Source organism: Salmonella sp. SAL00672, assembly GCF_046552175.1.
In the GTDB taxonomy this organism is placed as follows: Bacteria; Pseudomonadota; Gammaproteobacteria; order Enterobacterales; family Enterobacteriaceae; genus Salmonella; species Salmonella enterica.
Genome location: NZ_JBGDUQ010000009.1, coordinates 115,344 through 164,619, shown reverse-complemented (window position 1 = coordinate 164,619; position 49,276 = coordinate 115,344). Strand labels below are relative to the sequence as shown.

At 49.2% G+C, this 49,276-nt stretch carries 43 protein-coding genes (1 of these 43 running past the window's edge); 12 read left to right on the top strand and 31 right to left on the bottom strand.

Translation table 11 applies throughout. The features are described 5' to 3' along the window. The 3 genes from ACLJTG_RS19170 to ACLJTG_RS19160 all read left to right on the top strand — a co-directional run. A partial coding sequence (locus ACLJTG_RS19170) for a sodium ion-translocating decarboxylase subunit beta (RefSeq protein ID WP_224894296.1) occupies positions 1–330 on the top strand: 330 nt, incomplete at its 5' end. 134 nt (positions 331–464) lie between these two features. After that, positions 465–2,084 carry a sensor histidine kinase gene (locus tag ACLJTG_RS19165; RefSeq protein ID WP_023216942.1) on the top strand — a complete coding sequence of 540 codons (1,620 nt, stop codon included), beginning with the start codon at positions 465–467 and terminating at the stop codon, positions 2,082–2,084. Position 2,085: 1 nt separating this feature from the next. Then, a complete protein-coding gene (locus ACLJTG_RS19160; protein ID WP_000377415.1) occupies positions 2,086–2,772 on the top strand; it encodes a response regulator in 687 nt (228 codons plus the stop codon). Between the two features lie 21 nt (positions 2,773–2,793). Here the strand turns inward: ACLJTG_RS19160 and rihC are convergent, their stop codons facing one another. From rihC to ACLJTG_RS19120, 8 genes are all read right to left on the bottom strand, one after another. Then, positions 2,794–3,714 carry a ribonucleoside hydrolase RihC gene (gene rihC, locus ACLJTG_RS19155; protein ID WP_000127279.1) on the bottom strand — a complete coding sequence of 307 codons (921 nt, stop codon included), beginning with the start codon at positions 3,712–3,714 and terminating at the stop codon, positions 2,794–2,796. Between the two features lie 15 nt (positions 3,715–3,729). Next, positions 3,730–4,932: an XAC2610-related protein gene (locus ACLJTG_RS19150; RefSeq protein WP_000516322.1), complete on the bottom strand. Its 1,203-nt coding sequence runs from the start codon at positions 4,930–4,932 to the stop codon at positions 3,730–3,732. A gap of 199 nt (positions 4,933–5,131) precedes the next feature. Next, complete coding sequence (gene ispH / locus ACLJTG_RS19145; RefSeq protein ID WP_001166422.1) at positions 5,132–6,082, bottom strand: 4-hydroxy-3-methylbut-2-enyl diphosphate reductase; 951 nt, start codon at positions 6,080–6,082, stop codon at positions 5,132–5,134. A gap of 2 nt (positions 6,083–6,084) precedes the next feature. Continuing rightward, a complete protein-coding gene (gene fkpB, locus ACLJTG_RS19140; RefSeq protein ID WP_410959047.1) occupies positions 6,085–6,534 on the bottom strand; it encodes an FKBP-type peptidyl-prolyl cis-trans isomerase in 450 nt (149 codons plus the stop codon). Between the two features lie 141 nt (positions 6,535–6,675). Beyond that, a complete protein-coding gene (gene lspA, locus ACLJTG_RS19135) occupies positions 6,676–7,164 on the bottom strand; it encodes a signal peptidase II (protein ID WP_000042735.1) in 489 nt (162 codons plus the stop codon). Beyond that, positions 7,164–9,998 (bottom strand): isoleucine--tRNA ligase, encoded by a 2,835-nt coding sequence (gene ileS, locus ACLJTG_RS19130; protein ID WP_001674865.1) that lies wholly within the window; start codon positions 9,996–9,998, stop codon positions 7,164–7,166. The genes lspA and ileS overlap by 1 nt, the downstream gene beginning before the upstream one ends. Before the next feature lie 44 nt (positions 9,999–10,042). Beyond that, on the bottom strand, positions 10,043–10,981 hold the full coding sequence (ribF, locus tag ACLJTG_RS19125) for a bifunctional riboflavin kinase/FAD synthetase (protein WP_198898350.1): 939 nt from the start codon (positions 10,979–10,981) through the stop codon (positions 10,043–10,045). Positions 10,982–10,988: 7 nt separating this feature from the next. Continuing rightward, positions 10,989–11,204: a DUF2575 family protein gene (locus ACLJTG_RS19120; RefSeq protein WP_001538903.1), complete on the bottom strand. Its 216-nt coding sequence runs from the start codon at positions 11,202–11,204 to the stop codon at positions 10,989–10,991. A gap of 105 nt (positions 11,205–11,309) precedes the next feature. Between ACLJTG_RS19120 and rpsT the strand changes: the two genes are divergently transcribed. The 3 genes from rpsT to ACLJTG_RS19105 all read left to right on the top strand — a co-directional run bounded on the left by rpsT (position 11,310) and on the right by ACLJTG_RS19105 (position 15,481). Beyond that, the gene (rpsT, locus tag ACLJTG_RS19115; RefSeq protein ID WP_001518655.1) at positions 11,310–11,573 is read left to right on the top strand and encodes a 30S ribosomal protein S20; all 264 of its coding nucleotides are present in this window, start codon (positions 11,310–11,312) and stop codon (positions 11,571–11,573) included. A gap of 455 nt (positions 11,574–12,028) precedes the next feature. After that, entirely contained in the window at positions 12,029–13,402 is a 1,374-nt protein-coding gene (locus ACLJTG_RS19110; RefSeq protein WP_000099989.1) for an MFS transporter, read from the top strand. Positions 13,403–13,441: 39 nt separating this feature from the next. Then, entirely contained in the window at positions 13,442–15,481 is a 2,040-nt protein-coding gene (locus ACLJTG_RS19105) for a TIM-barrel domain-containing protein (RefSeq protein WP_079984467.1), read from the top strand. A 54-nt stretch (positions 15,482–15,535) separates the two neighbouring features. Here the strand turns inward: ACLJTG_RS19105 and nhaR are convergent, their stop codons facing one another. From nhaR to ACLJTG_RS19075, 6 genes are all read right to left on the bottom strand, one after another. Continuing rightward, positions 15,536–16,435, bottom strand: a complete 900-nt coding sequence (nhaR, locus tag ACLJTG_RS19100) for a transcriptional activator NhaR (protein ID WP_000062872.1) — start codon at positions 16,433–16,435, stop codon at positions 15,536–15,538. 61 nt (positions 16,436–16,496) lie between these two features. Continuing rightward, positions 16,497–17,663: a Na+/H+ antiporter NhaA gene (gene nhaA / locus ACLJTG_RS19095; protein WP_000681340.1), complete on the bottom strand. Its 1,167-nt coding sequence runs from the start codon at positions 17,661–17,663 to the stop codon at positions 16,497–16,499. A gap of 162 nt (positions 17,664–17,825) precedes the next feature. Then, positions 17,826–19,541: an aryl-sulfate sulfotransferase gene (locus ACLJTG_RS19090; RefSeq protein WP_198898351.1), complete on the bottom strand. Its 1,716-nt coding sequence runs from the start codon at positions 19,539–19,541 to the stop codon at positions 17,826–17,828. A 117-nt stretch (positions 19,542–19,658) separates the two neighbouring features. Beyond that, on the bottom strand, positions 19,659–20,921 hold the full coding sequence (locus ACLJTG_RS19085) for a cytoplasmic protein (RefSeq protein WP_077950675.1): 1,263 nt from the start codon (positions 20,919–20,921) through the stop codon (positions 19,659–19,661). An 18-nt stretch (positions 20,922–20,939) separates the two neighbouring features. Further along, positions 20,940–22,130 (bottom strand): anaerobic sulfatase maturase, encoded by a 1,191-nt coding sequence (locus ACLJTG_RS19080; RefSeq protein ID WP_198898352.1) that lies wholly within the window; start codon positions 22,128–22,130, stop codon positions 20,940–20,942. A 98-nt stretch (positions 22,131–22,228) separates the two neighbouring features. Then, entirely contained in the window at positions 22,229–23,722 is a 1,494-nt protein-coding gene (locus ACLJTG_RS19075; protein WP_064043352.1) for a sulfatase, read from the bottom strand. 594 nt (positions 23,723–24,316) lie between these two features. Between ACLJTG_RS19075 and ACLJTG_RS19070 the strand changes: the two genes are divergently transcribed. Beyond that, the gene (locus ACLJTG_RS19070) at positions 24,317–25,078 is read left to right on the top strand and encodes an outer membrane protein OmpK (protein ID WP_000791534.1); all 762 of its coding nucleotides are present in this window, start codon (positions 24,317–24,319) and stop codon (positions 25,076–25,078) included. A gap of 98 nt (positions 25,079–25,176) precedes the next feature. Then, complete coding sequence (locus ACLJTG_RS19065; RefSeq protein ID WP_000262866.1) at positions 25,177–26,748, top strand: bifunctional metallophosphatase/5'-nucleotidase; 1,572 nt, start codon at positions 25,177–25,179, stop codon at positions 26,746–26,748. 45 nt (positions 26,749–26,793) lie between these two features. On the opposite strand, the gene ACLJTG_RS19060 is transcribed toward ACLJTG_RS19065, so the two are convergent. Then, the gene (locus ACLJTG_RS19060; RefSeq protein ID WP_001036513.1) at positions 26,794–28,512 is read right to left on the bottom strand and encodes an aryl-sulfate sulfotransferase; all 1,719 of its coding nucleotides are present in this window, start codon (positions 28,510–28,512) and stop codon (positions 26,794–26,796) included. Positions 28,513–29,034: 522 nt separating this feature from the next. Here ACLJTG_RS19060 and ACLJTG_RS19055 point away from each other — a divergent pair. Next, complete coding sequence (locus tag ACLJTG_RS19055; RefSeq protein WP_000158347.1) at positions 29,035–29,475, top strand: transcriptional regulator; 441 nt, start codon at positions 29,035–29,037, stop codon at positions 29,473–29,475. A gap of 7 nt (positions 29,476–29,482) precedes the next feature. On the opposite strand, the gene ACLJTG_RS19050 is transcribed toward ACLJTG_RS19055, so the two are convergent. Beyond that, positions 29,483–30,487, bottom strand: coding sequence for a LysR family transcriptional regulator (locus tag ACLJTG_RS19050; RefSeq protein ID WP_198898354.1), 1,005 nt, complete (start codon positions 30,485–30,487; stop codon positions 29,483–29,485). 369 nt (positions 30,488–30,856) lie between these two features. Here ACLJTG_RS19050 and ACLJTG_RS19045 point away from each other — a divergent pair, with 369 nt between their 5' ends. Further along, entirely contained in the window at positions 30,857–31,306 is a 450-nt protein-coding gene (locus ACLJTG_RS19045) for a winged helix-turn-helix domain-containing protein (protein ID WP_198898355.1), read from the top strand. Between the two features lie 99 nt (positions 31,307–31,405). Here the strand turns inward: ACLJTG_RS19045 and ACLJTG_RS19040 are convergent, their stop codons facing one another. From ACLJTG_RS19040 to ACLJTG_RS18985, 12 genes are all read right to left on the bottom strand, one after another. Further along, a complete protein-coding gene (locus tag ACLJTG_RS19040; protein ID WP_000839833.1) occupies positions 31,406–31,693 on the bottom strand; it encodes a hypothetical protein in 288 nt (95 codons plus the stop codon). 38 nt (positions 31,694–31,731) lie between these two features. Beyond that, on the bottom strand, positions 31,732–32,577 hold the full coding sequence (locus ACLJTG_RS19035; RefSeq protein ID WP_198898356.1) for a DsbA family protein: 846 nt from the start codon (positions 32,575–32,577) through the stop codon (positions 31,732–31,734). Between the two features lie 63 nt (positions 32,578–32,640). Next, positions 32,641–33,372 carry a fimbrial chaperone BcfG gene (bcfG, locus tag ACLJTG_RS19030; RefSeq protein WP_079951518.1) on the bottom strand — a complete coding sequence of 244 codons (732 nt, stop codon included), beginning with the start codon at positions 33,370–33,372 and terminating at the stop codon, positions 32,641–32,643. Then, positions 33,338–33,856 (bottom strand): fimbrial protein BcfF, encoded by a 519-nt coding sequence (locus tag ACLJTG_RS19025; protein WP_001243227.1) that lies wholly within the window; start codon positions 33,854–33,856, stop codon positions 33,338–33,340. Before ACLJTG_RS19025 ends, bcfG begins: the two co-directional genes overlap by 35 nt. A gap of 15 nt (positions 33,857–33,871) precedes the next feature. Next, positions 33,872–34,417 (bottom strand): fimbrial protein BcfE, encoded by a 546-nt coding sequence (locus ACLJTG_RS19020; protein WP_001082038.1) that lies wholly within the window; start codon positions 34,415–34,417, stop codon positions 33,872–33,874. Beyond that, positions 34,418–35,425, bottom strand: a complete 1,008-nt coding sequence (locus tag ACLJTG_RS19015) for a fimbrial protein BcfD (protein WP_020999907.1) — start codon at positions 35,423–35,425, stop codon at positions 34,418–34,420. It abuts the gene before it with no gap. Beyond that, positions 35,426–38,047, bottom strand: coding sequence for a fimbrial usher BcfC (gene bcfC / locus ACLJTG_RS19010; protein WP_001245865.1), 2,622 nt, complete (start codon positions 38,045–38,047; stop codon positions 35,426–35,428). 4 nt (positions 38,048–38,051) lie between these two features. Continuing rightward, positions 38,052–38,738, bottom strand: a complete 687-nt coding sequence (bcfB, locus tag ACLJTG_RS19005) for a fimbrial biogenesis chaperone BcfB (RefSeq protein WP_000742551.1) — start codon at positions 38,736–38,738, stop codon at positions 38,052–38,054. 100 nt (positions 38,739–38,838) lie between these two features. Continuing rightward, positions 38,839–39,381: a fimbrial protein BcfA gene (locus ACLJTG_RS19000; protein WP_000743357.1), complete on the bottom strand. Its 543-nt coding sequence runs from the start codon at positions 39,379–39,381 to the stop codon at positions 38,839–38,841. A gap of 429 nt (positions 39,382–39,810) precedes the next feature. Beyond that, entirely contained in the window at positions 39,811–40,515 is a 705-nt protein-coding gene (locus ACLJTG_RS18995; RefSeq protein ID WP_000738617.1) for a winged helix-turn-helix transcriptional regulator, read from the bottom strand. A gap of 280 nt (positions 40,516–40,795) precedes the next feature. Then, positions 40,796–43,792: a hypothetical protein gene (locus tag ACLJTG_RS18990; RefSeq protein WP_020999905.1), complete on the bottom strand. Its 2,997-nt coding sequence runs from the start codon at positions 43,790–43,792 to the stop codon at positions 40,796–40,798. 91 nt (positions 43,793–43,883) lie between these two features. Then, on the bottom strand, positions 43,884–45,983 hold the full coding sequence (locus ACLJTG_RS18985; protein WP_000235812.1) for a glycosyl hydrolase family 18 protein: 2,100 nt from the start codon (positions 45,981–45,983) through the stop codon (positions 43,884–43,886). 380 nt (positions 45,984–46,363) lie between these two features. Here ACLJTG_RS18985 and ACLJTG_RS18980 point away from each other — a divergent pair, with 380 nt between their 5' ends. Together ACLJTG_RS18980 and ACLJTG_RS18975 are read left to right on the top strand one after the other, a co-directional pair. Beyond that, complete coding sequence (locus ACLJTG_RS18980) at positions 46,364–46,807, top strand: transcriptional regulator (RefSeq protein WP_000860681.1); 444 nt, start codon at positions 46,364–46,366, stop codon at positions 46,805–46,807. A 16-nt stretch (positions 46,808–46,823) separates the two neighbouring features. Continuing rightward, positions 46,824–47,357 (top strand): glycoside hydrolase family 108 protein, encoded by a 534-nt coding sequence (locus tag ACLJTG_RS18975; protein ID WP_001068132.1) that lies wholly within the window; start codon positions 46,824–46,826, stop codon positions 47,355–47,357. 60 nt (positions 47,358–47,417) lie between these two features. Here ACLJTG_RS18975 and ACLJTG_RS18970 read toward each other — a convergent pair whose 3' ends face one another. From ACLJTG_RS18970 to dnaJ, 3 genes are all read right to left on the bottom strand, one after another. Then, positions 47,418–47,762: a phage holin family protein gene (locus ACLJTG_RS18970; protein WP_000026889.1), complete on the bottom strand. Its 345-nt coding sequence runs from the start codon at positions 47,760–47,762 to the stop codon at positions 47,418–47,420. 126 nt (positions 47,763–47,888) lie between these two features. Then, positions 47,889–48,836: a LysR family transcriptional regulator gene (locus ACLJTG_RS18965; protein WP_000534910.1), complete on the bottom strand. Its 948-nt coding sequence runs from the start codon at positions 48,834–48,836 to the stop codon at positions 47,889–47,891. Between the two features lie 280 nt (positions 48,837–49,116). Continuing rightward, positions 49,117–49,276, bottom strand: partial view of a molecular chaperone DnaJ gene (gene dnaJ / locus ACLJTG_RS18960; RefSeq protein ID WP_001119009.1) — the end only. It continues 980 nt past the right edge of the window; the window shows 160 of its 1,140 coding nt (coding positions 981–1,140); the start codon falls outside the window, past its right edge; it ends in the stop codon at positions 49,117–49,119.

The following is a 49,276-nucleotide window of genomic DNA, read 5'->3' as shown; positions in this document are numbered from 1 at the left end:
GTGGGCGCGAAGCTGGTCGCGGATAAGTTCCTGCAGCCGCAGACGCTGGGCATTCTGCTGCTGGGGGTGATTGCGTTTGGTATCGGGACGGCGGCCGGGGTGTTGATGGCGAAGCTGATGAACCTGTGCAGTAAGAACAAAATCAACCCGCTTATCGGTTCGGCGGGGGTGTCGGCGGTGCCGATGGCGGCACGCGTATCGAACAAAGTGGGGCTGGAGTCGGACGCGCAGAACTTCCTGCTGATGCACGCGATGGGCCCGAACGTAGCAGGGGTGATTGGCTCGGCCATTGCGGCGGGCGTGATGCTGAAGTACGTGCTGGCGATGTAATAGTGGATGGGATACGCATGTCGTATCCCATTTTCATCCAAATTTTTTCTGAAAGAAAAGTAAGTATGAACTGGTTCAGGTTCCGGTGATGCCGAATGCAAGAAAATACCGTAATTAAATATCTAAATACCAATATGTTTATACGGGAAATTACACGCTGGTTTGCCAGACGCTCGTTTCAAAACCGGATATTTCTACTGATCCTGTTTACATCCACCATCGTGATGCTGGCAATCACCTGGTATCTGACCGATATCACGAAAGAGCGCCTGCATTATCAGGTGGGCCAACGTGCGCTTATTCAGGCAATGCAAATATCCGCTATGCCAGAATTAGTTGAAGCCGTAGAGGCGCATGATTTGTCACGCATCAAAGCGCTGATTGACCCAATGCGCTCGTTTTCGGATGCGACTTACATTACCGTTGGCAACGAAAAAGGTCAGCGACTGTATCACGTCAACCCGGATGAGATCGGCAAATATATGGAGGGCGGCGATAGCGACGACGCGCTGTATAACGCTAAAAGCTACGTATCGGTGCGCAAAGGTTCATTAGGCTCTTCCCTACGTGGTAAATCCCCGATTCAGGACAGTACCGGTAAAGTCATCGGTATTGTTTCCGTCGGCTATACTCTGGAACAGTTGGAGAGCTGGCTTAACTTACAAATCAGCTCGTTGCTGTTCCCGATGGCGTTACTGCTGCTGGTACTGTTGTACTGTGCCCGCCGCTTCTCGCTGCATATTAAAAAGCAGATGCTTAACATGGAGCCGCAGCAGCTTTCACAACTATTAATTCAGCAAAGCGTGTTATTTGAGTCGGTATTTGAAGGGTTGATCGCCATTGACTCCCATCACCGTATTACCGCCATTAACCAAACGGCTCGCCGCTTATTGAATCTGAGCCAACCGGAATCTGAACTCATTGGCTATGCAATCCACCATGTCGTGTTGCCGGAGGCCTTCTTTTACGATGCGCCGCAAAAAAACAAAAAAGATGAGATCGTCACCTTTAACCAAATGAAAGTCATCGCCAGTCGCATGGCGGTCATTATTGACAACCAGCCTCAGGGCTGGGTTATTAGCTTTCGCAACAAAGACGATATCAATACACTCAGCCTGCAGTTAAGTCAGGTGCGGCAATACGCCGATAACCTGCGCGCCGTGCAGCATGAGCATCGCAACCTTATTTCCACCATTGCCGGACTGCTGTTCCTGAAGCGCTACGATAATGCGCTGGCGCTGATTCAGCAGCAGTCGGAAAGCCACCAGAAAGTACTCGATTTTATTTCCCATAATTTCCGCGACCACCACCTTGCGGGGCTATTAATCGGTAAATATTATCGGGCAAAAGAGCTGGGGCTGGAGCTGATTTTCGATCCTTCAAGCTTTGTTGAACACCTGCCGTCATCGCTCTCGCATAATGAATGGATTTCGATTGTTGGCAATTTATTGGACAACGCCTATAACGCTACCCTGCTCAATAGTGAAGGCTCGCGACAGATTGAGTGCCTGATCAATAGCGAAGGTAATGAAGTCATTATTGAAGTTGCCGATCAGGGATGTGGTATTGACGAAAATATCCGCCAGCATATTTTCGAGCGTGGAGTGACCACCCACAACAACGGCGATCACGGAATTGGATTATGGTTGGTGCACAGCTACGTCAAGCAGGCCAATGGCGACATTATCGTCGATAACAATAATCCTTTTGGCACCATTTTTACCCTCTATATCCCTTTTACCAGAGAAGAATAACATGGATAGCATTACGACACTCATCGTTGAAGACGAACCGATGCTAGCGGAAATCCTGGTGGACACCATCAAGCTTTTTCCCCAGTTTTCAATCGTCGGCATCGCAGACAAACTGGAAAGTGCAAAGAAGCAAATACGCCTCTATCAACCACAGTTAATTCTATTGGATAATTTTTTACCCGATGGCAAAGGGATCGATTTAATTCGTCATACCATCAGCACCAACTACACGGGGCGAATTATTTTCATTACCGCCGACAATCATATGGATACCATCAGCGATGCCTTACGCATGGGCGTATTCGATTATCTGATTAAGCCGGTACATTATCAGCGCCTGCAGCATACCCTGGAGCGGTTCACCCGTTACCGCAGTTCGTTACGTTCCAGTGAGCAGGCAAACCAGACGCACGTTGATGCCTTATTTAATATCCAGGCCAAAGAACAAACCGCAGAACCGAATAGCGGACTGCGGGGAATTGATGAAAACACCTTCAACCGGGTACGACAAATATTCGCCGACCCGCAGGCAGTACATACAGCAGACACTCTGGCGCAAATTCTGGGCAGCAGTAAAACCACTGCCCGACGCTATCTGGAACAAGGCGTGAAAAATAACTTTCTCGAAGCGGAGATCAGCTACGGGAAAGTGGGCAGGCCGGAGAGACTCTATCGCGGCAAAGTATGAGATTATGGCGCCAACATGTAATTACGGCGCATAGGCAAACACCTCAGCCACCCACTGACGAAAACCGTCCACATCCAGCGCCAGCGCCACCTGCGCGTTGGCGGGCTGCCCCAGACGCCCTTCAATATCAACGACCGTCGTGCCTGCGGTATATTCCCCCTGCGTTTCTACGGCCACAAAACAGGATTGCAGGGTAAAAAGCTCCGGACGCACCAGCCAGGCGATCGCACAGAGATCGTGCATCCGGACGCCAGTGCGCATACTACCGCTGCGATAATGGTTGAACAGGCTGTGCAACATCTTACCGGTGCGATTCAGCGCAGGCAGTTTATTCAGAAAATCTGGCGAGAGCATTGCCTGATTCGTGACATCAAGCCCACACATCACAATCTCCAGACCGCTGCGGAACACCAGCGCCGCGGCCTCCGGATCGACAGCAATGTTAAATTCAGCATTAGGCGTAAAATTGCCGCGCCCTGCGGAACCGCCCATCAACACCAGACGGCGAATGTTACACGCACACTCCGGATAGTGCATCAGTAGCAACGCAATATTGGTCAATGGCCCAATCGCCACTAATGTCATGGGCTCCGGGGCGTTCATCAGCACATCCCGGATAGCGATAAACGCAGGCTTCGCCAACGGTTGGCGCTGATGGTCGACAAAATCATAGCCTTCCATACCGGATTCGCCGTGGACGTATGCCGCATCGCGTAACGGACGCAGCAGCGGCGTCGCGGCCCCCTGGGCAAGTGGGATATCGCTGTTCCAGAAATGCAGAAGCTGCAACGCATTACGGGTCGTTTTTTCAACGGAAACATTGCCTGCGACGGTGGTTATTAGTTGCAGATCAAGCTGGGGGGCGAACAGCGCGGCGGCAATCGCAGCCGCGTCATCAATGCCCGGATCGGTATCAAGAATAATGTGTAGGGATGCTGTCATTAATGCTCTCCTGACCTATTGTTTTATATCTTCATACTCAGCGCGACTGATACAGGCATCAGGCACATCGTCATCCGTCACCAGACGCGGACTTAGCTTATCACCTTCGACAAACGGAACTAATGGGCAAAAACGCCCTGGCGATGCTTTGTTTTCCTGCCACTGAATCTCAAGCGATTCGGGCTCAGCGCCGGGTTTTTCTGCCTGAATTACGGTACGAACATTACCGGTTAGCCAAAAAGATTGACACGTCCCATCAAGGCTAAGAGGCGGCGTCAAATGACCATTTTTACGTACTAGCGGATAAATAATACGCCCATCAGCGTAGGAAGGTGTCATGTAGCAGTTATACATTTTGCCTTTACTGATCACAGGCTGAAAGTAGCTTTCACCGCGATCGATCAGTTCAATCGTTTTTCCTTTCCAACGATACACATTGACGCCATGGCTGCAGCAACCGCCGCGCCAATAGCTGACAATCTGTTTATGTTCAGCATCGATCTCTGGTGAAGTGATTTCCTGATAAGACGCTGGCGCATCAACATAACGCTGTTTGGCGGGGTCATAGAGCCATGTTTGTACTGGAGCATCCGGCCCAGCAAGTAACTCTGTTACAATCGATAGATCCGGGTAGCCATCAAAATTGACATCCCCCCATTGAGGCATAAACGGGCTACAAGTGCCCACCGAGGCGGTATCTAAGGTCTGTATGAGTTTACCATCACGGTATAATTTTATCGCCGAAATGGCCGGCGTATTGCCGCAATCAATCTCTTTGGAAGGGTCGTAACCCCCTGCATCATTCGTGTTCGTGACCAGCACAATATCAGGGGAGTTTTTAGGTTTGTAATAGATAAGGGCAACAGGAAAATGTCGTTTTTTATCTGCGGACGTCCATTCGCCTTTAATCTCACTGCTGGAGATTTCCGCATTCCAGTAACCCGAAAGCGCCTTTACGCGTTCTTCAAGATGCACCTCTTTATCCTGGAGTGAGCCGCGTAGAACAATCACTGCCTTGTGCTGATTGCAAGGTTCATAGCAGTAATACCCATTAAGAGAGTTACCAAATCGCGTGATATTAACGTTTACCGGTTTCCCCGCGATAGTCCCGGTATAGTTTCGCTCCCAGGCAGGTAGCTCCAGCACCGTGGCGCTTGTTGCGTCCATCCAAAAGCCGATGGCGAGTAACGTTGGCAATCCATATTTTATTTTGCCCATTTCCCTTATCCCTGTAGGCATTACAACCAAAAAACCAGCAACGATTGTGCTGGTTTTTCAGATGAATAGCAAAAAGGTGGGGCATTAGCAACGGATGACGACTACGCCTTATTTTTCCTGTCGCACATTGAATATCAAAAGAAATTCTTAAGATCTGGTCAACGTAGCGTCATCAGGCAGATTTCTGAATTATGAAATCTTATTCGACCTCACGAACATCCACACGCAGCTCTTTCGGCACTTCGAAAACAATATTTTCTTCGCGCCCCTCAAGCGTGACGGCTTCGCCGCCGCCAAACTCGCGCAGACGCGCAATAACATTCTGCACCAGAATATCCGGCGCGGAAGCGCCAGCAGTGACGCCGACGCAGGCGGCTTCTTTCACCCACGCCTCCTGGATATCCGCCGCATCGTCGATAAGAAACGCGGTTCTTCCCATCCGTTGGGCCAGTTCCGCCAGCCGGTTAGAGTTAGAAGAGTTTTTCGAGCCGACCACCAGCACCACGTCAGCCTGCTCCGCCAACGCCCGCACCGCTTCCTGACGATTGGTAGTGGCATAGCAAATATCGTCTTTGCGCGGGCCGACGATTTTCGGAAAGCGTTTACGCAGCGCATCAATCACATCGGACGTATCGTCCACGGAAAGCGTGGTTTGCGTCATGAAGGAGAGCTTGCCTTCATTTTTGACATTCAGCGTCCAGACGTCCTCTGGCGACTCCACCAGGTACATCCCCCCTTCCGGGTTGCTGTACTGGCCCATGGTGCCTTCCACTTCCGGGTGCCCGGCGTGGCCGATGAGAATAGATTCTTCACCGCGACGGCTGGCGCGCGCCACTTCCATATGGACTTTCGTCACCAGCGGGCAGGTGGCGTCAAAAACGGTAAGATCGCGGCTTTTCGCCTCGTTACGCACCGCCTGGGAAACCCCATGAGCGGAGAAGATCAGAATGGCGCCATCCGGCACTTCGCTAATTTGCTCTATAAAGATCGCCCCGCGCTTGCGCAGGCTGTCCACTACATAGCGGTTATGCACGACTTCGTGCCGAACGTAAATTGGCGCGCCGTAAATGGCGAGCGCATTTTCAACAATGCTGATAGCGCGGTCTACCCCGGCGCAAAAACCGCGTGGGTTGGCCAACAGGATCTGCATGTTTATGCCTCCAGCGCCGGATCGATTTCCAGCACTTCAATATCAAAGTGAACGGTATGCCCGGCCAGCGGATGGTTAAAATCAACGGTAATCGAGTCACCGTTGATTTCGCGAATCACGCCAGGCATTTCGCTGCCATCCATTGCGGTAAAAAGCATAATCGCCCCGACTTCCGGTTCGCCCGCCGCCATAAACTCACGGCGCGAGAAATACTGGATCAAGTCCGGACTGTGGACGCCAAACGCGGCGTCAGGCTCCAGCGAAAACGCTTTCTTTTCCCCTTCTTTCAACCCCAGAAGCTGCTGCTCCAGACCTTCGGAAAGCGAGGTATCGCCAAGACGGAACAGGGCTGGCTTGCCGTTATTGCGGGTAGATTCCGCCGTTGAGCCATCATCCAGTTTCAGGGTGAAGTGCACCAGCACCGCGCTATTGCTTTGAATCGAGTTAGACATGCAGGGACAGCCTTTTATCTTACGACGTTGGAATGACGATTATTGTTATACGTTTGGCGTAACGATTGCCCGGTGGCGCTACGCTTACCGGGCCTACAACGGATTGTAGGCCGGATAAGCGTAGCGCCATCCGGCATTATCTTACGCCTGCTTTTTCGGCAGGAAACCTTCCAGTACTATCAGCGCCGCGCCGATACAGATCGCGCTATCGGCAAGGTTGAACGTCGCGAAATGCCAGTCGCCGACGTAAAAATCGATCATATCGACAACAAAGCCGTGCCACAGGCGGTCGAACAGGTTACCCAGCGCGCCGCCGATGATTAACGCATAAGCGATATTATTCAGCTTCTGCGTCGCTTTCGAGCGATACATCATCACCAAAAGAATTACGCAGATCCCTATCGCAATCCCGGCAAAGAACCAGCGCTGCCAGCCGCCGCTATCCGCCAGGAAGCTAAAAGCCGCGCCGTAGTTACGCGCATAATGCAGATTAAGCGACGGGAACAGCCCTACCGTATCCCCCAGAGCGAAATTCTGGAGGATCAGGTATTTGCTGCCCAAATCGATAATCAGCACGACTACTACCAGCCATAGCCAGCGTAGTCCTGTTGAACAGAGTGGTTTACTCATCAGGCAAATTTACGTTGTTCGCCATTACCGGCGATGTTGCTGACACAGCGTCCGCAGATATCTGCATGTTCCGCCACCTTGCCGACATCAGTAGTGTAGTGCCAGCAGCGCGGACACTTATCACCCTCGGCACGCGTTACCACTGCCTGAACTGTCGTATTACCAGCATTGTACTGAATATTTTCATCATCAATACCCCCCGCTTGCTCAGAAATCACGAACTGGGAAGTAATGAAGATAAATCTGACCTCTTCGCCCAACAGTTTCAGCTTCTTGATCGTACCGTTAGCATCGTCAGCATATTTCAGCGTCACTTTTGCTTCCAGGTTCGATTTGATGCCATTGGCTTTCTGATTTTCCAGCTCTTTGTTGACCTGGTCCTTGATATAGCGGACATCGTCCCAGAATGCGTCATTAAATTCTTCATTCTCTTCCAGGCCAAACAACCCGTCGTACCATTCGCCGGTGAAGACATATTTTTCACGCTCGCCCGGCAGGTAGCCCCAGATTTCATCAGCCGTGAAGGACATGATCGGCGCCATCCAGCGAACCAGCGCTTCTGCGATATGATACAGCGCAGTCTGGCAGCTACGACGCGCGACGCTATCAGCCTTCGCGGTGTACTGGCGGTCTTTGATGATGTCGAGGTAGAACGAACCCATTTCAACGGAGCAGAAGCGCATCAGGCGCTGTACCACTTCATGGAAGTCGTAAGCTTCGTATGCCTTCAGAATCTCTTGCTGCGCCGTTTTCGCGCAGCCCACCGCCCACCTGTCCAGCACAACCATCTCTTCCGGTTTGACCATATCGGTGGCCGGATTGAAGCCATTGAGGTTCGCCAGCAGGAAGCGCGCGGTATTACGGATACGACGATAGCTGTCGGCAGCACGTTTCAGGATTTCGTCAGAGACCGCCATTTCGCCGGTATAGTCAGTAGACGCTACCCACAGACGCAGGATATCCGCGCCCAGTTTATTCATCACATCCTGCGGCGACACGGTGTTACCGATGGACTTGGACATCTTGCGCCCCTGACCATCGACGGTGAAGCCGTGAGTCAGTACCTGGCGGTATGGCGCTTTGCCTTTCATCGCCACGCTAATCATCAGGGAGGACATAAACCAGCCGCGATGCTGGTCAGAGCCTTCCAGATACATATCGGCAGCGTGACCGGCGAATTCCGGACGCGCATCAACCACGGAATAACTGGTGGAACCGGAATCAAACCAAACGTCCAACGTATCCGGAACTTTCTCGTATTGATCGGCATCTTCGCCGAGGATCTCTTTCGGGTCGAGATCCCACCACGCCTGGATACCGTCAACTTCGACGCGTTTCGCCACCTCTTCCATCGCCGCCAGAGTACGCTCAATCGGCAGCAGCTCCTGCGTTTCTTTATGCACGAACAGCGACATCGGTACGCCCCAGGTACGCTGACGTGAGATACACCAGTCAGGACGGTTAGCGACCATTGATTCAATACGCGCCTGACCCCAGTCCGGGATCCACTGAACGCCTTTGATCTCTTTCAGGGACTGTTGACGAAGCCCTTCTTTATCCATGCTGACGAACCACTGCGGGGTCGCGCGGAAAATGATCGGCGTTTTGTGACGCCAACAGCACGGATAGCTGTGCTGCATTTTTTCGACATGCAGTAGCGCGCCTTTTTCTTTCAGCAGTTCAATAACGATATCGTTCGCTTTGAAGACGTTAACACCGTCAAGCGTTGGATATGTGCCTGGCAGGTAAGCGCCGTCCGGCCCAACCGGGTTAGCCGTTTCCAGGCCATACTTTTGGCCGATCACGTAGTCATCCGGGCCGTGGCCAGGGGCGGTATGTACCGCGCCGGTACCGGCGTCCAGGGTGACGTGATCGCCGAGGATCGCCGGCACGTCAAAGCCCATAAACGGATGGGTAAAGCGCAGCAGTTCCAGCTCCGCGCCTTTAACGGTGCCGAGAATGGTGTATTCAGCCGCGCCAATACGCTGCATGACGCTTTCAACCAGATCTTTCGCCAGAATCACCGCCTGGCCGTCAATCTGCACCAGCGCATAATCAAAGTCCGGCGCCAGGGAGATGGCGCGGTTAGCCGGCAGCGTCCACGGCGTGGTGGTCCAGATAACCAGCGACACAGGGCCGCTCACGCCCGGCAGACCGAACTTCGCTTTCACCGCATCCTGATCGACGGCGCGGAACGCCACGTCGATAGACGGTGAAGTTTTGTCGTAATATTCAACTTCCGCTTCCGCCAGCGCGGAACGGCAGTCAACGCACCAGTGCACCGGCTTAGCGCCTTTGTGCAGATGACCGTTTTTGATAATTCTGCCCAGCGCGCGGATGATGTTGGCTTCGGTTTTGAAGTCCATGGTCAGGTACGGATGCGACCAGTCGCCCAACACGCCCAGACGAATGAAGTCTTTACGCTGGCCGTCAACCTGAGTGGCGGCATATTCGCGGCACTTGGCGCGGAATTCAGCGGCGGTGAATTTCTCGCCCGGCTTACCGAACTCCTGCTCGACTTTCAGCTCGATAGGCAGACCGTGACAGTCCCAGCCCGGCACGTAAGGCGAGTCAAATCCCGACAGCCCTTTGGACTTCACGATAATGTCTTTCAGAATCTTGTTAACTGAGTGACCAATATGAATGCTGCCATTCGCATATGGAGGGCCATCATGCAGAATGAAGGTTTTTTTGCCTTTTTTGGCCGCACGAATGATGCCGTACAGATCATCATCGGTCCAACGCGCCAGCATTCCCGGTTCACGCTTGGCGAGGTCGCCGCGCATCGGGAACCCTGTTTCCGGCAAATTCAGGGTCGATTTATAGTCACTCATCAGATTCTCGGTTCCGTATTTCGGTTTGATAAACACCGTCAGGGTTACACCTGCCCGGCTAGCCCAAAAAACTTGCGGGCCGTTAACTCATCGCGTGCGATTTGCGCTTTTAGCTCATCAAGCGACGCAAATCGCTGCTCATTACGTATCTTTTTACGCAGTATTACATCTATATGGCGACCGTAGAGGTCCATTACAACGTCCAGCAGATGCACTTCCAGTTGTTGACGCACGCCAGCCACCGTTGGACGAGTGCCAATGTTCGCTACGCCGGGTAACGGCTTATCGCCAAGCCCGGTGACTTCCACCGCATAGACCCCTTTGACCGGGGAGACCTGACGGCGCAGCGGTAAGTTCGCCGTCGGGAAGCCAATGGTACGTCCCAGCTCGTCGCCATGAACGACACGCCCGGAAATAGTAAAGGGATGTCCCAGCAGACTTTCGGCAAGCGCCAGGTTATCTTCCGCCAGCGCCTGTCTCACTGCGGTACTACTGATACGCACGCCGCCTTCACAAAAGGTTTGGGTGCTGGAAACCGCAAAACCATACTCCGCCCCCGCCTTCTGTAATAACAAGAAATCGCCCGCGCGGCTAGCACCAAAGCGGAAATCATCGCCGACGGCAAGAAATTGCACGCCAAGTCGCTCCACCAGCAGTTCGCTGATAAACGTTTGCGCCGTCAAAGCGGCAAAGCTGCGATCGAATTTCACGCACAGCACATAGTCCACGCCGCACTGCGCAAGGTAATGCAGTTTTTCACGCAGGCGCGTCAGGCGAGCGGGCGCTTTATCCGTCGCGAACAGCTCCAGCGGCTGCGGTTCGAAAATCATGACCACCACCGGCAGACCGCGTCTGCGCCCTTCTTCCTGCAAACCCTGCAGTAGAGCGCGATGCCCCCGATGTACGCCGTCGAAATTACCAATGGTCAGCACACACCCATGCGGGGCCTGACTGAGATTATGTATGCCGCGTATCAGCTTCATGTCTGACTCAAAACAGTGAAAATCGCAAGAGTATACCTTGTACAGCGGTCAAGGTTAACCGACTATTGCCCTGAGGAAACATAAAGAAGATGCTTTTCATCGCCATGCGGCAAACTCCGCCCCAAAACCCGCCGCTTAATGCAATTTTTCTCATGGAAAGGCTGTATTCACAGCACGCAAGCTGGTAGAATCCTGCGCCATCACTACGCAACGAGTGCTGCAATTTAAACGGCGCTTATTTGCACAAATCCATTGACAAAAGAAGGCTAAAAGGGCATATTCCTCGGCCTTTGAATTGTCCATATAGAACACATTTGGGAGTTGGACCTTGGCTAATATCAAATCAGCTAAGAAGCGCGCCGTTCAGTCTGAAAAGGCTCGTAAGCACAACGCAAGCCGTCGCTCTATGATGCGTACTTTCATCAAGAAAGTATACGCAGCTATCGAAGCTGGCGACAAAGCTGCTGCACTGAAAGCATTTAACGAAATGCAACCGATCGTGGACCGTCAGGCTGCTAAAGGTCTGATCCACAAAAACAAAGCTGCACGTCATAAAGCTAACCTGACTGCACAGATCAACAAACTGGCTTAATCGCCTGCTTGTTATCAGCTTTGTAGAAAAACCCGCGTAAAGCGGGTTTTTTTATGCCTGCTATCTGCCGTTTTGCTCGACAACCGCTGGCTCTGACCTCACTCGTTCACGCTCTTCCTGACCAGCCTATTTTTTCAGCTACCCCTCCCTTAGTCACGTAATACTTGAAAGTTATTTTCTTTCACTGTTTTCCTTTTCTTATTTCATTACTGAAAAAACTGTGACCACCTTAGCAAATAAAAACATCGCTCATTCAAAAACTAATAAACGCAATCCTGATGTAAGATTTAATAATTGATTGATGCCGTCGGGTTAACTACTTTTCATGTACACCTTACTTACTCATTTTAATCTGAGGTTAAATTCAAAAACGACATAAAAATAATATTCAAAACTTGCTTAGAAAGTAGAGGTTGTTTTTCTGGGCGTATCGTACCAATATCGGAGTTATCATTATGAGTTCTGTCATTGAGGATACCCAGCCTTCCGGGTCAGCATCATTGTCTTTACTACAGCGTATTAGCTACGGCTCTTTGGATGTGGCGGGTAATCTGCTGTACTGCTTCGGTTCAACGTACATTTTATATTTCTACACAGACGTTGCGGGCATTAGCCTTGCCGTAGCAGGCGTTATCCTGCTGCTGGCGCGTATTATCGATGGCATAGACGCCCCCATATGGGGGATCATCATCGATAAAACACGTTCACGCTACGGTAAATGTCGTCCCTGGTTTTTATGGTTACCGCTGCCTTTTGCGGTATTCAGCGCACTGTCATTTTGGTCTCCTGATATCAGTATGACAGGAAAAGCCATCTATGCAGCAATATCTTATATGATTGCCAGCATTCTATTTACCGGACTTAATACACCACTCAGTGCAATATTACCCCTGATGACCTTATCTCCCAAAGAAAGACTGGTTTTAAATTCCTGGCGAATGACCGGTGGGCAAATTGGGGTTTTATTAATGAACGCGACCGCCTTGCCGTTAGTCGCTTTTTTAGGTAACGGTGATGATCACGCTGGTTTTATTTATACGGCAATTACGTTTGCCATTATATCCTGCGCGCTAACGCTCTTTGCGTTTAAAAACATTCGTGAAATGGATACGGATAAAATACAGCATGAACCTAAGTTGCCGATGAAAAAAAGTTTCGCGGCGATGAAAGGTAACTGGCCGTGGATCCTGATGGTGCTGGCTAATCTGATCTTCTGGATTGCCCTACAGCAGCGCAACACGACCATTGTCTATTATCTGACCTACAACCTCGACCGTAAAGATCTGGTACCGCTGATTAACAGCCTGGCGACGATTCAGATCCTGTTTATCATCGCTATCCCCTTCTTTAGCAAATACCTGGCTAAAACCTGGATATGGGTAGGCGGTCTGCTGGTCGCCACGTTTGGCGGCGTCATGATGTGGCTGGCAGCGGACAACATTACTTTCCTCATCGCCGCCTGGATACTCGGCAATATCGGCAGCGGTATCGCCTGCTCAATGCCATTTGCCATGCTGGGCTTCGCCGTTGATTTCGGCGCCTGGAAGACCGGTATTAAGGCTACCGGCATTCTTATCGCCTTCGGCAGCACCTTCTGCATCAAGATGGGTAGTGGCCTCGGCACCGCTTTCGCCGCCTGGATCATGAACAGTTTTGGCTATGTCCCCAACCATGCCCAGAGTGCTGCGGGTCTGGAGGGCATTATCTGGGCCTTTATCTGGGCACCCGCCCTACTCTTCGCGCTCGCAGCGATCCCACTACTTTTCTTTCGCAAATACGAAGCGATGGAAGAGAAGATTCGCCACGATCTGGAAACCGTCAACTCATAACGTTCTTTACCTTCACCCTCGAATATGGGAGGCACCACCATGCCATTTATGCAACAAGACCCGCGTCGTCTGGTCTGGCAGCAAAACGATCGCTATTTATGGATTGAACCCTGGGGCGAGAACAGCCTGCGCGTACGCAGCGGCCGTCATCTGCCGGTAATGAGAAATGAAGACTGGGCATTGACTGAGCCAGTCGCAGAAAGCCAGTGCCACATTGATTATGAGCACCACCAGGCAACGCTGACCAACGGCAAAATTATCGCTATCGTCAATCAAAAAGGACAAGTTACCTTTTACCGCCATCCACACAAACCACTGTTGCAGGAGTTCTGGCGCCTGCGGGGCGAAATTGGCGAGGATGAATCATCTCACGGCCAGTACGTCAGCGCACTCAACCTTGAGGGACGCGAGTTCCGCCCGATTCAGGGTGGGAAATATTCACTGAAAGCCCGCTTCGAAGCCACCGAAGGGGAAAAAATTTATGGCATGGGGCAGTATCAACAGGCCAACCTGGATCTCAAAGGATGCGTGCTTGAGCTGGCGCAACGTAACTCCCAGGCCTCAGTACCGTTTATGCTCTCTAGTCTGGGCTACGGATTTTTATGGAACAACCCGGCAGTCGGACGCGTAACCTTTGCCCAAAACGTTACCGAATGGGAAGCGCAGGTCAGCGAACAGTTAGACTACTGGATCACGGCTGGCGATACCCCGGCAGAAATTAGCCGGGCTTACGCGCTGGCTACCGGCACGCCGCCGATGATGCCGGACTACGCCATGGGCTTCTGGCAGTGCAAACTCCGTTATCGTACGCAGGAAGAGCTGCTGGAGGTCGCCCGCGAATATAAGCGCCGCAATCTGCCTATCTCAGTGATCGTTATCGACTTCTTTCACTGGCCGAATCAGGGTGACTGGATGTTCGATGCGCGCGACTGGCCCGATCCTGATGCCATGATTGCCGAGCTGAAATCGCTGGGAATTGAGCTGATGGTCTCCGTCTGGCCGACGGTGGATAACCGTACCGAAAGCTATCGGGAGATGCGCGAAAACGGCTGGCTGGTACAAACGGAACGTGGCTTGCCGATCAATATGGATTTCCTCGGCAATACTACTTACTTTGATGCGACTCATCCGGGCGCGCGCGACTACGTCTGGGGCAAAGCCAAACGCAACTATTACGATAAAGGCGTGAAGTTATTCTGGTTAGATGAAGCCGAACCTGAGTTCAGCGTTTACGACTACGACAACTATCGCTACCATGCCGGGCCGGTACTGGAAGTGGGCAATATCTACCCACGTATGTACGCTAAAACCTTTTTTGACGGCATGAAAGCCGATGGCGAAGACCAGGTTATCAACCTGCTACGCTGCGCCTGGGCCGGCAGTCAGAAGTACGGCGCTCTGGTCTGGTCAGGGGATATTCACTCCTCGTTTAGATCGCTGCGCAACCAGTTTGCCGCCGGACTCAATATGGGAATAGCAGGGATACCGTGGTGGACGACGGATATCGGCGGTTTCCATGGCGGTAATATTCACGACCCGAAATTCCATGAATTGCTAATTCGCTGGTTCCAGTGGGGCGTCTTTAGTCCGGTGATGCGTCTGCACGGCAACCGCGATCCGCAGATTTTACCCGCGCAACCGTACCGGGATGGCATTGCTCAATGCCCTACAGGTGCGCCGAACGAGGTCTGGAGCTATGGTGAGGAAGTATGCGAGGTACTGACAGGTTGCCTGGCGTTGCGAGAAAAACTCAAGCCCTATATCAAAGCGCTGATGGAGGAAACCCATAAGCACAATTCGCCAGTGATGCGCCCCCTGTTCTTTGAATTCCCCGAACAGGAAACAAGTTGGGCAATCACCGACCAGTATTGTTTTGGTCCTGACCTGCTGATCGCCCCCGTCATGCATGAAGGTATGCGCGAACGTGATGTCTGGCTACCAGAAGGGGAAACATGGACGGATCTTGCGACTGGTGAAAGCTATTCAGGAGGGCAGACGCTGCATTACGCTACGCCACTGAACAGAATTCCGGTGTTTATCCGCGAAGGTGGGCAGTACCGTAGCCTGCTGAACTTGTAGAATGATTCCGGCTGCGGGTTAATACCGCAGCCGGAAGTATTACGGTAGGTACGTCTACTGTAGTTTAAACAATGCCGAGTAGTCCGCATTGCAAATACGCTGCACCGCCGGATGCTGGATCATTCTCTCGGCAAAAATCGCATGATATTCTTCCATGACATTCTCCACGCGCCCAATCTCTATTACCGACTCATCGGCATAAAAATCCAGCGAATAAAGGCTCGGCGCCACAAAAATCGCATCGTGCGTCGCGCCAAACGCCTTCATTAAGGCCGCATCATCAAATTCACCGAGGATCTCAACCTGCAACCCCTGTGAATTAAACCAGTTCAACAACTTACGCCCCAGCATTGAGCGCCGTCCCGGCACCAGCAACCGTCGCTCTTCCAGGCAGGCAGGGAACGCTTTTTCAGGAAGCGGATTCGTACACCAGAAACTGACGCTGCATTCGCCGATTTTGACTGAGAATAGCCCCTCCTGCTGCGTGGAATCTATCGGGCAGTCGGAGATAATCATATCCAGCTTGTGCTGGCTGAGCTGTTCGAGCAACATTTCGTGCGTGGACTCGAAGCAACGCAGATGTATGGGTTCGTCTACCACCACCGCCGCATCCAGAACGCTGCTGACCAGACGCTTGGATAAAGCATCGGCGACGCCGACATCAAACAACAGGTTTGATTCTTTGCGGTAATTGACGATATCCAGCATCTCCTGGCTTAGCGTAAACATTTTGTCCGCATAGCGAAAAACCAGCTCGCCCAGTTCGCTGGGTTCAAGACCGCGTCCCTTACGTTTAAATAGCTTCCCCTGTAAACGCTCTTCCAGGGCTTTAATTTGACCAGTAATGGTTTGCGGCGTCAGAAAAAGCGCCTCTGCGGCACCCACGACAGAACCTTCTTTATAGACATGCCAGAAGTAATAAAGATGGTTGTAGTTAATATGAGACATGCTCATTCCTCTCCCTGTTCAATGTCGCAAGGGAGCGATACATCGCTCCCCCTTTCCTTCGTACTGATTATGCCGGCGCGTTCAAACGCGCGCGCAACCAGCTATACCCCACCACTGCGGAGAGCAATGAACCAATCAAAATGCCCAATTTCGCCCAGTTAATAAGTTCCGGATCGACATTGCCAAATGCCAGGCTGGCGATAAAGATGGACATCGTAAAGCCAATGCCACACAAAATGCCGACCGCCATGATTTGCTGATAAGTGGTCCCCTGCGGCAGATGCGCCAGCTTGAAACGCAGCGCCAGCCAGCAAAACAGGCTAATCCCCAGCGGCTTACCAATCAGCAGACCGGCAATAATTCCCAACGGCAGCATGGAGGTCAGACCGTCAATCGTGACGCCCTGAAGAGAAACGCCGGCATTCGCAAAAGCGAAGAGCGGCAGGATCAGGTACGCGACCCACGGGTGCAGAACATGCTCCAGACGCTTGGCCGGCGAGCGTCCGTGTTTTTCTTTCAGCGGAATAAAGAAGCCGACAATGACGCCTGCCAGCGTCGCGTGAACGCCGGACTTCAGTACCGCCGTCCACAGCACTGCCCCGACCAGAATATATACCCCAGTCCGTCTGACGCCGCACAGGTTCAGCAGCGCCAGCACGGCAATCGCGAACGCCGCCACGCCCAGCGAGACGATAGAAAGATCGCTGGTATAAAACAGTGCGATAATAACGATGGCGCCGAGATCATCGATGATCGCCAGCGCCATCAGGAAAATTTTCAGCGCCAGCGGAACCCGGCTGCCCAACAGCGCCAACACGCCCAGCGCAAAGGCGATATCCGTCGCGGCAGGAATAGCCCAGCCCTCGCGAGTGACCGGATCGGAGTAGTTAAAGGCCAGATAGAGCAATGCCGGTACAATCATCCCGCCGATGGCGGCAATCACCGGAAAAGCGGCCTGGCGCAGACTGGCTAACGAGCCTTGCATCAGTTCGCGCTTAACTTCCAGGCCAATCAACAGGAAAAACACGGCCATCAGCGCATCGTTGATCCACAACAGCATGTTTTTGTTGATCTCAAGCGCCCCAACCCGTAGCTGAACCGGCGTCTCCAGAAAATCATGATACCATCCACTGGTCGCGCCCATATTGGCCATCAGCATAGCCAGCGCAGCGGCGATGATGAGAATGATGCCCCCAGAGGCATCGCTGCTAAAAAATCGGTGCAGATGTTTCACTTTTTATTCTCTCAATCAGGTGAATTCTTCGGATCTACTATCTTACCTCGCCTGACTCATCGTTAAAATTAGATTATATATGATGAATAGCTCGTTTTTTACGAAATGAAGTCCGACTTACGCCGGACTTTTTTAGTGCAGTCAGTCATTGATGATAGACCGCTACGCGTACAGATCCATTTTATACACCCGGAAACTGGTAATATCGTAGCGATAGCCTTCCCCGTTCGTTTCCGCGTTTTTGTAGTAACCTGACGTCATGGTCGCTTCAAAAAGCACGGTTTTCTCCGTAGGCGCAATCTCCTGTAAAATTAGCAGCCCCATCGCCTCGCTGCCCGCCTGCGGATCGATAATATCGCTCTCGCCAGGCTGGCAAGAGATGGCGCGGCCATTTTCATCAAACGTGCAGTCGGCAAAATGCACCACAATATTGCCATTCTGCTGGATCTCTTTCGCGCTAACGCAGCTACTGTAGCCACGCGCGCCCAGCTCCTTGCCGTATTCAAATGGCCGCATAACGGTCATCTCATTCATATTCACCACGAAATGGACAATGCGGCTGTAGTTATCCGGCGGTAACAGGCTTTTGCTGTCATCACGTGAACGGTAGTTACCGTTATCAAATACCATAAACTCCACTATACCCGGCGTATTATTGGCGATTTCAACGACGTTATGCTGGCCCCACGTCCAAAAGTCACGGTCGGCCGCGTCGATATCCTCCTGTTTGCTAAAGTCGTAAAGCGCCACACCCTCACTGTCGACCGGGGTTAAAAGATAAGGCTGATAAGCGTCGTCCCAGTCTTCATGCGTTGACAAAATAAAGCGTAGCGCTTGCGTTTGCAGATCGACGCCAAACACCGCGCTCTGATGACGCCCGGACGCAATTAACAACTGATTCGTCTCATTCACGTAGCTCTGGTTTATGTGCAGCCAGTCTTTAACCGTCGGGTCTTCTCCCGGCGCCGTACCTGAAGGACGGGAAACCCGCGTCGTATCCAGCACTTTCGCCATATCGTAGTAAGCGGTCTCCAGCCTGGTAGTCAGATCGACAACCGATACGCCGTCTTCATTGGTTTTCAAATCGTCGGGCCGACCCGAGGTATATTCAGAGGGCGCAACAATGGTATTACTGTCCCACGGCCAGATAGAATGGTGAAATTGGTTATCGAGATTATAGAATGTGTGAAGACGCCCAATCATGTCGAACTCATACATATCCAGATAGGTATTTTTCGCTTCTGAAGTAGTGAGAAAATGGCCATTATCAATTCGAACAAAATTATAAGACGGATAATCCTGAGTAACGTACCAGCGCACCAGACCATTCTGATCTAATGCGTAATTATAGCGATCGAAATGCGTAATAAAATAAAACCCTGGCGCCATCTTGTCCGCATCGGTAGCAGGTTGCGTCACGTTGATAATCGGAAAACCTAATACGACTTCCGCGGAATCTACCGGCGGTAGCGGCTGTGTGGTGAGCGTATAGACGGCAAGTGGCGTATCTGCCTGAGAAAAGACAATATGGTTTTCAGTCTCCGCTACCAGCCCCAGAACCGGTAACAGATTTGCGCCTGGCGTAAGGGTGTAAAGATGTTCTATCGGCATCGCCGTTTTTGCCGCATCCTGGACCGTGACCATGATCTCAGCCGGTTCCAGACTCCAGACCCCGGCATAAGCGCTTAAAGGCGCCGTGCCGTAAGGGTCTAACAACATGAGCGCATTTTCTACCGTATTCTCTTGCGTGACCTGCGCAAGGCAATTTTCATAAATAGCGGTATGGTTAAGCACCATTTCATTATTGATATCGATACCCTGATTAATCGCCGGACGCGGCGCAGGAAGGACAACAGATGTTGCAGTCAACGTATTCATGATAAATCTCCAGTGTATTAATCTCATCGCCCCTCATGGGACCACGAAAATTAATACTCTGGATTTTTATGCCGACCGGATAAAATTCCGTAAAAACAGCTCATTACACCTTTTATTTTAGCAATTCATTTCACGTGAAGCGTTATATTCAAATTTTAGGTAATCCAGTACGGCAACAACATTGCCAGGAGACATCCGGTTAAGATGCGGCAGGAAGGGATGGTTGTGAACATAGCGAATAAACGCCGTCGCGCTATTTAACGTCGCATGGCGTAACAAACTCACCTTTTTATTTCCTGTGAGATTGCATACCGCCATCGCATAATCCCGTGTGGAAAATGTACGCCAGACGTTGTTGCGAATTCCGCCGCTCAAAAACAACCGCGGAGGGAGATCGCGTTTGGGCGGCGTAACGCCTCTTTCACGCACAAACGAAATATGGCAGCGCCCCTGACGAAGATAGCTAAAATTCGCCATCATACAGCCGCCCAGAATGAAGCATTCGTGATCGAGATAATGCTGGACATTCAGGGAACGCTCATCCGTCAACGCCTGAACCAACTCAAAATGTCGATAAGCAGGTAATACGGGTTTTACTAACATCCCCGGATCGTTTTTATATAAAATGGCGGGGCCGTAATCCACATCAAATAATACATTACGGCGCATGGTCAGCGCCTCTTTTCGCTGCACCAGATGCGCCAGCGTGCCGGACGGGAGTCGTTCTTCGTAATCAGAATGATATTGATAATCCGCTTCCACCGGTTGGGCGGAGTAATTCGTTGAGATCGCGACGACCTTACCGCTCTCTTCTTCCGCCGTCACCAACACGTATAAGCTGCTGTCGCCGCCGTTAAATTTCACACGAAACGCCCGCGTGCTCATAGCGATGTCAAACGCGGGAAACACAAAATCGCGTTCCGCTTGATTAGCGCGACGGGACAGTTTTTGTAATTCGCGGCTAAAACCCGTGCTGTCTATTGCCAGCGCCGCGCGTATTTCAACTAGCGACGCTCCTTCGCCAATCAACGTGGCAAGGTTCTCTTGTCTGGCGTCGCTTCTGATAGCGGTATAGGAGATGAACGTTTTATTACACTGGCGGCAATACATACGCCGTTCACCTTTAGTGGAAAAGCCATATTTTTTCAGCGACGTCCCGCCACAATGCGGACAGGACTTCACCAGACCTTTCCAGGGTTGATTCGCCGCCTGGCGAAAAAGATTAAGCGATCTGGCTGAGATAATGGGGAACAAAAAGCCGCACGCTCGACAGAGAACATTTTTCCCTTGCGGTAGATAGTCTGGACTCCCCAGAATCCCCAGATTTTTGCAGCCTGGCGTTTTGCAAGCATCGACATTAATGTGAGAAAACATATTCACTCCCTGCGAATACTACCTTCAAACAAATATTGACTTTATTTCTGCAGGTGAGATGCCTTTTTCATACAGGGTTCGCATGGCACTCATCGCCGTCGCGGTATGCGAGAAAAAAGCCTGATAACCTGCACACAGATAGTTATGATTGGTTGCGCCTGACGCGGAGGGTAAAAAACGATGTTTCGGACAGCCGCCATAGCAGGCGAACTTCCATTGACAGCGATGGCACTCCTGCGCCATTGAATGCTGTTTATCGCTGCCGAACTGGCGATTTTGTTCGCCCTGATTCATTTGACGCAGCGTCTTCTGGTGGATATTCCCCAGTTTAAATTGCGGATATACGAAATGATCGCAGTTATAAACATCGCCGTTCATTTCCATCGCAAACGCACTGCCGCAGGTGGGAGCAAAAACGCAAACCTGCGGCGGCAGGCCGCACCAGGCCGCCAGCGTCTGTTCAAATAGCTGAATGCCGATATCGCCGATATCCTCACGGATCCAGATATCAAATACCGCATTCAGAAACTGACCAAATTGCAGGCTATTGACCGACCACGGCGTCATCGCGATATGTTTATCCTGCGGCTGCGCCAGCCCATTTTCCCCACAGCGTTCAACTAAAGGGATAAATTGCATATAGCGGCTACCAATGCTTTTCAGGTAGCGATAGACCTGAACAGGATGATGCATATTGGTACGGTTAACCACCGTGAGGGTATTAAATTCCACGTTGTGCTGCGCCAGACAACGCACCGCATTTTCTACTTTTTCATGCGTCGGCTTTCCGGAGCGCGTCACTCGCCATTCATCGTGTAACGCGGCATCGCCATCAATAGAGACGCCAACCAGAAAATCATGCTCCCGGAAGAAGGTCGCCCAGTCATCGTTGATCAGGATGCCGTTGGTCTGGAAGGTATTGACGATGGTTTTGCCGCCACAATAGCGCTGCTGAAACTCAACGGCTTTACGATAAAACGGGATGCCCATTAATGTGGGTTCCCCGCCCTGCCACGCAAAAATGACCTCATCAATATCTTGTGCGGCAATCTGCTGCCTGATGAAGAGTTCGAGGGTCTCTTCCGACATTTTGTAATGGTTTTTTCGATCCGGATAGAGCTTTTCTTTCTCCAGATAAAAACAGTAATTACAGTCAAGGTTACACACCGATCCGGTCGGTTTAACCATGACCTGACAACTTTTCCCAAACATCATTACCTTCCCTGAAATAAAAGAACCTGATCCGGCACAGAGTGACCGGATCAGGTGGGCATCGCCCTAAGTGGCATACTTAATTTTTTATAATTATTCCATTAGCCCCAGGTGACAGGCGTCGGCTTATCGCCACGGGCTTTCATCAGCGAATCGTTATCAATATCCTTTTTATACTTCAGGAACTTACCGTAAAGCTGTTTCTCAATCTGCGGCTGTTTACCAATTTGATTGAGCGTCTCGAAACGATCGGTTTTCAGGTTATAGAGATATTTGGGTTTATTCTGGCGATCGATGATCATCTTCCAGTCGCCGTCGCGGATCGCCCACTCATCCGTCGGATCGTCCTGGAACGGCATATCGATACCGAAGATCAGCGGTTTCTGGCGTTTTAACGTCTTGTCCTGCAGTAGCGGAACTAAAGACTGACCGTCGTAGGTACGATCGGTCGGGAGTTTAAAGTCCATCATGTTGGCCAGCGTCGGCAACCAGTCAAGACCATATACCGGCGTGTCCGTTACCATTCCCTGTGGAATATGCTTGCCGTATTTGATGATTGCCGGTACGCGAATGCCGCCTTCCCACAGGTTGTCTTTACGCCCGCGCAGACCGTCGGTTTCCCCGGCCAGGTTCAGCTCGTATACCTTACGCGCTTCACGCGTGACAGGGCCGTTGTCGCTGGTAAATATGACGATGGTGTTATCTTCCTCGCCCATCGCCTTAATTTTATCCAGCACTTTACCGACCTGCTCATCCATGTAGCTGATATTGGCGTAATATTCGCCGGTACCGCGCCACGGTTTGTCTGCCCAGTCACCGTAGAACAGATCCGGATGCTGCTTCTGGTAGTCGGTCATGTACTGCGAATACATATCAAGGTATTTTTTCGGCGACGCCAGCGGGCTATGGACTTCGGTAAAGGCGACATATAAGAAGAACGGATTATCGTCTTTTTTATTATCCAGCCAGTTCACCACTTCAGAGCTCACAAACTCGCCGCTCATCTTATCTGCGCGGCCAATATGTTGGCCATTACGAATCCACCCCGTAGGATGCACCACGCCATAGCGCGGGCGCTCCTTGGCGTTGTCCAGCGTAGCATCGGTGACAAATCCCGCCGGATTAACCAACGTATAGTCAAAGCCCATGTCTTTCGCCTGCGGCTGATCGGTGCGATCGCCGCCCGCATTCAGGTGTAATTTCCCCATCATCGCCGTATCGTAGCCCTGCTGTTTTAGCAGATTGGCGATAGTCAATTCATTACGCCCCAGCGCAACATCTTTGCCTTCCGGTATCCAGGAACGGATTCCGGTACGGAACGGCATACGACCGGTTAACAGGCCCGCGCGGGAAGGAGAACACAGAGGCGCTGGCGCATAATAGTCGGTAAACTTCACCCCCTCCTGCGCCAATTTGTCTATGTTAGGTGTTTTAACGATGCGGTGCCCGTAGGTGGCGAGATCGCCATACCCTAAATCATCCGCCAGAATAATGACTAAGTTAGGACGCTTTGCGGTTGCCGCTTGCGCGGTTGATAATACGCTTCCAGCGCATAGCGCCAACCCTATCATACTGGCAACGACTGTTCTTTTCATTTCAACTCCTTTGAGTTATCGCACGGTCTGATTACGATATATTTGCCGATAGACCCGGCTGCGGAATACAGCCTGAATTAATTGCACTATATATATTCGATTTATCTTATATTTCTTCCATTAACATCGTTTTATCGTAGAAAATTATTCACACTCATTATAATATTAATGCCATAAATATATTTCGTGCTAAAGAAAACACGCCTGAAGCAGTCTATAAAAAAAGAAATCGCGAACGAGTGATGCAGATCTCAAATATGGCCCATATGTCAGAACCGCTATTGTGATGTCAATATATGTTGCTGTTTGAACGGTAACACCCTCATTTACTGGCAGTAAGTTGTCTTTGCGAGAGATTATTCCCATTCGATGTTTCATTAATTTCATGCTATCCGGTGTGACTTTTACAACAGAGACATAAACTATAAATCAAATAGTTATCACGCAATAAACAACATTATCTGACACGAATATTTGACGATTATATGTCGCTGATATTTTTGAGACATCTATCACCTACGTATAAAAAGACACTCCTTAGAATTCGCTTCTTTACACAACATTTCACTGTGTTTTTACCTCATGGAGTTGAGCATGAAAAATAAGAAATATATTAATAGTCTACTCGCCGCATGTGTTCTTTTCTCTTGCTTTAATGGCCAGGCAGCGGAATTGAAACGCGTATACGGTAAACTTAGCTTCGGATATGGCGACTGGAATAAAGGTTTTGTCAATGTCGATCGCGGCGAAGTGTGGAAAGCGGTAGCCGATTTCGGCGCCGTGTTTGACAGGGGCGAATTTGCATCATTTTATGAAATGAACGTGCTCAACCATCCGGTAGAAGGCCGTAACCATGTTACCCAATTTCTGGGACATTATAGGGTGGTAGAAGGCTCTAACTTTACCGCAATGATGAAACTCTATATGTCGATGGAGAATAAATTCGGTGATGAATTAAACATGATGTACGGGGTAGGTTATCTGGGTTTAACCAGCCCATCAGGCTTTATTAAGCCCTATTTCGCTGTTCATAACTTATCGAACGATTATACCTCTAAAAAGTATGGACAGGCGACAGGCTTTAACGGTTATGTTCTCGGTTGGGTCGCGGCTTATAACTTCGATATGTTTAATGAAAAGTTCGTCATTTCAAACTGGAACGAAGTTGAAATGGATCGTAATGATGCCTACGCCGAACAACAGGGTGGGACGACCGGCCTGAACGGCGCGGTAACGTTTACATGGAAATTTATGCCGCGATGGACCGCCTCCGTCTCTTACCGTTACTTCAATAATAAATTGGGGTATGACGGCTACGGCGACCGTATGAATTACCTGATCGGCTTCGAGTTTTAATAATTAATAAACTTGATGAATATTACTTAATTTCCCCGGTTTGTAGTCGTGAATGACACGACTACAGGCATTGTTTTTCTTTAATGTAGCGTAAATGGATGGTTTATATGAACAAAAAGTTTTCGATATCCCTACTGTCGCTGTGCATTGGTTTGTCTTCAGCCATTTCCTTTTCAGCCGATGCGCGTGACATCACAATTTATTATACGAACGATTTACATGCCCATGTAACCCCAGAAATTATCCCCTATGTATCCAAGACACGTCCGGTAGGCGGCTTTGCGCCCATCTCGAAAATTGTCAAAGATGCAAAAGCGAAAGAGAAAGATGTCTTTTTCTTTGATGCTGGCGACTATTTCACCGGACCTTTTATCAGTACGCTGACCAAAGGCGAGGCTATTATTGATATTTTAAATACCATGCCTTACGACGCCGTCTCTGTCGGTAACCATGAATTTGACCATGGCCATGAGAATCTGGTTAAACAACTCAGCAAATTGCAGTTCCCGGTATTGTTGGATAATGTTTTTTACAGCGGCACCGATACGCCATTAATTAAAGAACCGTATACCATCGTGGAAAAAGATGGATTCAAGATCGGCGTCATCGGTATGCACGGCGTTTCCGCATTCTATGAAGCGATTGCCGCAGGCGTGCGTGAAGGCGTTGACTGCCGCGATCCGATTCCTTATGTGAAAAAACAGCTGGAAGAGTTAAAAGGGAAAGTTGACCTGACCGTGCTGCTCGCCCACGAAGGCGTACCGGGTATGCAGTCCAGCGCAGGCGAGGCTGATGTCGCACGCGCGCTGAAAACCGACGTTGATATGGCGAAATCGCTGGAAGGCTATGGACTTAACGTCCTGATTACCGGCCATGCGCATAAAGGTACGCCAGAACCGATTAAAGTGGGCGATACCCTTGTCGTTTCCACGGATGCGTACACCATCGAATTAGGTAAACTGGTGCTTGACTGGAACCCGGAAACCAAAAAAGTGGACAGCTACAATGGTAAGTTGATCACCATGTATGCGGATACTTATAAGCCAGATCCGGTCACGCAGGCCAAAATTGACGAATGGGATAACAAGGTTAAGAAAATTACCGATGAGGTGGTCGCGCACTCTCCGGAAGTGCTGACCCGTTCTTACGGTGAATCCGCGCCAACCGGCAACTTAATCACCGATGCCCTGATGGCTACCGTTCCTGGCGCCGACGCTTCCTTCTATAATGCTGGCGGCATCCGTACCGAATTGCCTAAAGGTAATATCACCTATGGTGATGTGCTGAGTATGTATCCGTTCACCAACGATGTCATGAGCATGGAAATCAGCGGTAAGGACCTGAAATCCATCATGTCACACGCTGCCGATCTGAAAAACGGTATGCTGCACGTATCGAAAACCGTCCAGTTTAAATATGACAGCACCAAACCGCTGGGCCAGCGTATTGTTGAATTTGATATCAAAGGCAAACCGGTAGAAGACAATAAACTCTATACCGTCGCGCTGGATTCCTTTATCGGTAAAGGCGGTGGCGGATTTACCTTCACTAAAGGTAAAAATATCAAATATATAGGGATACAAACCGCACCGGCGTTGGTTAACTATATGAAACAGGTTAACAATATTCAACCTGACCACACCATGCGCGTGGATGATATTAGCAAATAAACCATAATGTTATGCGGTCGATAACCGGCCGCATAACATACTTAGTTATGCAAACAGCGGCATTTTGTATACCCGAAATGCAGAAATATCATAACGATAATTCGTGCCATTCGTCTCTTCGTTCTTGAAATAGCCCGACGTCACCATCGCTTCGAATAAGACCTCTTTCGTCTCTTTATTGATTTCTTGTAATACCAGTCGACCTAACGCCTGTTGCCCTTCATCCGGATCGACAAGATCGCTGGAACCTGGTTGCGCGGTAATGGTATGTTCAAACTCATCAACCGTCGTCGCGCCGAAGTGAATAACCAGGTGACCATTAGTCAATAAATGCTTAGCGCTCACAAAACTGCTATAGCCCCGGTTCCCGACTTCCGTTTTACCATACTCATACGGACGCGTTACGGTCATCGTATTTAGGTTTATTTTAAACTGCACCACCCGGCTGAAGTTATCGAGCGGCAACAGACTTTTCGCATCTTCGCGTGAACGATAGTTACCATTATCAAAGACCATAAACTCCAGGATACCAGGCTCATCGTTTGGAATTTCAACAATGTTATGCTGCCCCCAGGTCCAGAAATTCTTATCTGCCGCATCAATCCCTCCCGGCGAGGTAAGATCGTACAGCGGGACACCATCATCATCGACAGGGGTTAATAAGTATTGCTTGAATTCGTCAGACCAATCCTCATGGTTCGCCATAATAAAGCGCAGTTCGCCGGAATCCACATTTACGCCAAAAATCGCGCTCTGATGTCGACCGGAACAGATCAGCAAATTGTTGGGTTCATTAATATAGCTTTGGTTGATATGCAGCCAGTCATCCATTGATACGTCCTGACCTGGCGCGCTTCCGGAAGGACGCGGCGATCTGGAATAATCCATCACATACAGCATATCGTAATAGGCGACTTCAAGTCCGGTAGATAAGTTAATAATAGAAACGCCATCTTTCCCGGTTGAGTAACCATCTGGCCGTCCATTGCTATATTCTGAAGGCGCAACTGCCAGATTGTTCTCAATGGGAAGAATGGAGTGATGGAACTCATTGTCGAGAAGATAAACCGTATAAACCCGTCCCATAATGTCAAATTCATACATATTCAGACAATGGTTTATTCCCTGTGACGTCGCCAGGAAATGGCCGTTATCCATTCTGACAAAATTATAAGAAGGGATTTCCTGACTTACATACCACCGGACAATCCCGTTATGATCAAAAGCCAGATTATACCGATCAAAATAAGTAGAGAAATAAAGCCCTTCCTCCATCAGCGAGGCCTGCTGCGCAGGACAGGAGACGCTAATAATGGGGAAGCCGAGGCTCACGTTAGCCGAATCCGTGGGCGGTAATGCGTCTGTCATTACTGTATATTGCCCGACAATTTGCGAGGCAAGGCGTAGGGTAATCTGATTATTCACCGCGGATACCATCCCACACACAGGAATAAGGTTAGCGCCCGGATGTACATCATATTGATAACGCACTGCCTCTGTCGTCGCTTCGCTATCAACAACATTGATCTCAAGCGCGGCAGCTTCATCCATCCAAACCCCCAGATAGAGACTCAACGGGGCGGTCCCGTAGGGATTTACGGTGACAATGGCCTTGTCACAGGTATTAGATTGCGTGATCTCCGCTAATCGTTGTTCATATATGGCGTTATGGTTTAACACCAGTGCGTTATTGGTATCGATTTTCTGGTTAATCGGCTCACGCGGTGCGGGCATGTTAACCATTGACGAACTTTTCTTATTCATACGTTTCTCCTTATTAATTGGGATATAGACAACGAGCAGCTACAACATGCCAGCCCGTTGCTTAGCAAATAACTCTACGTCAACAAGAGAAATCGGTTTAATAATTTAAAATAAAACATCCATAAAATAACACCCAGACTAAAACTATTCTTTATCATCCGAAGATTTTATTTCCCTGGCGCTAATATAAAAGCATAACAATTATGTAGCATTAATGCATTGTGACTAATAGCCTATACCTTTTTTATGGTTGGCATAGGCCTTGCGCCATAATTCAAATTATTTTATATCAACAATAAATCAATCAAAGCATATCAATCTACTGATAAAAATTAACACTACTATCATTTTATTTTTAGAGCGACTAAAAATAAAATTTTAGTTTTTCTAAAAAAACATCATTTTTGTGACACGATACGATTTTCTCTGGAAAAAAGACGCTATTACAATCACACCAGTTGATCCACAAATTTAATATGCATATTATTATCGCTACCCCAATTAAACCCATTAAATAATATCATGACTATTTATTTAATTAACAGCACGCACACTTACAATGATAAGACCAATGAGCTAAAAAACATAAAAACGGGAAAGATGATAAAAATTGCCGCAATGCGCATAAAATGTCTGGAATATATGCTGAATCATGCACAACAAGAGATTATTTATAAAAAACAACTCACTAATGAACTTTGGGGGGAAAGAAGTCAATTTATCAGCGACGCCAACCTGACCCAGATATTATATCTACTGCGGCGCGACCTTAAAGGCTTTGGCCTGAGCCAGTTTTTTTCCACGGTGCCTCGAACTGGTATTAAAGTAGATGCTAACATTATTATCAGCAATGAAAACAAAAGCTGCCTCCCCTCTTCTTTAAAAAAAGAAGAGTATAAATATATGGCATTGTTTTTCGCTTTACTGACCATGGTCATAATGGTTATTTATTTAATACGATAATTTGATATTAAACCGACAAATCGCATAAGGATGTGCTTCCTTCAACCAAAGCGTCAGGCTGCTTTTCCTGGCTAAAAAGAAAGGTCGACTGAAATGTTGATATCAGTTTTTTGACATTTTTATAATGGGTGCTGTTTGTAGCCAGATAAGCATAAACGGGTAACGTACGAAAAATCATTTCATCAGGCATACGTAGTATTTTTATATTATAACGCCGCATATCTCTAAAATAAGTAGCAATCTTTCCTGGCAAAATCGCAACCATATCGCTTTTTTCAACAACACCGATAACGCCAAATAGTGAATCACTATAATAACCTATTTCCCTGCGCCCCGCATAAGGCGTACTGCTCTTGAATAAATCAATGCTATCAGCGGTGAAAGAAGAGAACATATCTGAATGATAGACAGCATGTCTGGCAGCATAAAAATTATATAAAGAAATTTTTTCAAGCCCAACCAATGGACTTTTTTCACCACAAACACAAACAAAATCAGATAAATTATCAATAAGATAACTTTCGATCATCTCATTCTTAATTTCCAGAATTCCCATGATGACATCCGCATAGCCATGCGTCAGCATGGAGGCTGGTGAGTATTCCCCTGTTTTTTTAATCGCATAGTGTTTAATAATATATCGATTCATCAACACAGTATCCAGCAATGCTGGAAAATAGTAATTTTCAGTGATATCACTTCCCAGAACAATGAGTTCATTACTCTCCTGAGCATCTGTTTTATCGCACAGTGTGCTTTCTATAGATTCAATTGCCTGGCGAAATACCTGGTGAAGCGATTTACCTTTGCTGGACGGAACTAATCCTTTGCGGGTTCTGATAAATAACTCTTCGCCATAAAGATTTTGTAAACGAAGAAGAGCCTGAGAGATCGCCGCAGGCGTGACATCCAGTTTCCTCGCCGCCCTGGTTGCATTTCCTTCAGTAATAACCGTATCGAACACTTTGATCAGATTGTAGTCAATTTTTTTAGCATTTTTTATTGGCCGCATATAGGTTATCCTGGCTGGTATAATCTGGCACCATCATTTAAGGCGCAGATTAACCTTGCACCACACTTATTTCAATAAGTAAATCATTTCCTCTATCTGTTTGTTATTAAATTATAATTTTATTGATATCATTTCAGCCTGTGTGAAATAAAAACACATGATGCTATTTTATAAAAAACATCAAAAACATCTGGCACACTTTATAAAAAAGTAAAAAAACATAATATTATCCTATTTAATCACAAATGATTCTCTTATTTCTTTGCGGTTCTCTACGCTTATCCGTACTGATGTAAGGAGTACTTTACCGCCAGTGAACACACTGACAGTGTGAAACGTACCTTATGAATATCAAAACGGAGTGAATTCATGAGACAATATACTATTAATAACGAATTTATTTATAATGAGTCGTTAAGAGAAATAATATCATTACATGATAAAAAAGTGCTAAAGGTGACGCTAATGCGTGCGCGTTGTTTAAGCTATCTTTTTGAAAATGCCTACAAGAAACTGATTACGCGGGAGATGATTTCACACGCAGTTTGGGGAGAGCGAAGTCAATTTGTTAGCGATGCTAATTTGACGCAACTTCTTTATCTGCTGCGACGAGATTTACAACAAATCGGGCTTTTCGAACTGTTTGTTACGCTCCCCAGGCAGGGGATAAAAATCAATGAAAGATTTATCATTGACGCTGCTGACATACCGCCACAAGCTATTCAATATCATACTCACCGATGTAATAAAATTATATCCATTGGTATTCCCACTCTTTTTTTATTGATCGTGCTTTTCTTTTTAGCGCCGTTTATCTGAAGATAAAGTCTGTAGACCGTGTCCCGGGAAGGTGAGAACATTTTTCATAATATCCTCACACGACACTGACGGGACACCACCTGCGGTCTGCTACGCGGTTCAGTCATAGACAATGCGTAGCACTGTTAATTGCTTATCTTCATCCAAATAATCTCGTTTTACCGTTGCATGAGGAGACGATATCGGCGTGATAATATTCTCGACAATAATATAACGTTCAACTCCCTCTTTATTATGGCATTGAATTTCTAAGGTTCCCACGTCATTCCAGCAGCCTGCCTCAACAACCGATCCCATAAAATGAATCTGAGCGGTCGGTTTCGCTGTCCCTTCATGAACGATAAAGGAAAGTAAAATCACCGGTATGACGCAACGCATAGACTTCATTTTACTTTCACTCCTGTGCGTTCTCCTCTGAGCGAATATCACCCCTTCGCTTTCTGAATCGCCATTTGCAACATATCCTGAGTCGTGCTTCCCGGGATCACGGTCACCCGTTTTACATCACTGTTTTGCGTCTGAGGCATGACGACAAAAGCAGGCGTGCCGCTAAAGTCCATATGCTGCGCCAGTGCCTGGTTAGTGAGGAGCGCATCATGTACTGCACCGCTGCTTTGCGCTTCTTTTACGGCGGCCAACTGCGTCGGCGTTAGATAATGTTGCGCCAGGGTGTAGACATCGTGTTCCGTTAACGCGCCTTCCACCTTCCCTGTGGCATAAAGCGCATTATGCCAGTCGAGATATTTCGCCCCGCCCTGGGTAAGCCATACCTGTTCGCCGACTCTGGCCGCCAGTCCGGATACCGGCCAGCGGGAGGAAAAAATAGGAAACTCTTTGAAAATAAACCGGGTATCCGGGTTCGCCTTAATCAGGTTTTCGACCACAGGCGCCATTTTGCTGCACCACGAGCACTGGTAATCAAAGAACATCACCACCGCCGCTTTTGCCTCGTTGGGCCCAACGGAAGGACTGCTGCTACTGAGCAACTCAGCACGATACTGTAATGCCAGTTGAACATACGCCTGTTGTTGCGCAATCTGCTGACGCTGATGCAACGTCTCGCTGGCGGCGACCAAAAATTCCGGATGTTCGGCCAAATACGTTGCCACCACCTCTCCCACTTTATCCGGATGACTGACGATGTAGGCTTCCGCCGTCGGGCCAATTTGCGACGTCGGGGCAGAATCGGCGGCGATTGCCGAGGCGGATACGGCAACGCCTGCCAACGTCAACATCGCCAGTCGGGAAAGTTTTAACGCGTGATAATACATAATAAAAGTCTCGTTCGATAAGTTCGGAAAGCCTCCCGCTATCGGGAGACGCCTGAAAAAAAGTTAATGAATACGCGTCAGATCCACGGTTTGCGCTGTCATTACCCGCCCATAGTCATTAATACTTTGCCAGCGCACAGTGCAGCGAACCGTGTGCCGGCACCAGTCCGTTTGACGCGTTGCAAAGGGAGCCACGACCCCGGCGTTGTCCTGGGCGCGCTCGTTAGCGCGTAATAAAAAGAGCGTAACGTAATAGGGTGTCGGATTGCGTACCGTCGCGCCATCGGGGGTAAGCGACCAGATCAGATGCCGGTAGGCCTGCTGCGGATTGCCGGCGAGTCCCTCAGGGCGATAGAGCAATTTTAAAGCCGAACGAAACGCCATTTGTACACGGTTCGCTTCCGGTTTACCGGAGGGAATAGCGGCGATACTCAAGGTAAACAGATTTTCCCTGTCGGCGGGTAGCGGTGCGCCGGTATAAACCACCCGCATTGAGTTTTCCTGGCGCGCTGAAAGCATAAATAATGGCGGCGTGACCACGAAGGGCATGATATTCCCTTCGTTTTTGGTTCCTGGCCAGCGGCCACCAGGTAAAATATGCGTATCAATTAACCAGGACGCTTCTGAATGGTTACTTACCGGTACGCTTAATGCCGGGGCGCCCGCACGATAGATAAAGCGAGTACCGCCAATTACCACGCCAGCCTGTGCCCATGATATGGGAAGCAAGCACCAATATATCGCGCAGCGTAAAAAGAACTTATTCATAGGCAAGAATGAAGGTTGCGGAGGCATTGGCGTCCCCGGGCGTTACCGCGCCGCCATCGGCAAGATAACGCGCGTAAAATTGCAGATGCGCCGACGCCTGACCCGGACTGAGCGTCACCACATCACTCTCCTGCCCCAGTGGGATTAAGGTTTTATTTTGATCATAAAGCGCAATCCCAATGCCTGAAGCGTCGCTTTCCCCTGCGGTAAGCGCCAATAAATCCGTATTACGGCTGTCCGCCGCACCGCTAAAACTGACCGTTACGCCGCTGGCAGTGCTGCCGCAGTTTTGTAAATCGATAGCAAAAGGTTGCCAGGCGGAACCGTCGCCCGCGCGATAAAACTGCCGTTGAGAAACCGCGCCCATCGCCACGTTAATATTTTCCGAGTCTGGAGAGAGCGAACACGTATTGTCCGTGATGGTTCCGGAGACATAAACCCGGCCATCGTGCGCCTGGACGCCGGATGCCGCCAGCAGCATCCCGATGCCGTACAGGATATCGTTACGCATAATTACGATGGCTCCTCATTCATACTGCATATCGAAATACATGACCGCCGTCGCGTTCCCGGACGTGACCGTCGGCCGGGTCGATTTATAGCGAATATAAAAAGACAGCGTGTTGCGTCCGGCTTTCAACGGATAGACCACCGAGTCGGCATTATTGATACTGATGGTATCCTGATCATCATTCAGAATTTCCACCCCAACCCCACTTGCTAACATGTTTCCGCTTCCCATCCCGGTGTCGGTTATCGCCAGTAGCGCGGGATTGTCCGGATCGGGTTCGCCGGTAAACCAGATCTTCGCCCCGGCAATTCCTCGGGAACAATTTTTGAGGTTGATATTAAAGGGCTTAAATTTTGTCGTTGTTCCTGTCGAAGGAAAGTCGCCAACCGCAAACTGTCCTAAATCAATACTTTGACTGAGGCTGGAGATATCTATGTCGCAGGTTTGCGCCACAATAGTGCCGGTAAATTCGAGGTTATAAGCGAGGTCGTCAGCGCTGGCATTGATTTGTGGACACAGCATTAGTCCCATGGCAAAAAGAGCGCAGTGTGATCTGTTCATTTAGTCAAAGTCCACTCGCAGGCTGGCCAGTGCGGTAAACACCCCTTCCGCTGGCGTTTCGCCTGTTGTACTCACCGGGTAGGCTTGCAATGTGATGTTAGCGCGTCCGGCGCTATCGGTGATAAAAGGCGCGACGCTCTGTACATCATTGGGGATAAGCGCGTTTCCTTCATCGGTTTCGACCACTACGCCGACATCGGCATTATCCGAAGCGATAGCCTGGGGAACGTGGCTATCCGGCGTAGCGATAAGACGCATTGTTAAATTGACCTGCGAATCCAGACCGCTGCACTTTACCGGTACGCTGAATTTTTTCGCTCGTACCCCCTCCGGCTTTTGGCCTGCATGGTTGAAATTGCCGCTGTATAATGCGCCGAAATTTACCAGAATCGTTTGTCCGGCGTTGATTTCACAGCTTTGCGGTACGGTCACCGTTCCACTATAAAGAATGCTGTACACGACATCTGTCAGCGGATCGCCTGCGGCGGTCATGACATAAACATTGAACATAGTCTTAGGACTAATATTCACCGTGCCGACGAACGGTTTAACAATTTTGAGCTGAAACTCCAGATTTGAGTCACGAACGTAAAACGGTTGACCCGCTTTCACATTTTCATCATATCCCATCAGAACGTTGTTCATTGGCGGATAGATATCGCCCGCCGAAGAATCCTCAATTCGCATTCCGCCTTCAAGGTAGTCCGGGTCCAGCTTTAAATATTTCCAGTTACCGCTCGTTTCTACGACCGGATATGGCGACACATAGGAGCGATAAGTCTGGCTATAGGTCGCCGCGCCGGCGGGACACACCGCCTGTACATTAACTTCCTGGCTTTTTTCCAGTTGAACCGTCTTTCCCACCTGGTTTTGTTCTGCCGTCAGAGTGGTCGTTAAATCGTAATTAATACTGGAAGGCACGCCGTTAACGTTTTTACACACGTCTGCGAAGGCGTACTGCGATACGACACTTCCCGCCAGCAGAGCAAATAAAAGAGGTATTTTCATTTAATGACACTCCGCATGTTGTCGACTCAGAATCTGACGGGAGGAAGAGAGATGATAGGACGCGACACACTGTTGATCCGGCAGGTTCCCCCAGCGAACGTGCAGAACGCCTTGCGCTGACAACCCGGAAAGATAGACTTCCCCGGCCTCGTCAACAATCGCCTCCGCATGGCGATCATTCACCGTCACCGTTGCGCCAAAGGGTACAGGCTTACCGTTATGATTCAGCGTTACCAGGGCACGCGCGCCGACCCGCGCTTTAAAGCGGGCCAGAACCAGCGCGCCTTCGGTCGGCACAACGCGAGTCACCGCGTCATCAATATCGACATCATCAGCCATGGCGTTAACGTCCAGCGCCATACGGTTTTGGCGATATGTTGTCGCATACGGCACCACCGCATAGCCACGCGCGTCCGTATGAATACCCGGCTGGTCGACAACGCCGACGTTGGCTGCGCCCGGCGCGGCAATCAAAATATTGGTATTGCCCAGCGGCTGGCTTAGTGTCACTCCATGCGCGTGCGCCACCAGGCCGCCGCTCAGGCCATAATTCACCTGCTGGTAATCGCCGTTATCGCTAACGTTATAGCCAATGTTGGCGTTGCCTTTCGCGCCATCGTATTCCAGACTGGCGGCGCCGCTTTCGCCAATACCGTGATTCTGATAACCTTGCTGTATGTTGTAACTAAGATTGTTTTCGTCCAGCAGTGTGCCGCTAAGGCCCGCATTCTGCGTAACGTTATGCTGTTTGTCCGTACTGGTGCTAAAGGTAGCGTAAACATTGTGATGGCGCGTGACTTCATCATCGTGTTGCAGCCATTGACTTAGCGGCACCGAGATATTCAGCGCGAAAATTTGATCGCGCTCCGCATCGCCTGCGGATTTGTTATTGTTGTAAGAAACGCTCCATGCAATCCCCGCCAGCGTATCGCTGTATCCTACCTGCAACAAAGAATCCTTTTCATCAGTGTGCCAATAACTTTGCTGACTGCCGGTAATAAAAAGCGATCCCAACCCGCCTAGCTGTTGGTTAATATCGAGTTGTACTTTGCCCCTCCTGGTATAATAAAGATTGTAATAATCCGCCCATTCCGGCCTGCTTTTATCGCTGTCAGTCCGACTGTCATCGTCATAGCCGCTCATCCGTTTCCACGTGGTATCATCCAACGTGTAAAAGCCCGAGGTTGAATAGCGATAGCCCATAAGCTGTAAATTGGTTCCTGACTGTGCAAGCGATTTGGCATACAGGAAACGCAGCGATTGCCCCTGGTAGGTGTTATTATCCGCCAGCGTACTGGTAGCCTGGGTGACATCCAGCGACACCGCGCCCCAGTCGCCCAGATTTGCGCCGCTGCCGATCGCCAGCGCGTGATAATGACTGGAAAGTTGTGTTCCGCCATACAGCGTAAAACCATGCGGTAACCCCCATATCAAGGTCGCCTGACTGAATTTCACCTTCTCTTTTTGACTACTATCGCTGCGATACTCCGCCACCGTCGCCGCATACTTCAGCCGCCCTTCTCGTTGTAGAATCGGCACGGCGGAATAGGGCACGTTATAGCGATTAATAGAACCGTCGGACTCTTTGACTTCCACAGTCAAATCGCCGCTGGCGGCGGTAGGATAGAGATCATTAATAGTAAATGCCCCGGGCGGCACATAGCGCTGATTAATGATGTAGCCGTTTTGCCGAATGGTCACTTGCGCGTTGCTTCTGGCAATGCCGTGAATGGTCGGTGCGAAGCCCTTCATGCTGTCTGGCAACATATTGTCGTCAGACGCCAGTTGTAGCCCGCGAAAAGGAAGGCTGTCGAATAATGCGGAGGGGGTATAACTATCGCCTGCCGTCAGTTCTCCCTGCAAAAAGACCACATCACGTTCCAGATAAGTACTGATGTGCTGCCAGTCGCTGTCGCTATTCTGATCGCCGCTATTCGCGTTCCATGTGGAGTAGTCGCGTAACCGCCAGGCCCCCAGATTAAGGCCGCTATTCAACCCAAGAAAATAGCTGTTCTCCGCACTGCCGCCAGGGCTCCGATCCTGACTATTCGCGCCGGTAAAGGTGTAATTCAATAGCAACGCGTTAATACCTTCATCCCAGTATTGCGGTGGGATATAGCCTCTGGCGCTGGCAACCATCGCCGCCTGCGGGATGCTAATGTCGAGACGTTGCTGCGCAAAATCAAAGCGGGTCCGGGCGGCCGGTATCGCACTGGCGAGATCCGGGCAACTTCCCGCCGCCGCCTTCGCCAACAGTGGAAACGCCCCGGTGTTTACCCCCATATTTTTAAGCATTTCAGGCGTCAGGCAGGCGCGTAATCCGCTGTCATCGGTGGGCGCGCTTTTTCCCGTCGTTTTCACCGCCTGGAAGGCAATGTCTCTGGTTGCGAGAAACGTATTGTTCAGGTAAACGTCAACGCGATACATCCCTGCCGCCTGGGCATTACGGGAAAAGGTCGATAGGTCGGCCACCGCAGACGGGTCGTCAGACAGAAATGCCGGGTTGAAATAGTTTTCCGCCCACCCCGGCGCAGGCGCCAGTGCGATAGCCAACGCCAGCGGGGTTAATACGGGTTTAGTTACGCTGGAGTAATATCGCGTCATGAAAAGCTGATTACGCATAACATCATGAAGCTGGACAAACGCGTGCTGGCGTCGTTGCGCCAAAATCGTTTACCGTGCGCAAAGATACCTGGCCGGGCGTCGCCGGGAGAGTGATCGCGCCTTTCGGCGGTACCATAGTATTCGGCAGTTTTTTCCCCGCGCTGTACAGTTCAACCATCGAAACGTAGTACGGCGAAGGGTTAGTAATCGTTAGCTGGCCGCGCTCGTTACGGCAGCGAAGCGTCGACGGGGCATGAGCTGGCGCCTCCGCCAGATTTTTCGGGCGGATAAATAGCTTAATCACGCTTTGCGTCGCAATTTGCAGGGAGTTGCCGGTCAATTTATTTTTATCGACAGAGGGTATCGCTTTACTGTTTAAATAAAATACGCTTTCGCGATCGGTCGGTAATGACGGCCCGACATACATAATACGTAATATATTTTCTTTTTTAGGCTGGATCACAAAGAGAGGCGGCGTAATGATAAAATCCGTCGAGCGTGAACCATCGGCATTGGCGACCCATGACTGAATTAAAAAAACATTGCTGGCAGAAGAATTAATAATCGGCAAGGAGGTTTGCTTACTTCCCTGCGGATAAATCACCCTGGTCGCGCCCAGCGCAATGCCTCCCGCCTGCGCGGCAAACGACAGGCCGGCCGCCGACAGCAGTAGCAATAATCGAAGGAAAATCGGTACGTTTTTTTTCATCTGCGTAATATCCTGATGCCGTCGGTTTGTTACGCGCAGTGACGCGCGTAACGCCCCTTTCTCGCCTCCCAACAGACGAGAAAAAAATCCCGATAAGGAATCAGGAATAAACCATGCTAAATGTCGCCGTCGCGGTAACATTACCGGCAGTCGCCGTACCGGTAGCGATATAATCCACGCTAAGCGGAATAACGTTTTCGCCATCGTTCAAGGTAACAGTACTGGACGATTCACCGATATTCAGCGCCTGGCCATCTGGTCCATAAAGTTGTAATGCCACATTCGTCGCCGAACCTGCCCCAGCGGTATTCGCCAGCGACCCCGGCTGGTTTGCGTCCTGTTGGCCATTAAAAATCACCGCCGCATTCTGGCTGGTCTGAGTATCGCAGTCTTCCAGTTTGATGGTGAAATCTTCTTTTTGATTCGCCACCATACCGGCCTCGGTTAATTTACTGGCGCGAACCTGGCCTAATGTCACGGTCTGATCGACAGAGTCAGCGGAAACAGAACAGGCAGCGTCAACGACCTGTCCGACAAAATTTACCGTACCGCCAGTGACGGTTGTAGTATCCGCTTGCGCGGTGGACAACATTCCGCCAAAGGCAATGGCAGAGACCATTAATGCTAGTACAGGCTTTTTCATTCAAGCTCCTTTTAAATATAAAAATAAGGGTAATCAGATTTTTTAACGAAACGGCTGCTGATATTTCTTCACAGCAATATCACGACTTTTTCTTATGCGAAAAAAAGTGTCTTCTTGTTCTGATATAAATGTCAGAAGCAATAAAACAGCCACTCAACGTCGTGAGTTTATCTTTACGTTATAATGAGATAACGATGTTATTAATTATTAGCAAGCCAACGGCAAGTTGCAATCATCGACATTTGGTTTTATAGGACCAGGCATAACCTGTTGTTTTATATTAACTTTACACCAGTCGTTCGGCCTATCCCCTTTAGCCATATTGACTTTTTAAAAATAGCTTTCATAACAACCTTCAGTAAAACATTCTATTAACGATACCAGGCAAATTCAGTCGAGATATGTAAATATATCGTTGCGGATAGTGCATTAATACGCCACTGGCAGTTTTCCGAGCGCCGTCAGCCGCCCATTATCAATATGGATATACCCGCCTTTTTTTAGTTCAGACAGAATCTTCATGGTCCGACTGCGCGATATCCCGGTACGCCGTTGAATAAAATTCAACACGATAATGCTTTCCCGGTAGGCCTGTGGATAAGCCCAGATTTCAGTCAGCAACGCCCGAACTTTCAGATAAGAATCGACGCCGACTAATTCACGATCGCGCGCGCTCATCACCATCAGACGGTAAGCCAGACAACGGGCCACGTCGTGCCACAAATCGCATTCATCGGCGATTTTTATAAAATCCGGCAGGCGAACAAATCTACCGGTACAAACCGTTTCTGCGAGCAAAAAGTGTTCCGGTCGCGCGGGGACGTTATAGGTAGCGCCATAGCTGTCAACCATACCCACGACCGATGGCGCAAACGATGAAGATATATGGAGTCGTTTGTCATCATGACAGAAAGAAACAACGCCTGACTCCAGTAATACAATGTAGTGTTCATCATTTGCCTGTAAATAAAACTCATCGCCGATACCCAGCGTAAACGGTTGACCAAATGGCAACAAGGCCGAAAATAAGGCATCAATTGCCGCGTGAGGTTTAGCCTGCTGAGAAAAAAGAAAAGAGTGTAATGAATTCTCATTATTATCTTTAGCAAAAGCGTCGTTCATCATTTTTTTCATTAACGGTTGTCTACTCAATGTAGCGTCACAGTATAACCTCTCAAAAAGTACTTAAATTAATAATAAATAACATCGCTATGCAGTATTTCTGTATTCACAACGCACTAATACGCAATATTTTTAAGATTAAGACAATTCTTAATACAAAATGATTACAGAAAATTAATAACAAATTACGCATAAAGAATGAGAGGTCAGGGGGTGCAGGAAAAGAGATTCGAAAGCACGAGCCTTCGAATCTCAAACTAATAGTCCAGATTAATGCAAATAAGCAGTGATATTATCTGAAATAGCGAGGGGCAGCATAATACTCTACCATTTTATCCGCCAGCCAGCCGCCGTCTTCACCGTTAGAATGGATTGTCGTAATACTGATAGTAGAACCACCGCCCCATAAGATCGAAAAGACGTTAAAGTCCGGTAGGTTCAGCGCCTGCATCTGGCCCCAGTCATACCCTTTATCTTTACGTAAAAAGTCGCCGACGGTCGGGACGCCGTAAGTCGCGCTATTTAAGGCCGTATTGAGTAGCTGCAAAGAGAGCGTGTCAGGATCGCTGCCAATACGGGCGTCACCCATAAAAAAGGTTCCGCCGGATGCAAAGTGCGCAGCGCTGATTTTACTGACGCCCTCTTCTACTGTAGGCATATGGCCGCCAGGGATTTGCCACAGCATGGCGGGCGTCAGCAGCGCTTTCGTCACCTGTTTGACCATCGCCAGGTAATTAAGCCAGCATGTCGCATTCCAGCCATAGTGGGCAAGCGCATCAGGACTGAAACAGTCACGCTCAAATTTATCAAACGCAATAAAGTCCGGCGCATATTCTCCGCTATAAACGCCCAGTTCATGAATAAATCCGGCGATCGCCTGCCCTTCAGCTACCGGATCAGCGGTATCGCGCAGCACCCAGTCCGCCGTTCCTGTCGCCCAGACATTCGTCTGCCAGCCAAAAGCCACATCCGGGGCAAACTGACGAACAAGATAGTTCACCGCCTGAATATAGCCGTAGAGATCGTCGCTAAACGTCGGCAACGAAGGCACGATAAAGCCAGCCATCGCCGGTAATGCTTGTATCGCCGCCGCCAGTTGGGCATTCACCGGCACACTGTTTTTTTGCCGTACTACGGTATAGCCATACGGTCCTTGCTGTAGCGCCCCGAGAAAATCCGGGTTAAGCACAAAGGTGGCCGGGACAGGATGCGTCTCATCTTTGTATGACTGCGCCGCCAGACACTGGGTAATAAAGTTACCAAAATGGTTACGTAGCTTTTGCGCATCCTGTAAATCCGCCAGCGCGCTACCGCCGCTGGCATTCGCGGTATAAATGACCATTACCGGCATGACGCTACGCCCGGCTTCTTTTTCTATCTGGCGCACCAGCGCAACGGTTTTATGGATCGGTAACGTCGCGTAATCCAGAAAACCATCCCCGTTCACGTCAACCTCCGCGGCCGGAACCGGATCGCCGCCGCCGTCAAAACCATCGTATTTAAACAACGCGCTAAACGGTATATCGCGATAAAGAGAAACCGTCTCTGGCGCGTTAACCGTCACGCCGCCATGAGCAAGGTAATCAGGCCAACCTTTTACCTGTAGCGTCACGCCGGGCAGAAACTCCAGCGCCACATGGTTGACCTTTTGCAACAACCGTAGCGGCCCGGCCTGTTCACAACGCCACGGCACGCTGTCGATGAAAATATCGTCCGTCTGAACATCATACAGCCCAGGCGCAAAGCGTAATGCCAACGTCTGCCGATCGCTGCCGCTCTCCAGCATTAATGAGTATTGATATTTACCGCTGCTGAACAGATAACGCTGCGGCGCGACGCCATCGGGCAGACCCAGTATAGTGGCATCCACCGTCACGAAACTCGCCGTGTCGAGCGCTGACTGTTGGTAAGCGACAGCAACCTCGGCAACCTGCGCCGCAGCAGGGATAAAACCCGTAAGCTGTATGGGTGCCGATATAAAGCGGTTATTAATCATCGCAGGCTGCAGATTGACCGTATAATGATGCCCCGCCAGTAGCCGGGTGATTAACTGCGGTTGGTTGGCGATAAGCGTGATAGTACGCTCATCCGCTTGCGTAGTATCAGCGATTTCAACGGTCAATTTCGCATTACCAAGCGCAGGGGCGTCAATCATCAGACGCGCGCTGGCATAACGGACAATCGGCAGACAGGATACCTGGACCTGCGCGGCGGCATCGCCGGATTGCAGCGTAACGGTAAAAGAGGACTCGACTGGCGCGATTTGCATCTCATCATTCGCCAGTACCGGTACGGTAAGCCGATACGTTCCTGCGCTAAGATCGCCTATTGTCAGAACCTCGCCCCACTCACCGACAAAGCGCCGGGTTTCGCCGGCAGGAAACAGCAGCTCAATCACCGGTTTGAGCGCCACAGTCTGCGTCATGGCAGGAAAATGAACGCAAACTTTTCCCTGACGGGCAGGATCATGGGCCAACGTCGCGTTCAAATCGCTGATGGCAACTGGCGTCTGCGTGGCGGCCAGATAGCACTGTAATTCGGCGGTATCCCCCGCCGCCAGCATCAGCGCGCCGTCATGATTAATGGTGATGGTATTCTTCTCGATGGGCCATCCCCCATCGCTGGCCAGCGTCACGGCCTGATTCCCCAACATTGTTCCCTGAAACGGACTGTAGGGATCGGGGTGCGCGCTGGCCGTAAAATTCAGTTGAAGCTGATTGAGATCTACCGCCTGGGCGTAGAGGTTGGTCAGCGTAAAGGTGACGCGTTGATACCAACTTGCGGTATTCAACTCGCTAACGTTAAGCGTAAGGCCGTGTTCCTGAAGGTCATTGTCCTTTTCCGGCACATCGGGTTCGGCGGGTTGTTCGTCTGCGGCGGGTATCGCTGGCGTCTCCTGATCGGATGGGGTTTCAGACTCTGCGTCTTCGGATGACGATGACGCCAGCGTCAAGGTGATGGCGGACATTTTTACCGGCACCTGCGTCGCCGCGAGGCTGAAAGAGAGCGTCCCGCGTTCGCCCGGCTGAAGAAGTAATGCATCGCTGTTATTAATGATGATGTTGTTAGTTTCCAGCGTGCCATACGAACTCTCATTCAGCGTAAGCGGCAGGTTCCCTTTGAGCGTACCGCCGCTATTTCCCCATGGATCGATGTGCCCGGAAGCCGTGAATGATATTGCGGCATGGTTCATATCGACCGGATTACCGCTCTCATTGATGAAAGTTAAGGTGATTTTTTGATACCAGCTGTTGACGTCAAATGCGCTGGCGTGAATGGAAATGGTCATGGTCTACTCTTCCTCTGTCCCTGGTGGAGAAAAGCCCCGGTAAACCGGGGCTTGAATCATGAAGCCCAATACATCGGCTTAATACCGTGTATTAGTAAGCGCCAAGATCGGTCCATGCACCGCCGACACCGCAGTTCAGGTCAGGCTGGTTGCCCATAGACCACCATTTCACCTGATAGTTATGGCCTTTCCAGCTAACGATTTCGAAAGAACCCCAGTTTGCGCCATAAACGGTAGAAGCATCCCACTGCGCGTAAGGTGACGTTTTGTCATCTGCTGGCGTATCATCCTCAGCCGGCGTGGTATCTTCTTCCTCGTCCGGTACAGGAACGATAATCTCTTCTTCCTCTTCCGGTTCCGGTTGAACCTGAGATAGCGCAGGCACAGCCGTCAGAACAAAGCGCTGTTGAGAGGACGGTTCGTTGTAGCAGTCGCGTACAAACAGGGTGAACTGAAAGGCTGTTTTTTCGCTAACTTCCGGTACCACAACCTCAATGATTTCTGCCGTTTTGTCTGCCACATCGATTTGAGAAGGCACGCCCCAGCTAAAGGACAACTCATCGTTATCTTCATCAGAAGAACCTGCGCCAGACAGCTGTACCGTAGATCCGCCTACAACCATCAGTTCAATCGCCGCTTTCGGCGCGTGGTTGACCTTCTGCGCGTCGTCGCTGTCGCTCTGCTCTTCATCTTTTTCTACATTGATACCTTCAAAGTAGAACGGTTCCATATCGATAACTTCAGATTCGATTTCATAACCCAGACCTTCACGCACGGCGTTAACCAGCACGCCGTTGTCCTGATCGATAGTCCAGGTAAACACGCCGCCCAGGCCCAGTTTCGCTGCATATTCGCCTTTTGCTTTGACAGTACGCGGCGTATCCAGGGATAAAAACAGTTTGGATTCCGGGCTATACAGGTAGTCAGCATCAGCGACCTGGTCGGTGTAAACGTTGAAACCGTTACGGCCTTTCTGGTTTTCCAGATCCAGGTAGCTATAAATGACGTCATACCATTCGCTGGTGCCGGATTCGAAGGAACCGGTAGTAGGGCCTGAACCTGGGTTGTAAGAACCTTTCAGCGGCGACAGGGATTCAATTTCTACCTGACGAGCGTTACGGGTATAGCCGGCATAACCGATGTTGATACGGTCAGCGGAGAAACCTTCCGCCAGCAGGTGATCAACGATAGTTTCGACAGCCCAGCCGCCCTCTTCCAGCGCTTTGCGGTTGGTGTGGTGGCCCAGCGTTTCCGCCCACGGCGTACCGAAGAAGTCATAGGTCATCAGGTTGATGCCATATAGGCCGGCAGCCATCAGATCTTTTACTTTCGCATAGTCAAAAATAGTAGTGACAGCAGAAGCGGCAATAGAGATCTTCACATTGCTCAGACCAGCGGAATCCAGCTGTTTACGCAGTTCGGCAATCAGCAGCGCGTAGTTAGCGCCATCTTCCGGACCAAACGGGTTGCCCGCCCCTTCATTGTTCGGGTATTCCCAGTCAATATCCACTTCGCTGAACATCGGGAACTGTTTGAACAGTTTCACCACGCCTTTGGCGAAGATTTTACGAGAAGAGTCAGAAGCGGCGGTTTCGTGGAACCCGTTACTCATGCTCCAGCCGCCGATACTCATGGAGAGCGCCAGCGTGTGACCTGCGGCTTTCGCTTTTGCCTGCATATCACGCAGCGCGCCCAGCAGACCCTTGGCGTTAGACTGAGTTACAGTCTTCGGATCCACATCCCAGCCGCTGACATCAAAGCCGAGGTTGATATAAGACTGGAAGTCGCCCCATGGGTCGAGGAAGGTCGGCTCATATTTCACTTTGCCGCACAACGCTGCCGCTTCTGCTACGACATCGCGGTCTTCTGTATCAATTTTTCTGAAACCGGTGATGCCAACAAAGCCAAAAATCAGTTTGTCATAAGCCGTCGGTGAAACGTTGGTTAAATCATAACCACGGCCCGGTTGGGACATATTGCCTTGCAGACGGCTGTCATACTGTGACCAGTCGGTGTAATAACCGAATACCTTCGGTTTAGTCGTGGAATTTTTATATTTATTGTATACCGGTTTCGCAACACGAGCGGAAGTATAGCTTATTTTATCATCGCTTGTTGCAGGGTCAAAACCATTCGCTGCATGAGTAGTTTCAGTAATTGTATCGCCTTGAATCAGTTTGCTTGTAGCCATTTTCAAATTTCCTTTTACGTTTCAAAATTGTCGCAGCTCGTTCTGCGGGGTCCATAATCGTTACAGGCATAAAAAATAGCTAATCACAAAACATCATCTTTTTAGATGATATAAAAATCATAAAAATGAGGTTAACAACACCGTCTAACGAAGAGAAAACAACACCTCTCAGCGCCCGCTTACTCCGTTCTGGTGAGAACATAGTAAATATCATTTATCATGTAATTAAATATCATTTAATTACAATGAAATAATGTGATTACACTCGCTATAGACAATGACAATACAATAAAACCAGTGACATTTATTGGATTAAGACATTTCTCATACAATATAGTCACCACAGACAACCAGGATGTACATTTCTAAAGGAAGACGTTATGAAAACTTATATCATTAATAGCAATTGCATTTACAATGAAGGTAAATATGAACTGAGGACGGTCTCAAATTCACAGGTTATTAAAATGACTGCGATGAGAGCCAAATGTCTCAGTTTCATCATCGAGAATGCTCATCTGGAGATTATCGAGCGACAAAAAATAACCACTGCGTTATGGGGAAGTCGAAGCCATTATGTTAATGATGCAAATCTAACGCAGATTCTCTATTTAATCAGACGTGACCTTAAAGCGCTTGGTATTAACGATCTTTTTATTACCATTCCAAGACAAGGTCTCAAAGTGAATAGTGATATCGCCATTATCGCGACGGATAGCGAAACAAAGGGAAGAAAAAAACAAATTGTACGGCAAACCATCGCTGCCCTGACGACCGTATTTTCAGTAACGTTAGGTTCTCTCATGTATCTGCATATTCACTAAGCGAAGGAAAGGGAAGATGAATCCAATTATAGATGGAATTATTGCGCTTGAAGGCGGTTACGTATTTAACCCTAAAGATAAAGGCGGCGCCACTCATTGGGGCATTACCGAAGCCACGGCGCGAGCGCATGGCTATGCTGGCGATATGCGGGATCTGACCCACGCTGAAGCCTACGCGATTCTCGAAGAGGATTACTGGATAAAACCAGGTTTTGACGTCATCTCGACGCTATCGTGGCCAGTCTCCTTCGAGCTGTGCGATGCGGCAGTCAACATAGGCGCTTACCACCCCAGCGCGTGGCTGCAACGCTGGTTGAACGTCTTTAATCACGAAGGTAAACGCTACCCGGATATTCATGTGGATGGCAATATTGGCCCGCGGACGCTTGCCGCTCTCGAACATTATTTGGCCTGGCGAGGCCAGGAAGGGGAAGCCGTTTTGGTGAAAGCCCTCAATTGCAGTCAGGGCACGTACTACTTAAACGTTGCTGAGAAAAACCACAATAACGAACAATTTATTTATGGCTGGATCAAGAATAGAGTGACCTAGACCAGGCTGAAAAAAGACGCGTAAAAGGCTCACGGATGAGCCTGATACTGCAAATGATAATTAATCTGAATTATTACCTTCGATAATTTTTTTAATCCGCCGCCCAAGAATCTTTAAGATCGGACTCGCGAAAACACCGCCTAAGCCTGCCGCCAACAGAACAATGTTGAAACTGCATTCTTTTTCGATCGCAATCGCGCTTAACAAGAAACTGGTGAAGCAGGAAATCACGATCTGCGTTAAGCAATATTTAATACTTTCATGAGAACTATTATATTCTGTCTTATCTTTGCGTAAAAGATAGCTGACAAAGCCTCCCCACGCGCCAATCGAAATAATAGTGAGTAAGATCTCTAGCTCCAATAGCACAACTTCCGTTGTCGACACATGGTTGGGAATAGACATTTTAACACTCCGAAATCATTATAAATGAATAATTAACACAAGGAGTGTAAGCGCCCTGTCAGAAGGGTAAAAATCAAAGCACATCATTTAAAACCATATTAAATCAAAGCGTAAAAATGAGGTGTATTAGCGACGGAAGGAGGAAAGCGTTTGTAACATACTTACCATCTCATTAATCGTCGATATATTTCTACTATTTTTATTCCAGGATGCATAAACCTGAACTGACTTCAAAGCCAGTTCGGGCGGAGGCTGAATAAATTTAATGTCATATTTACGATGATTTTTATAAAAAAGAGCTAATTTCAAAGGCATCAATGCAATCAATGAGGTTCGTTCGATCATGCTCATCAAACCGCTAATCGAATCACTGCGATAGCCGACAATACGCCTGCCAGTATAGTAAAGCTCATCCTTAAATAACTCGCTATCATGATATATCACTGAAGCCCCCATCCCCGGCTGATATAACGCATGACGCGAAGAATAAAAATGATGTAGCGACAGTTGTGAGAGGGTACTCAGCATGTGTTTACTGCTACAGATACAAACAAATGATTTAAAACTATCAATAATTTGATTCTCTATGCCGGACTCCAGCAAAGGTTCGGCACTAATCAACAGATCGCCTTGCGCAGTAAACAGAAGTTCGCTGATATGCTCCCGACTCATATTTCTGACAGTGAAATGATTTATCAAAATACGGTCAAATATATCGCTGTTATAGAGCTGAGAAAGATAATAGCTTTCAACAATATCACTGCCTAATAACGTTATCTGGAACGCTTCATCTTTTTTGCTATTACAGAGAAATGTGTCATCCACCAGTTTCATCACCTGACTGAAATTTTGGTGAATGTCGACAGCCTTAGCTGTGGGGATGAGCCCGCCTTTCCCTCTGCTAAACAGTTCTTCCGGGTAATAACTCTGCAGGCGCTTTAACGCCAGAGAAACGGCAGCCGGTGTAATGCCTAACTTTTTTGCCGCCATAGCCGCATTTCCTGACAAAATAACAGCGTCAAGAATTTTGATTAAATTATAATCAAAGCTCTTGTTGGCACCTTTCGATCCCATTCGCTGTCTGCCTCCGGAAACTAAAAAAAGCAATATAGATAATACTCAAGATAAATCAATTCACAGCATCTAAAAAAGCAATCATTAATGTCATCACATCACGTTTTTTTAAAGAATAAGCGTATACAAAACTGCTGATTAACATCAATTTGTTTATCAGTAAAAACAAAATATCAACAAATGAGAGGATACGATGCGTTTAACAGAAGCCTGGGCGCGTACAGGCAGAAAAAAGCCCGGATATACACCCGGGCTGAAGAAAAATACAACGGGAAAAAGATTAGCGAGTCAAATCGTCAAAGAATTTTTTCACGCCGTCAAAGAAGCTTTTTGAACGCGGGCTGTTTTTCTCTCCCGTCGGGCCGCCAAAACTTTCCTGAAGATCTTTTAGCAATTGCTTCTGTTTTTCGCTCAGACCGACCGGCGTTTCAACCACCACA

Coding starts and splice junctions, on each gene's coding strand:
- ACLJTG_RS19165 (WP_023216942.1), top strand. CDS start 465: ATGTTTATACGGGAAATTACACGCTGGTTTGCCAGACGCTCGTTTCAA.
- ACLJTG_RS19160 (WP_000377415.1), top strand. CDS start 2,086: ATGGATAGCATTACGACACTCATCGTTGAAGACGAACCGATGCTAGCG.
- rihC (WP_000127279.1), bottom strand. CDS start 3,714: ATGACAGCATCCCTACACATTATTCTTGATACCGATCCGGGCATTGAT.
- ACLJTG_RS19150 (WP_000516322.1), bottom strand. CDS start 4,932: ATGGGCAAAATAAAATATGGATTGCCAACGTTACTCGCCATCGGCTTT.
- ispH (WP_001166422.1), bottom strand. CDS start 6,082: ATGCAGATCCTGTTGGCCAACCCACGCGGTTTTTGCGCCGGGGTAGAC.
- fkpB (WP_410959047.1), bottom strand. CDS start 6,534: ATGTCTAACTCGATTCAAAGCAATAGCGCGGTGCTGGTGCACTTCACC.
- lspA (WP_000042735.1), bottom strand. CDS start 7,164: ATGAGTAAACCACTCTGTTCAACAGGACTACGCTGGCTATGGCTGGTA.
- ileS (WP_001674865.1), bottom strand. CDS start 9,998: ATGAGTGACTATAAATCGACCCTGAATTTGCCGGAAACAGGGTTCCCG.
- ribF (WP_198898350.1), bottom strand. CDS start 10,981: ATGAAGCTGATACGCGGCATACATAATCTCAGTCAGGCCCCGCATGGG.
- ACLJTG_RS19110 (WP_000099989.1), top strand. CDS start 12,029: ATGAGTTCTGTCATTGAGGATACCCAGCCTTCCGGGTCAGCATCATTG.
- ACLJTG_RS19105 (WP_079984467.1), top strand. CDS start 13,442: ATGCCATTTATGCAACAAGACCCGCGTCGTCTGGTCTGGCAGCAAAAC.
- nhaR (WP_000062872.1), bottom strand. CDS start 16,435: ATGAGCATGTCTCATATTAACTACAACCATCTTTATTACTTCTGGCAT.
- ACLJTG_RS19090 (WP_198898351.1), bottom strand. CDS start 19,541: ATGAATACGTTGACTGCAACATCTGTTGTCCTTCCTGCGCCGCGTCCG.
- ACLJTG_RS19080 (WP_198898352.1), bottom strand. CDS start 22,130: ATGATGTTTGGGAAAAGTTGTCAGGTCATGGTTAAACCGACCGGATCG.
- ACLJTG_RS19075 (WP_064043352.1), bottom strand. CDS start 23,722: ATGAAAAGAACAGTCGTTGCCAGTATGATAGGGTTGGCGCTATGCGCT.
- ACLJTG_RS19070 (WP_000791534.1), top strand. CDS start 24,317: ATGAAAAATAAGAAATATATTAATAGTCTACTCGCCGCATGTGTTCTT.
- ACLJTG_RS19065 (WP_000262866.1), top strand. CDS start 25,177: ATGGTTTATATGAACAAAAAGTTTTCGATATCCCTACTGTCGCTGTGC.
- ACLJTG_RS19060 (WP_001036513.1), bottom strand. CDS start 28,512: ATGAATAAGAAAAGTTCGTCAATGGTTAACATGCCCGCACCGCGTGAG.
- ACLJTG_RS19055 (WP_000158347.1), top strand. CDS start 29,035: ATGACTATTTATTTAATTAACAGCACGCACACTTACAATGATAAGACC.
- ACLJTG_RS19050 (WP_198898354.1), bottom strand. CDS start 30,487: ATGCGGCCAATAAAAAATGCTAAAAAAATTGACTACAATCTGATCAAA.
- ACLJTG_RS19045 (WP_198898355.1), top strand. CDS start 30,857: ATGAGACAATATACTATTAATAACGAATTTATTTATAATGAGTCGTTA.
- ACLJTG_RS19040 (WP_000839833.1), bottom strand. CDS start 31,693: ATGAAGTCTATGCGTTGCGTCATACCGGTGATTTTACTTTCCTTTATC.
- ACLJTG_RS19035 (WP_198898356.1), bottom strand. CDS start 32,577: ATGTATTATCACGCGTTAAAACTTTCCCGACTGGCGATGTTGACGTTG.
- bcfG (WP_079951518.1), bottom strand. CDS start 33,372: ATGCCTCCGCAACCTTCATTCTTGCCTATGAATAAGTTCTTTTTACGC.
- ACLJTG_RS19025 (WP_001243227.1), bottom strand. CDS start 33,856: ATGCGTAACGATATCCTGTACGGCATCGGGATGCTGCTGGCGGCATCC.
- ACLJTG_RS19020 (WP_001082038.1), bottom strand. CDS start 34,417: ATGAACAGATCACACTGCGCTCTTTTTGCCATGGGACTAATGCTGTGT.
- ACLJTG_RS19015 (WP_020999907.1), bottom strand. CDS start 35,425: ATGAAAATACCTCTTTTATTTGCTCTGCTGGCGGGAAGTGTCGTATCG.
- bcfC (WP_001245865.1), bottom strand. CDS start 38,047: ATGCGTAATCAGCTTTTCATGACGCGATATTACTCCAGCGTAACTAAA.
- bcfB (WP_000742551.1), bottom strand. CDS start 38,738: ATGAAAAAAAACGTACCGATTTTCCTTCGATTATTGCTACTGCTGTCG.
- ACLJTG_RS19000 (WP_000743357.1), bottom strand. CDS start 39,381: ATGAAAAAGCCTGTACTAGCATTAATGGTCTCTGCCATTGCCTTTGGC.
- ACLJTG_RS18995 (WP_000738617.1), bottom strand. CDS start 40,515: ATGAAAAAAATGATGAACGACGCTTTTGCTAAAGATAATAATGAGAAT.
- ACLJTG_RS18990 (WP_020999905.1), bottom strand. CDS start 43,792: ATGACCATTTCCATTCACGCCAGCGCATTTGACGTCAACAGCTGGTAT.
- ACLJTG_RS18985 (WP_000235812.1), bottom strand. CDS start 45,983: ATGGCTACAAGCAAACTGATTCAAGGCGATACAATTACTGAAACTACT.
- ACLJTG_RS18980 (WP_000860681.1), top strand. CDS start 46,364: ATGAAAACTTATATCATTAATAGCAATTGCATTTACAATGAAGGTAAA.
- ACLJTG_RS18975 (WP_001068132.1), top strand. CDS start 46,824: ATGAATCCAATTATAGATGGAATTATTGCGCTTGAAGGCGGTTACGTA.
- ACLJTG_RS18970 (WP_000026889.1), bottom strand. CDS start 47,762: ATGTCTATTCCCAACCATGTGTCGACAACGGAAGTTGTGCTATTGGAG.
- ACLJTG_RS18965 (WP_000534910.1), bottom strand. CDS start 48,836: ATGGGATCGAAAGGTGCCAACAAGAGCTTTGATTATAATTTAATCAAA.